Origin of the sequence: Phenylobacterium aquaticum, assembly GCF_022695515.1 — a bacterium.
GTDB lineage: Bacteria > Pseudomonadota > Alphaproteobacteria > Caulobacterales > Caulobacteraceae > Phenylobacterium > Phenylobacterium aquaticum.
In genome coordinates, this window is the sequence record NZ_JALDPT010000001.1 from 282219 (window position 1) to 337037 (window position 54819).

A 54819-nucleotide genomic window follows, 5' to 3' on the forward strand; every position below is an offset into this window, starting at 1 on the left:
CGGATCGCGGTCCGGCTCATTGATCAGGCGCAACTCGATGGGATCGAGGCCGAGCTTTTCGGCCAGCTCATCCATGGCGACCTCGAGGCTGAGCATGCCCGAGGCCTCGCCGGGCGCCCGCATGGGACCGGCGCCCGGCAGGTCCATCTTGACCAGCTTGTGGCCGGTGAGCCGGTTGGGGGCGGCGTAGAGGCTGCGGGCGAAATTTGCGAAGTGCTCGGTGAAGATCGCCTCGCGGGCGCAGTGGGTGTAGCCGTCCAGCGCGAAGGCGGTGAGCCGGCCGTCGGGCGTGGCGCCTAGGCGGACGCGCTGGATGGTGGCCGGGCGGTGGATGGTGCCCAGCATCATCTGCTGGCGGGTATAGGCCACCTTGACCGGGCGCTTGAGCTCCCGGGCCGCAAGCGCCGCCAGGGACAGGTCGTCATAGGACTGGCCCTTGCCGCCGAAGCCGCCGCCGATATAGCGGGTGAGCAGGTGGACGTTCTCGGTCGGGACCATCAGGGTCTCGGCGAGCGCGTGCTGGCCGCCCTTCACCATCTGGATCGAGGTGTGGACCGTGACCTTGTCTGCGTCCCACCAGGCGGTGGTGGCGCAGGGCTCCATCTGGACGTGGTTCTGGATGGGGCTGGTGTAGGTCTCATCCAGCGTCACCGGGGCGGCGGCGAAGGCGGTCTCGAAATCGCCGACCCGCATGTCCTCCTCGCCCGGAGGATTCTCGGCGAGACCCAGGCTGGCGGGGAAGTCGACCACCGCCCAGAGCTCGTCATAGGTGATCTCGATCAGGGCCGCGGCGGCCTTAGCGTTCTCCAGGGTGTCGGCGACCACGAAGGCGACGGTCTCGCCGAAATAGCGGACCTCATCGGAATCGAGCGCCGGATTGGCCGGCCGCTGGCTGCGGGGATTGGCCCGCGCGCCGCGGGCGCCCTGGGCCGGGGCGGTCTTGTGGGTCCAGACCAGCAGCACGCCGGGCGAGGCCTCGGCGCGGGCCGTGTCGATCGCGGCGATCCGACCGCGGGCGATGGCGGAGGTGACGATCACCCCCTGCACCGGCGGCGACGGCGCCTCGACCTCATAGGCGTAGGGCGCGGTTCCGGTGACCTTGAGCGGGCCCTCGTAGCGGTCGACCGGCTTGCCGATCAGGCCGGAGCGGTTCTCGGTGACGGGATTGGGCGCGGCCCAGTCGGCGACAGAGCTCATGATTGGCTCCCTTGGGCTTGGGCGATGGCGGCCGCGGCGAGGCGGGCGGTGAGCGCGATCTTGAAGGCGTTGCGGCCGGCGTCCTGGGCCGAGGCCAGTTCGGCGTTGGCGGCGGCGAGCGGGGCGGCGCCGGCGGCCAGCATGGCCTCCGTCTTGGCGGCGCGCCACGGCTTGTAGGCCACGCCGCCCAGGGCGACCTGCCCCCCCGCGACGGCGACCATGGCCAGGCCCCCGGCATAGGAAGCGCGGTCGCGGGCCTTGCGATAGGCCTGACCGCCGCGGCGGCGGCGGCAGGGTGACGGCGGTGATCAGCTCGCCGGCGCCCAGCGCGGTCTCGATGTGGGGCGTGTCGCCCGGCGCGACATGCAGGTCCGAGACCGTGAGGCCGCGGGCCGCGCCGGACGCGGTCATGGCCTCGATCCCGGCGCCGAGCGCGGTCAGCGCCACGGACATGTCCGAGGGATTGGTGGCGATGCAGTGCTCGCTGGCGCCGAGGATGGCGGCGTTGCGGTTGAGGCCGTCGAGGGCCGCGCAGCCGGCGCCGGGGTTGCGCTTATTGCAGGGCTTGGTGGTGTCGTAGAAATAGGCGCAGCGGGTGCGCTGCATCAGGTTGCCGCCCACCGTGGCCTTGTTGCGCAGCTGGGCCGAGCCGCCATGGATAATGGCCTGGGCCAGGACCGGATAGCGGGCGCGGACGCGGGCGTCGGCGGCGACCTGGCTGTTGGTGGCCATGGCGCCGATACGCAGGCCGCCGTCCGGCGTGTCCTCGATGGCCGCGAGCGGCAGGCGGCCGACATCGACGATGTGGGTCGGGCGCTCGATCTCGAGCTTCATCAGGTCGAGGAGATTGGTGCCGCCCGCCAGGAAGCGCGCCTCCGGATTGGCGGCGACCGCCTTGACAGCCGAGGCGACGTCGGTCGCGCGTTCGTAGGTGAAGGGCTTCATGCGCCGGCTCCCACCACGTCGCGGATGGCCGCGAGGATCTGGGGATAGGCCGAGCAACGGCAGATGTTGCCGCTCATGCGCTCGCGGATCTCGGCGTCGGTGGCGACGATGGCGGCGGTGAGGTCGGCGGTCTCCTGGCTCGGCCAGTTGTCGGCCAGCTCCTTCAGCATGCCGGCGGCCGAGCAAATCTGGCCCGGCGTGCAGTAGCCGCACTGGAAGGCGTCCTGCTTGAGGAAGGCCTCCTGCAAGGGGTGCAGGGCGTCGACCGTCCCCAGGCCCTCGATGGTGGTCACCTCGTCGCCGTCGTGCATCACGGCGAGCGACAGGCAGGAATTGATGCGCACCCCGTTCACCAGCACTGTGCAGGCGCCGCACTGGCCGTGGTCGCAGCCCTTCTTGGAGCCCTTGAGGTTCAGATGCTCACGCAGAGCGTCGAGCAGGGTGGTGCGGGGGTCGAGGTCAAGCGCCCTCGCCTGCCCGTTCACGGTCATGGTGGTCTTCAAAAACACGCCTCCCCAGCGCGGGCCGCGACATAGCGGCGCGAGATTCTTTTTTGTGATCAGGCCTCGCCCGGGGCGAGAGCCTTGACCGAAAGGGCGTGGACGGGTCCCGCCAGCTCCTCGGCCAGTGTGCGATAGACCATCCTTTGGCGGGCGACCTTGGCGGCGCCCTCGAAGGCAGGGGCTTGAATGACTATGTTAAAATGGCTTTCGCCTCCGGCCGTCGCCCCCGAATGCCCAGCGTGGCGATCGGAGTCGTCCTGGATGTCCAGGCGGGTGGGCGCGAAGGCCTCGGTGAGTTTGGTGTGAATGGCCTCGAATATGGCGCCCATCGGCTCAATCTTCAATTCTTGAAAGGGTCTCAGACCGCATCATACTTGGGACATGGCCGGCGCGTTTCAATACAAACCTAAGTTCGTCGATATCCGGGTCCGCCCGCCCTCCCCGGAGGACGCGGCGAAGACGGACGACGTCTATACGCTGAAGCCCGGCGAACGGGCTTGCGACCATCCGGGATGCCGGGTGGCCGGCAGCGCGCGTGCGCCGAAATCCCGCGACATGCTGAACGAGCACTACTGGTTCTGCCAGCCGCACGCGGCCGAATATAATCGCAACTGGAACTTCTTCGCCGGCATGAGCGAGGGCGAAATCCGCCAGCGCCAGGCCCAGAGCGCCACCGGCGACCGCCCGACCTGGGACCTGAAGGCCAGCCGCTTCTCGCGGGAGGCCGCCGCCGCCGCGCACGGCTTCGGCACGGGGACCGGGTTCCACGACCCCTTCAGCATGTTCGGCACCGGCGGTCGGGCGAGCCAGAACCCGGCCAATGCGCCCGAGCGCCGCAAGCTGGGCAAGATGGAGCGCAACGCGCTCGCCGACCTCGACCTCGACGACGACGCGGACGGCCCCAAAATCCGGGCCCGCTATACCGAGCTGGTCAAGCGCTGCCACCCGGACGCCAATGGCGGCGACCGCTCGGCCGAGCACAAGCTGCAGCGGGTGATCAAGGCCTACGCCACCTTGCGCAAAGCCAAGATGGTCTGAGCCAGACAGCACAACGCCGCCGATCATTTGACCGGCGGCGTCGGGATTTCAGCCGTCGACCTAGTGGCCGTTAAGCAGGATCGACAGGATCACGCCGGTGGCGACGGCGCCCAGAATGTACTGGCCGTTGGATTCCCGCCATTCATAGCCCTGGGGCGGGCGACGCAGGTGGTGGCGGCGATAGTCGACGCGCTGAGCGCCCTGCCAGTCGTTGTAGCCCATGCGCTGGCCGCGCCGCCAATGGTGGCCGCCGCCATAGTCCTTGCCCCAGCCGCGATGTTCGCCGCGATCGCCGCTGCGGTCGTAGCCCGGGCGACCATAGCCCTGGCGGTCCCGATCGCGGTCATGACGGTCCCCGTCGCGACGGTCGCCGTGGTCGCGCTCGCCGGCGTCATGCCGGTCCTGACCCTGACCGGCCTGGTTCTGATTGTACTGGCCGTAGCCGTAGGGTTGGGCCGAGGCGACCGAGGCGGCGGCCAGCGACAGGGCGATCGCCCCGAGCAAGATCTTCTTCATTGGAGGTCCTCGCGGCGCGGAGAGCGCCGACGCGCGCGGCCGATGGTTCGACCTGCGTGGGGACCCAACGGCCCGGCCTGACGGCGGTTCCGGCGCTAGGCCGGAACCTCGCCCGCCACCGTGGTGCGGTGCATGACCCGCAGATGGCCGTCATAGCCGCCTTCCGCGAAATGCACTGTGCAGCGGTTGTCCCACATGAGCAGCATCTTCGGCTTCCACTTGTGGCGATAGACATAGTCCTCGCCGGTCATGTGCTCGAACAGGAAGCCCAGCAGGGCACGGCTTTCCTTGAGCGAGAAGCCCTCTATCCCGTGGCTGTAGACCGGGCTGATGTAGAGCGCCTTGCGGCCGGTAACCGGGTGGGTGCGGACCAGGGGATGGGAAAGCGACTTGTCCGCCTCCTCCGAGACGATGATCTGCATGGTCCGCTTCTCAGTCTCGCGGGCGAAGACGCCCTTGGTCCCATAGGCGAAGCCGGCGGAATGGACGGCGCGCAGGGGCGCGAGCATCTTCTGCATGCCGGGCGACAGATCGTCATAGGCCCGCGCGCAGTCGGCGAAGAGGGTGTCGCCGCCCACCGGGGGGACGACCTCGGAATGCAGGATGGTGGCCGCGGGCGGCTTGGGCTGGAAGCTCCAGTCGGAATGCCAGCCGGCCCCGAAATTGGTCGCCTTCTCGTCGGGCTCGCGGCGCAGCTCCAGCACATTGGGGTGGCCGGGCATGGGGGCGATGAAGGGATCGACGCCGAAGCGGCCGATCTGCAGGGTGAAGGCCTCCAGCTCGTTCAGACTGAGCGGCTGGTCGGGAAAGCTGACCACGCCATGGCGCGCCCAGGCGGCCTTGACCTCACTCAGCACCTCCGGCGCCAGGGGCCGCGACAGGTCCACGCCCACGATCTCGGCGCCGAAGCCGGATTCCTGAGGAAAGACCTGAATGGTGCGATAGGCTCCGGCGGCCTCTTTCAGCATGGCGTGTGCTCCCGAGATCACCCCATGTCAGTTTGGGGCTTTTCGCTATGAAACACCCGTTTGCATCGGGCGCGTAACCCTGTAATCGAACCGGATTATGACCTCTCTCGCTGACATCCAAAACGACAAGCTGATCTCGATGGTCCCCGACAAGAAGGTTTCCGTTCGGGAAACCTTCGGGGTCGACGTGGACATGATGGTCCCGGCCTTCAGCGAGCGCGACTCGCATGTTCCGGACCTCGACCCGGCCTATAAGTTCGATCCCGAGACCACGCGCGCCATCTGCGCGGGCTTCGCCTTCGACCGCCGGGTGATGGTCCAGGGCTATCACGGCACGGGCAAGTCGACCCACATCGAGCAGGTCGCCGCGCGCCTGAACTGGCCGCTGATCCGCGTAAACCTCGACAGCCACGTGTCGCGGATCGACCTGGTCGGCAAGGACGCCATCGTCCTGAAGGACGGCAAGCAGGTCACCGAATTCCGCGAAGGCATCCTGCCCTGGACGATCCAGCGGCCGATCGCGCTGGTGTTCGACGAATATGACGCCGGCCGCCCCGACGTGATGTTCGTGATCCAGCGGGTGCTGGAAGCCCAGGGCAAGCTGACCCTGCTGGACCAGAACCGCGTGATCCGCCCGAACCCGTTCTTCCGGCTGTTCTCGACCACCAACACCATCGGTCTGGGCGACACCACCGGCCTCTATCACGGCACCCAGCAGATCAACCAAGGTCAGATGGACCGCTGGTCGATCGTGACGACGCTGAACTATCTGGCCCACGACGTGGAAGCCGAGATCGTGCTGGCCAAGTCGCCGCACTACGACACGGTCGAGGGCAAGCGCCAGATCGCGGCCATGGTCCGCGTGGCCGACATGACCCGCAACGCCTTCATGAACGGGGACATCTCCACGGTCATGAGCCCGCGGACCGTGATCACCTGGGCCCAGAACGCCGAGATCTTCGGCGGCGACATCGCGCTGGCCTTCCGGATGACCTTCCTGAACAAGTGCGACGAGCTGGAGCGCGGCACCGTCGCCGAGTTCTTCCAGCGCGCCTTCGGCCAGGACCTGCCGGAAAGCACCGCCCGCGTGAAGGTGGCCTAAGGACCGCATTCCAGGCCCCGGGCGCCCGCGCGGCGTCCAGGGTCGGGTCGCACCGGGGCGAATCCTCCTCAATTTGAGGAGGATGACCCTAGGTCGCGGCCGGCATTTACTGTTTCCTATCAATCCACCCTTGCAACTGGCGTCGGTTCAGTTTGCTTGGGACGCCCATGACCTCGAGTCTGCCCCACAGTCAGGCCGCGGTCCGCAGGATCATCGCCCTGGCGGTGCTGATCCTGGCTGTCGTCGTCGCTGGCGGCGTCGGGTTAATGACCTATACCGCCGTCTCCACCGACCGGGCCCAGGCCGCCGAGGAGCGCGACCTGGTCAGCCGGCGGATCGACAGCCTGCTGAGCGATCTGGTCCAGGAGACCCTCGGGGTCAGCGTCTGGGACGAGGCCTATGAGACCCTGACCGCGCCCAAGATCGACACCGCCTGGGCCGACACCTATGTCGGCCGCTACTACGCCGAGCACATGGGCCACCAGATCAGCCTGGTCCTCGATGAGCGCGACCGGACGGTCTACGCCTGGCGCGGCCAGGCGCGGTCGAGCGCCGAGGCGACCGCCGACTTCCGTCGCGAGCTGCAGCCGCTGATCGCCCAGCTGCGCGAGCAGGAGACCGTGAACCGCCGGCTCAGCCAGTCGCACCTGGTCGCCGGCCTGGACGGCGAGATCGACCGCAGCGGCGTGGTGGTGTCCCAGGGGCGCGACTATCTGGTCGCGGTCGCCACGATCCTGCCGGACGATGCGCCGCTCAGCCACCATGGCCGCAAGTCCGTGACGCGGCTGGCCGGCCCCGCCCGGCTGCTGGTCACCGCGCGGGAGATCAATGGGTCCCTGCTGAAGACGCTCGAGACCGAGCTGCATATCAAGGACGCCCGGCTGGTTCCCGGCGTCGGCGCGCCCAAGGGCGCGCGGGCCCAGATCGTGGACGTGAACGGGTTCGCGGTCGGGGACATCGCCTGGACGCCCAAGCGGCCGGGCCAGGCCGTCCTGAAGCAGGCGGCGCCGATCCTGATCGTGGTGATGGGCGTGCTGCTGGCCGCGGGGCTGGCGCTCGCCGCCCGCATCCGGGCGATCGTGCGCGAAATGGCCGCCAGCGACAGCGCGCTGGGGCGGACCATGGCCGAGCTGGTCCGGGCCCGCGACCAGGCCGCCGCGGCCAGCGTCGCCAAGTCCCAGTTCCTGGCCAATATGAGCCACGAGATCCGCACCCCGCTGAACGGCATTCTGGGCATGACCCAGGTGATGAACCGCGAGGACCTCAGCGCCGCCCAGCGCGACCGGCTGAACGTCATCACCAATTCCGGCCACACCCTGCTGGCCGTGCTGAACGACGTGCTGGACATCTCGAAGATCGAGGCCGGCCGCCTGGACATCGACAATCACGAGTTCGACCTGGGCCAGGCGATCGAGGCCGCCTGCGCCGCCTTCACCCCGCTCGCCGCCCAGAAGGGTGTCGAGCTGAGGATCGAGATCGAGGATGCGGCCCAGGGCGTCTGGTGGGGCGACGGCGGGCGGCTGCGCCAGATCCTGTCGAACCTGGTCTCCAACGCCGTGAAGTTCACCTCGACCGGCGCCGTGACCGTCAAGGTCGGCGCCGCGGCCCTGGGCATGAGGTTCAGCGTCCGCGACAGCGGCATCGGCATTCCGGACGACCGGCTGAGCGACCTGTTCCAGAAGTTCAGCCAGGTCGACGCCTCGACCTCGCGGCGGTTCGGCGGCACGGGCCTGGGCCTGGCGATCAGCAAGGAGCTGGCCGAGCTGATGGGCGGCCGGATGTGGGTGGAGAGCCGGGTCGGCGAGGGCTCGACCTTCAGCTTCGAACTGCCCCTGGAGCGGCGTGGAGCGCAGCTGGCGCCGGCCGAGCCCGCCCAGGCGACCGCGGCCCACAGCGGCGGGGCGCGCATCCTGGCGGCGGAAGACAACGCCACCAACCAGCTGATCCTCAAGGCGCTGCTGGAGCCGTTCGGGGTGGACCTGACCGTCGTCTCCGACGGACGCGAGGCGGTCGAGGCCTGGCGCGCGGGCGACTTCGACCTGATCCTGATGGACGTGCAGATGCCGGAGATGAACGGGGTCGAGGCGACCGCCGAGATCCGGGCGCTGGAAGCGCAGACCGGCCGCGTCGCCATTCCGATCCTGGCGCTCTCGGCCAATGTGATGCGCCACCAGGTCGAGGAATATCTGGCCGTCGGCATGACCGGCTTCGTGCCCAAGCCGATCGAGGCGACCAAGCTGTTCGCCGCCATCGACGTCGCCCTGGCCGAGCTGGAACAGGGCGAGGCGGCGGACGCGGCGGCGGCCTGAGTGCGATAGGGCCTGGACCGGACCGCTGCGACGGGCGATCCTGGACTCAACCAAAACGCGACGACGCACCCAAGGGAAGATCATGTCCAGGACCCTGCTCGCGGCGCTTGCCGCCGGCGCGCTGACGCTTGGCGTCGCCCAGCCGACCCTCGCCCAGACCGAGCCGCCCAAGAACGACTACGCCGACGCCGCCAATTGGCTGTGCCGGCCGGGGCGGACCGACGCCTGCTCGGCCGACAACACCACAACTGTCGTGGCGGCCGACGGCAAGCTGACGGTCGAGACCTGGAAGGCCAATCCCAAGGCCAAGATCGACTGCTTCTACGTCTATCCCACCGTGTCCAACGATCCGGGCGAGATCTCGGACATGATCCCGGGGCCGGAGGAGAAGGCGGTGGTGACCAGCCAGCTGAACCGGCTGGGGTCCAAGTGCCGGATCTATGCGCCGATGTATCGCCAGTACACCCTGACCGCCCTGAGGGCCGCGGTGATGGCCGGACCGGGGCCCCGAAAGCCGCGCCCCAACACCGGCTACCTCGATGTGGTCGACGCCTGGAATTACTACCTGGCCCACGAGAACCATGGCCGCGGCGTCGTGCTGATCGGCCATTCGCAGGGCTCCGGCATGCTGACCCAGCTGATCGCCAGCGAGATCGACGGCAAGCCCAGCCAGAAGCTGCTGGTGTCGGCGATCCTGGCGGGGACGCCCCTGCCGCTCGACAAGGGCAAGGCCACCGGGACCTTCAAGTCGATCCCGATCTGCACGTCCAACGGCCAGACCGGCTGCGTGGTCGCCTATTCCAGCTTCCGCGACACGATCCCGCCGCCGGCCAACAGCCGCTATGGCAAGCCGCGCGACGGGGATCCGACCAAGGAGGTCGCCTGCGTGAACCCGGCCGCGCTCGGCGGCGGCAAGGCCGTGCTGCACAGCTATCTGGCGACCGCCGCCAACGGCATGGACCCGGCCGCCTGGGTCAAGGGCGGACCGAAGATCGAGACGCCCTTCGTGTCCGTCCCCGGCCTGCTGACCGGGGAATGCGTGTCGAAAAACGGGTTCAACTATCTGGAAGTGCACGTGAACGCTGATCCGGCCGACCCGCGCACCGATGACATCAAGGGCGACGTTCAGTACGGACCGCAGGTGGCCGCCGACTGGGGGCTGCACCTGATCGACGTCAATCTGGTGATGGGCGACCTGGTCGCCCTGGTGGGCGACGAGGCCAAGGCCTATCTGGCCAAGCGCTAGGCTGGCTCAGGCCGGCAGATCGCTCAGAGCGCGGGCGCGGCCGCCAAAGGCGGCGCCCGCAAAGGCCGAGACGCCGGGCCCGCTGATGAAGGGGATCTGCAGGGTCGCCGCGGCCTGGATCTCCTGCGGCGAGCGCAGGTTGGTGAGGGCGGTCCAGAGCCGCCGCTCGCGCCAGGTCGCCCGGCTGGTCAGCCAGCGGCTCACCGCGCCCTGGCGCTGGGCCGCCGTGCCGTCCGGCAGCACCAGGGTGGCGCTGGAGAACGCGCCCTCCTTCACATGGGCCGCCGGGAAGTCGGGGTCGGTGATCCTCAGATCAATATAGGCGAAGGCTTCGGCCAGGGTCGCCGACACCCACTGCAGAGCCCGAACAGAGATGTTGGACGGCAGGCCATAGACATTGGCCGCGGCCTGATTGCGGCGGCCGGCGGGCATGTCGCGCAGAAGCCTGACATAGGCCGGCCCGGTCGCGGGATCAGTCAGGCCGGCATAGGACATCGGGAAGAACAGCACGCCCACATGACCTGGCGCGGCCAGGATGCGCAGCCCCTCGGCGAGGCAGGCCAGATCGAACTCGGCCGCGACGCCGGGCGCCGGCAGGGTCGCGGCCCCGCCGACCAGGTTCTGGAGGCGTCCCTCAAGGGTCCGGCCCAGCACGTCGCCGATGAAACCCCGGCGCTCGAGGGAATAGATCCCCGCAAAGGTTGTCGCCGTCGCGGCGGGACGCGGAGCCTCGGCGACGGCGGCCGTCGGCGAGATATCGGCGACCTGAGTGAGCCGCCCGCCGGGCGGCAGACGGGAGGGGTCGCGGAGACCCGACGCCAGGGCCTCGTCATCCAGGGCCGCGAAGGCCTGGACCGCGCTCATCCCGCCTTCGAACAGCAACAGCGACGGACCGATCCCGGCCGGCGACCCCAGGCTGCGCTGCAGCGCCGAGGCGGAGACCGCGAGCGGCGTGACGTCGATGCGCGCGGCGCCCGGGTCGGTCAGCAGGAAGGCGCAGGCGGTGATCTGGGCGAAGCGGCGCGGGGGCGACCAATTGCGGGCGAGAAACCCGTCGATGACCTGGGCGAGGCGCAGTTGGGGCGCGCCAGGCTGAGCGCCGAAGATGCGAAGACAGCCGGCCGGTATCAAGTTCGGATCCCCTCACGACGCCCACCACGCGGGAGGAGTGGTGGGGCCGCGATGGTAAACAAAACGTCTCGCCTTGAACGTGTATTCTGCGACATCGCGCCACAGACGAGACTATTCGTTCGGTCTCAGCCGCCGGTGATCTTCTTGCCGACGAAGGCGCCCAGCGCCAGGAACAGCACGAAGCCGACGACGCAGACGAAGAACAAGAGCTTGGCCACGCCCGCCGCCGCGCCCGCGACGCCGGTGAAGCCGAGGCCGCCCGCGATGAGCGCGATGACGGCGAAGATGAGAGCCCACTTCAGCATTTCGAATTCCGATCCCAATCAGCCAAGGTCCGGCTGCACTAACGTGCGTTTCGGGGCGCCCGTTCCCGCACGCGGCGCTTCCCTACGCGCGCCCTTGCGCGCTATGGAAAAGGACCATGGCCAAGAACCCTGAAAGCCCGATCGAGCCCTTCAAACGCGCGCTGGCCAACGCCGCGCGATCGCTGGCCGAGAGCCCGGACCTGGAGATCGTGTTCTCCGGCGAGGGCCCGCAGCTGGTGGGCAATCGGGCGGTTCTGCCCCACCCGCCCCGCGACCTGACCCCGACCGACGCCGCGCGCATCCGCGGCCTGGCCGACCAGATGGCGCTGCGCATCTCGCACCACGATCCCGCGGCCCACGCCAAGACCCGCCCCGGCTCGGCCCAGGGCGCGCCGGTCTATGACGCCCTGGAGCAGACCCGTATCGAGGCCCTGGGCGCCAATGCGCTGGGCGGGGTGCGCGAGAACCTCAAGGCCGTGCACGAGGCGGCCTGGGCCAAGCGCACCTTCAATCCGGTCGAGGCCGCGGCCAATCCGCCGGTCGCCGACGTGCTGTCGCTCTTGGTGCGCGAGCGCCTGACGGGCGTGGCGCCGCCGGCCGCCGCCCAGCCCCTGGTCGACCTGTTCCGCAAGGACATCGAGGCCCGGGCCGGGGACGATATCGAAAAGCTGGTCGCCGTGGTCGACGACCAGAAGGCCTTCGCCAAGGTGGCGCGCACCATCCTGCGCGACCTGGCCCTGGGCGACGACCTGACGGACGCCCCCGACCAGGCCGACGAGCAGGACGAGGACAGCGAGGACGGCGAATCCGAGAGCTCGGAGGACGGCGACGACGGCGAAGGCGAAGGCCAGTCGCCGCAGCAGGCCTCCATGGACGAGAACGAGGCGACCCATCGCGAAAGCGAGGACGCCGACAGCCAGATGATGCAGGCGGAGGATGATCCCAACGCCGAGGACACCGACGAGCAGCCCGACATGGGTGAGGGCGAGCAGCCTGCCCGCCCGGAGCTGAAGGGCGACGCCAAGACCGCCACCTACAAGGTCTTCACCACCGCCCATGACGAGGTGGTGGCGGCCGAGGAGCTGTGCGAGCCGGAGGAGCTGTCGCGCCTGCGCGCCTATCTCGACCAGCAGCTGGCCAGCCTGTCGAGCGTGGTGTCGCGCCTGGCCAACAAGCTGCAGCGCAAGCTGATGGCCCAGCAGAACCGCTCCTGGACCTTCGACCTGGAGGAAGGGATCCTCGACGTCGCGCGCCTGACCCGGGTGATCGTCGATCCGACCGCGTCTCTGGCCTTCAAGGAAGAGGAAGACACCGAGTTCCGCGACACGGTGGTCACCATTCTGATCGACAATTCCGGCTCCATGCGCGGCCGCCCGATCATGGTCGCGGCGGTCTGCGCCGACATCCTGGCGCGCACCCTGGAGCGCTGCGGGGTCAAGACCGAGATCCTGGGCTTCACGACCCGCGCATGGAAGGGCGGCTCGTCGCGCGAGGACTGGCTGAAGGCCGGCAAGCCCGCCCAGCCGGGCCGGCTGAACGACCTGCGCCACATCATCTACAAGGCCGCCGACGCGCCTTGGCGCCGCGCCCGCCGTAATCTTGGCCTGATGATGCGCGAGGGTCTGCTGAAGGAGAACATCGACGGAGAGGCCCTGATGTGGGCGCACCAGCGACTGATCGGCCGGCCCGAGGCCCGCCGGATCCTGATGGTGATCTCCGACGGCGCGCCGGTGGATGATTCGACCCTGTCGGTGAACTCCGGCCACTATCTGGAGCGCCACCTGCGCGAGGTGATCGCCGAGATCCAGGACAAGAGCCCGGTGCAGCTGATCGCCATCGGCATCGGCCACGATGTGACCCGCTATTATCGGCGGGCCGTCACCATCGTGGACGTGGAGCAACTGGCCGGCGCCATCGTCGACCAGCTGGCCGAGCTGTTCGACGAGGAGATCCGCAAGTCGAACCGCAAGACCGCGAGCCTCTTGCCGCCGCCGCCGACCACCCAGGGACCACAGGGTCCCGCCCGCCGCTCGACCTTCAAGGAAGTGCGGAGAGCCGTCGCGTGATCGCGCCTCCCCTGCGCCGTTGGGGAGGCATTTTCGCGGCCCTGGCGCTTTGCGCCTGCTCGCAGCCGCCGACCGCCCTGCCGAAGGGGCCGATGGCGGCCGGGCCGCATGTCACGGTCACGGCCGAGGCCGTTCCGCTCAACACCAAGGACCCCGCCCAGGACCGGCTGGGGAACTTCGCCTATGCCGGCGGCCTGGCCCTGACCTCGAACGACACAGCGCGCCTGCATGGCCTGTCGGATCTGAAGGTGCTGGCGGGCAATCGCATCGTCTCGGAGAGCGACGAGGGCGACCTGCTGGAAGCTCGGCTGATGCTGGACGCCAAGGGGCGGCTGACCGGCCTGGCCGACGCCCGGATGAGCGTGCTGCACGGCCCGGACGGCGAACCCCTGCAGGGCAAGAACGAGTCGGACGCCGAGGGCATCGCCGTGCTGCCGGATGGCGACCGGCTGGTCAGCTTTGAGGAGGATGACCGCATCCTGCTCTATCCGGCCAAGGGCGGCGCGCCGCACGTGGTCAATTCGCCCAATGTGGTGTTCCGCCACAACCTGGGCATGGAGGCGCTGGCGGCCGATCCGTCCATCGCGCCGGACGCCTATCGCGTCGGCCAGGAGGATACGGGCCAGACCTGGATCTGCCGGCTGAGCGCCCCTTGTGTCGCCGATCGCAAGATCGACGTGCCCCTGGGCTCGGGCTTGACCGCCATGGCCCCCCTGCCCCAGGGCCGCATCGCCTATCTGATCCGCGCCTGGGATCCCTGGCGGGGCAGCCGCGTCACCCTTTTGGTGCTGGACGCCCAGGGCGCCCAGGTCGACCGCGCGGAATTCGCGCCGCCCCTTACCGTCGACAATTTCGAGGGCCTGGGCGCGGTGGCGAAGGCCTCCGGCCAGGTCCGCTTCTATCTGATTTCAGACGACAATTTTTCCGCCAAGCAGCGCACCCTGCTGCTGGCCTTGGACTGGACGCCGCCGGCCCGATAACGGCGCGACATATATTAGGAGGACACCCATGAGCCGCACCGACGTCACGATTCCGACTCCCGACGGGGACGCCCGCGCCTTTGTCTTCACGCCCGAGTCGGGCGAGGGGCCCTGGCCCGCGGTGATCTTCTACATGGACGGCCCGGCCATCCGTCCGGCCCTGTTCGAGATGGGCCAGAGGCTGGCGGACGCCGGCTATTACGTGCTGCTGCCGGACATGTTCTGGCGGGCCGGCCCTTACGAGCCGATCGTCATGGCCAATATCAAGACCGACGAGGATCGGCGGGCCTTCTTCGGCAAGCTGTTCCCGTCGACCAGCCCCGAAAAGGCGATGAGCGACACCGGCGCCTTCCTGGCGTTCCTGGACAAGCAGCCGCAGGTGAAGGGCGCCAAGGTGGGCGTGACCGGCTACTGCATGGGCGGCGCCATGGTGCTGCGCGCGGCGGGGACCTATCCGGACCGAATCGCGGCCGGCGGCGCATTCCACGGCGGCAACCTGGCGACCGACGCCCCGGACAGCCCCCACCTGCTGGCGCCGAAGATGAAGGCCAAGCTGCTGGTGGCCGGCGCCGACGAGGACAAGGGTTTCGACGACGCCCAGTGCGAGCGTCTGGACCAGGCCCTGAAGGCCGCCGGGGTCGACGCCGAGGTCACCATCTATCGCGGCGCCCGGCACGGCTACGCGCCCAAGGACATGCCGGTCTATAACGAGGACGCCGCCGAGCGGCACTGGCGCGAACTGATCGCCCTGTTTGACAGCGTGCTGAAATAGCCCAAAAGCAAAAGGGCCGCCCCGGAGGGCGGCCCTTTCAGTGTCGTCGATCGTCGTCGGGCTTAGGCCGCGGCGGCGGTCTCGGCGAGCTTGGCCTTCAGCTGGCGCTTGATCTTCAGAGCGCGCGGCGAGAGCTGCTCGTCGCCGGCCTTCACGAGGAAGGCGTCGAGGCCGCCCTTGAAGTCCAGCGTGCGCAGGGCCGCATTGGTGATGCGCAGCTTGAACGTCTGACCCAGAGCGTCCGACTGCAAAGTCACGGGCGCCAGCGCAGGCAGGAACCGACGCTTGGTCTTGATATTCGAGTGGCTCACATTGTGGCCGATCATGGGACCGACACCGGTGAGTTCGCAACGACGCGACATGGCTTTCAGACCTACGCGAGAAATTAGAGGCGGACACGAGGTTCCGCGCGGGAGCGGCGATATAGGCGAAGCAGGCGTCCGACGTCAAGGCGGGGCTGCGAGAGGGGCGAAAGAGTCGATCTGTCGCATCCCGCGCCGCCGCCAAGCCAGACCATGGCGATTGTGGTTAACGGCGGTTTGGGTACAATCCCTTGTAGGGAACAAATCCCGAATCGGGCCGAGTCAGTGATTCGGTCCTGATTCGTTTCGCGCCTGTTCCGCCCGTTAACCATGACGCGTTAACGCCCCCCGCCCTTTCGTTCTTTTGGCCCGTCCCTAGCCGGCGCGGGCGGCCTCGAGCGCGGCGATGTCGAGCTTTCGCATCTTCATCATGGCGGCCCGGGCGCGACCGGCCGCCTGCGGATCTCCGCCGCCGATCAGGGCCGGCAGATTCGCCGGCACGACCTGCCAGGAGAGGCCGAAGCGGTCCTTGAGCCAGCCGCACTGGCTTTCCTGACCGCCGTCGGCGGTGAGCCCAGTCCAGTAGCGGTCGATCTCGGCCTGGTCCTCGCAATTGATCACGAAGGAGACGGCCTCCGTGAACTTGAAGTAGGGCCCGCCATTGAGGGCGACGAAGGTGACGCCGTTCAGCTCGGCTTCCATGGTCATGACGGTTCCCGCCGGTCCCGGACCGTTCTCGTCATAGCGGACCGCCTTGGTGATGCGGGAGTTGGGGAAGAGGGAGACGTAGAGCGTCATGGCCTCTTCGGCCTGGGTGTCGAACCACAGGAAGGGGGTGATGGGCGGCATGGCTTTGGCCTTTGCTCAGAGGATCCGGCCAGGACGGCCGGGCGATCTGTCCCGAGGACGGATCGGCGCCGGCCGCCCCGACAGGGGCCCGATCATTTCTTGGCCGGCGCGGGCTTCGGCGGCGGGACCGGCTTGATCAGGGCGACGCCGGTCACGTCGGCGCCGCCGCCTGGCTTGGCCGAGCAGTCCGTGCTCGGGGCCACCCGCAACCGGTTGCGGCCGATCATCAGATCCTGCCAGGAGGCCTCGGGCGGCGCGACCGCAATCCGGCCGGCGGCCAGATCGTCAACGGCGCCGCAGCTGGGGCCGTAGAGCTGGCCCACCCGGCCCCAACGCCCGGCGGCGAAGCTGAACACGTCTCCCGCGGATCCGCTTCGGAACAGGGCGATCTCGGCGACGCCGTCGCCGTTCAGATCGCGCACCACCGCCTGACAGACGACGCCCTCCCCTTGGCAGCCGACAAAGGGGTCAAGGCCGTTGGCCCAGGCCTGGTCAGGAAGCTCACCGGGAGTTCGCCGCCGCCCACGACCTTCATGGCGGCGCTGCGATCCGGTTGGGCGACGGGCGGGGCGTCATAGCGGCTCTCGACCTTTTGGGCCGCCCTGGCCCGTGTCGCGATGTCGAGGTCGCGGGCCGAGCCCTTGCGGGCGGCGAGCTTGCCCAGGGCGTCGGCGCCGTAGCGGCCGGCGTCGAAGCGCAGGAAGCGGTAGTCGAACTTGTCGGGCGTCACCTTGCCGGCGTCCAGGCGATGGACCTGGTCGCCGACCGACAGGCGGGACGGATCGGCGATGGGGCTGAAGAGGGCCAGCAGCACGGCGATCACCACATGGGCGGTGGCGATATTGGTGCGCTCCAGCGGCGTCATCCAGCTCTTGGGCCAGCAGGCCGCGAAGGCGTAGCCGCCGCCGTAGCAGAGCCCGACCAGCACGCAGGCGGCCGCCAGGATGCGCTCCGGCGTCAGGCCGTACTGGCCGATGCGCAGCACCACCCCATAGGCGGCGATGACCACCAGCGGCAGGATCAGCAGGGCGGTCAGCCGCGCGGTCCATTTCAGGGCGAGCGGCGGATAGGCGTTCTCCTCGCCCTCCTGATAGGCGGCGTTGGTGAGGACGATCAGGGCGGCCGCGGCGCTGAGCAGGATGCCGGCAGCGCTCTTGGTGGCCCAGAGGGGGGCGAGGCCCGTGAACGGCAGGGCGGCGAGGAAGCCCGCGCCGATCAGGGCCATCACCGGCGACAGCCAGGACAGCAGGGTGAGCGCCACCGTGCGGATGCCGCGCACCAGGCCGGCGCGGACATCGGTGATGTGGATGGCGATGGCGAAGAAGGTGGTGGTGGCCGGGAAGGCGAACCAGGGCTTGTCTATAATGTCGCCGATCAGTCGGATGCCGATCAGCTTGAACAGGGCCGCGCCCAGCGCCAGCAGGATCCACAGGGCGGCGACGAACAGCACCGCCAGGACCAGGCGCACCCCGTCCTTCCAGGCGCCGTCGAAATAGCGGTGATAGTCGGCGAACCAGCGGCGGCCGAGCTGGGCGGCGGCGATCAGCTGGTGGGCGATGAACAGGCCCACGGCCGAGGCCAGGAACAGCAGGCCCGACGGCACATGGTCGGAGCCGATCTTCTCGGCGCACCAGGATCCGTAGGCGCCGAGGAAGGCCAAGGTCAGGCCCGCGCCGACCAGCCAGCGGGTCAGGGTGAGCTGCTTCATCCGGTTGATCGCGCCCTGGGCGGCGACGGGGATCAGGACCGCGGTGAGGATCAGGGCGCCGAACAGGGCGTTCAGTCCGCGCTGGTCGCCGAGATGCTTGCCCCACTCGGTGAGGCCATAGAGCAGCAGCCCTTGCGCGAAGCCGATCCCGATGCGGGTCAGGGCCTCCTCGCGGGTGGGCTCGGCGCCCTCCAGGTCTCCGAACATCAGGCTCATCAGCAGCTCTCCCCTTCGCCCCAGAAGGCGACGCTCAAGCTAAGGTCGCAAGCGACTGCGTCAATCGCGCGAATGCTTGCTAATAACTGACTGGTCAGTTATTTATTTCGCCATGCTTCCGCTCGGCGAACCCAAGTTCCGACGCCGCAAGGCCGACCGCCCTGACGAGATCGTGCGCGCGGCGCTCACCGTCTTCGCCGCCAAGGGGTTCGCCGCCGCGCGGCTGGATGAGATCGCCGCCCGGGCCGGGGTCTCGAAGGGCGCGCTCTATCTCTACTTCGCCACCAAGGAGGACCTGTTCCGCGCGGTGGTGGAGCAGAGCCTGGCCCCCAATCTGATGATCATTCAGGCCGCCGCGGCGAATACGGCCGCCTTCGCCGACCTGGCCCGCACCCTGGCCGCCTTCCTGCCCCAGCTGGCCGAGCGGGCGCCGATCGCCGCCATCGCCAAGATGGTGATCGGCGAGGCGCGGAACTTCCCCGAGCTCGCGCGGGTCTGGCACGACCAGCTGGTCGGGCCGGTGATCGGCATCTTCTCCGGCGCGATCGCCCAGGCCCAGGCGCGCGGGGAGATCCGACCCGGCGATCCCCGCGCCTATGCGGTGTCGCTGGCCTCCGGCCTGCTGCTCGGCCTGGTGTTCAACGAGACCTTCGCCCCCGTGGGCGCCGAGCCCTTCGACATTCCCGCCCTCGCCCGCCAGCATGTGGAGACCGTGCTGGCCGGCATGCTCACCGATCCCGGAGCCCGGCCATGAGACAGCGCCTGCTGACCGTTATCCTGCTGGCCCTTGCGCTCGCCCTGATCGCCGCCGTCGTGCTGGTACCCCGGCTCACCCCGGCGCGGGTGCTGTCGGGCTATGTGGAGGGCGAGGCGCTCTATCTCGCCTCGCCGGTCTCGGGCGCGGTGGCGAGCCTGAAGGTCCAGCGGGGCGACCGGGTGAACGCCGGCCAGGCTCTGTTCGCCATCGACCCCGCCCAGGTCGGCGCGGCGCGGGGCCAGGCGGCCGCAGAGGTGGCCACGGCCCAGGCCCAGGCCGCCGACGCCCGCCAGGGCCAGCGCCCGGTGGAGCTGGCGGTCTATGACGCCAATATCGCCGCCGCCGAGGCCCGCGCCCGCGACGCCGAGGCCGTGCTGAACCGGGTGCGGCCCCTGGTCCGCCAGGGCATCTACGCCCCGGCGCGGCTGGACGACGCCAAGGCCAGTTTCGACGCCGCCCAGGCCCAGGTCACAGCCGCGCGGCGGCAGCGAGAGGCCGCGGCCCTGGGCGCCCGCCAGGACCAGATCCGCGCCGCCGACAGCCGGGTGGTTCAGGCTGAGGCCGGCCTCGCCGCCGCCCAGGCGCGGATGGGCGACATCGCCCCTGTCGCACCCTCGGCCGCGCGGGTCGAGGACGTGTTCTTCCAGGCCGGCGAATGGGCGACCGCCAACCAGCCGATCCTGGCGCTCCTGCCCGACGACCGGATCAAGCTGCGCTTCTTCGTGCCGGAGAGGGAGGTCTCGGCCTACGGGCCAGGCAGGACGGTGCGGTTCTCCTGCGACGGCTGCGCGGCCGGGCTGACGGCCCAGATCACCTATGTGAGCCCGAGACCCGAATTCACCCCGCCGGTGATCTATAGCCGCGAGGCCCGCGACCGGCTGGTCTATCTGGTGGAGGCCAGGCCCAGCGTCCTGCTCAATCCCGGCCAGCCGGTGGACGTGGTTCCCCTGGGGGCCGGGCGGTGAGCGCCCACGCCCCCCTGCCCGGCGGGCTGGCCATAGACGTCCACGGCCTCAACAAGACCTTCGGCGACAAGCGGGTGGTCAAGGATGTCGACATCCAGGTGCCCGAGGGCCGGATCTGCGGCTTCCTGGGGCCGAACGGCTCAGGCAAGACCACGACCTTGCGGATGCTCTGCGGCCTGCTGACCCCGGACAGCGGGTCGGGGACCTGCCTGGGCCTGGACGTCATCAAGGACGCCCACCAGATCAAGCTCGCCACCGGCTACATGACCCAGAAGTTCTCGCTCTATGAGGACCTGACCATCGCCGAGAACCTGATGTTCTCCGCCCGGGTCCACGAGCTCGACCGGCGCAAGGCCCGGGTCGACCAGGCCCTGGAGCGGCTGGGCCTGACCGAGCGGCGCAACCAGCTGGCGGGCACCCTGTCGGGGGGCTGGAAGCAGCGCATGGCGCTGGCCACCGCCACCCTGCACGAGCCGCGCCTGCTGCTCCTCGACGAGCCCACCGCCGGGGTCGATCCCAAGGCGCGCCGCACCTTCTGGGACGAGATCCACGCCCTGTCGGCCGAGGGCCTGACCGTGCTGGTCTCCACCCACTACATGGACGAGGCCGAGCGCTGTCACGAGATCGCCTATATCGCCTATGGCGAGCTGATCGCGCGCGGCACGGCGGCCGAGGTGATCGCCGGCTCGCATCTCGTGACCTTCAACGGCGAAGGCGAGGGCGTGGAGCGGCTGGCCAAGGCCCTGGCGGCGGCGCCTGGGGTCGAGATGGTCGCGCCGTTCGGGGCTACCCTGCACGTCTCCGGAACCGACCGCGCGGCCCTGGAGGCGGCGATCGCCCCCTATCGCCAGGCGCCGTTCCGCTGGACCGAGGTCGAGCCCACCCTGGAGGACGTGTTCATCCGGCTGATGGACCAGTCGCAGGACAATTTCCGATGAGCGGCTTTTCGCCCACCCGGATCGGCGCGGTGCTGATCAAGGAGTTCAAGCAGCTCACCCGCGACCGGCTGACCTACGCCATGATGCTGGCCTTGCCGATCATCCAGCTCCTGCTGTTCGGCTATGCGATCAATTCCGAGCCGCGCCACCTGCCGACCGCCGTGCTGATCCAGGAGGATACGGTGTTCGCCCGCTCGGTGGTCGCCGCCCTGAAGAACAGCCTTTATTTCGAGTTCGCCGCCCAGGCCCGCACGCCGGCCGAGCTGGACGAGATGATCCGTCGCGGCGACGTGCAGTTCGCCATCACCATTCCCGGCGACTTCACCCGACGGGTGGCGCGGGGCGACACGCCCCAGATCCTGGTGGAGGCCGACGCCACCGACCCTTCCGCCACCGGCGGCGCCGTCGCGGCGCTCGCGTCCCTGCCGAACCAGGCCCTCGCCCGCGACCTGACCGGGGCGCTCAGCGCGCGGCAGGCCAAGGCGCCGTTCGAGGTGGTCGTCCACCGGCGCTACAATCCGGAAGCCGTCACGGCCTACAATATCGTGCCGGGCCTGCTCGGCGTGATCCTGTCGATGACGCTGGTGATGATGACCTCGCTGTCGGTGACCCGCGAGGCCGAGCGCGGCACCATGGAGAGCCTGCTGGCGACGCCGGTCGAGCCGATCGAGGTGATGGTCGGCAAGCTCGCCCCCTACGTGCTGGTGGGCCTGATCCAGACGGTGATCATCCTGGTGATCGCCAGGTTGTTGTTCAATGTGCCGATGCTGGGCGGCTGGACGGGACTGGCCTTGGGCGTGGCCCTGTTCATCGTGGGCTCGCTGGCGCTGGGCTTCCTGATCTCGACCGTCGCGCAGTCGCAGCTGCAGGCCATGCAGATGAGCGTCTTCTATATCCTGCCCTCGATCCTGCTCTCGGGCTTCATGTTCCCGTTCCGCGGGATGCCAGGCTGGGCCCAGGCGATCGGCGAGGTGATCCCGGTGACCCACTTCCTGCGGGTGGTGCGCGGCGCGCTTCTGAAGGGCCAAGGGCTCGGCGACATGTGGCGCGAGCTGGTGGCGCTGTCGGCATTCGTCTGCGTGGTCACCGCCATCGCCATGGCGCGCTATCGCCGGACGCTGGACTAGGCGAAGGCGACCAGGCCCGCGCGGCGGGGGGCGATGCGCGGCGCGGCGGCGACCACCTGGCGGACGGCCGGGACGATCTCGCCGGTCAGGACATAGCCGCCGCCGCGCACGGTGCGGATCAGCTCCTCCTGCGGCTCGACGCGGCGGACCTTACGGCGCAGGCGGCTGACCATGATGTCGACCCGCGGGGATCGAGCCCGGAATTGGGTCCGCGGGTGAGGTCCAGCAGGTCCTCCCGCGAGAGCAGGGTCATGGGCTGTTCGGCCATCACCCCCAGGAGGGCGAGCTCGGCGCCGGACAGGCGCACATCGACGCCGCCGGGGGTGCGGATGGAATTGCAGACGCCGTTGAGCACCCAGGTCCTGGCCCGCGGCGGCGCGGGCGCCTGGGCGGCCAGGGGACGGCGGCGCAGGACCGCCCGGACCCGGGCCAGCAGTTCGCGGGGGCTGCAGGGCTTGAGGATATAGTCGTCGGCGCCCAGCTCGAGGGCGATGATGCGGTCGGTCTCGTCGCCCTGGCTCGACAGGAACAGCACGCCCAGGGTCTGGTCGAGATGGCTGAGCCGGCGGCAGATCGACAGGCCGCCCTCCCCGACCAGGAACTGGTCCAGGACGATCAGGGTCGGCGCCGGCGTCTCCAGCAGCTTGTCGAGTTCGATCCCGTCGCCGGCGGTCCGCGCGTCGAAGCCCTGGTCGCGGAAGACCCCCGCCATGCGGTCGCGCAGCGCCTCATCGCGATCCAGAAACACGATCCGCGGGCCTGGGTCAGCGACGTCTCCGGAATGGCGCAAAGCCCCGCTCATGTTTCACTCCAATCAGCCTGCATCCCATTCCTGACGCGAAGCCGGGGCGGTTTGATTTCGCCTGCGCCTTACCGCGCCACGAAGCGGCAACAGTGGCGTCACAAGGCGTTCACACGGGGGCCCATGACAAAGGAGGCGGCGGATCGCTCCGCCGCCTCCCCGTCTCTCCGAGCGTTACCGGCCGATCAGAAGCCGGCGCTCACCCCCACGAAGATGTAGCGGCCCAAGGTGTCGTACATCTGGGCGTAGGTGTTGCCGTTGCACGAGCCGGTCGGGCAGTTGGACGAGCCGACCAGCGGCGGATCCTTGTCGAGCACGTTGTTCACGCCGACCCGGAAGGTGTAGTCCTTGTTCACATTGAAGGTCGCCGTCAGGTCGAGATAGCTGCGGTCGCCGAGCTTGGCGTCGGTGGCGTAGACCGCCGAGCTGTTGTTGAGCGCCGCCTGCTTGGAGGTGACGTCGAGGTCGACGCCGCCGATGTAGCGCCACTGGGCCGCGAGCGCCAAATCCATCGGGAACGGGGTCTTCCATTCCACCCGGAACTTGTGCCGCCACTTGGGGTTCGGCGTCGTGGAGCCGCCCAGGCTGGAGCAGATCGCGCCATAGAGGCCGGCGCAGTCGACCGTGGGGCCACCCGGCAGGGACTGGGTCTCGAGCTTGTCGAGCCAGGTGCCGGTGAAGCTGACGGCGACGGAGCCCGCGCCGTCCAGGCCGAATGTCTCCAGGCCGGTGCGGTAGTTGGCGGCCAGGTCGACGCCGCGGGTGTGCAGCGAGCCGGTGTTCAGGGTGGTGTCGGTGACATAGCCGCCCGAAGACAGGAACAGCGAGCCCGAGGAGTCGCGGTGCACCAGGCTGCAGTAGTAGCTGCTGAGCGTGCTGAGGCAGTTGCTGAGGATGGTGTTGGCGCCGATGTTGGAGATGTAGTCGGCGACCTTGATGTCGAACCAGTCGACCGAGACGTTCAGGCCCGGAATCTGGTTGGGCGTGGCCACGAAGCCCAGGGTGTAGGTGTCCGACGTTTCCGGCTGCAGGTCCGGGTTGCCGCCGGTCAGGCCGTTATATTGCGAGGCCGGGTTCTTCTCGATGGCCAGTACCTGGGCGGTGGTCAGGTTGAAGGCCTTGGCGCAGGTGGCGACCAGGGAGCTGGAGGCGCTCAAGCCCGCGCAGGGGTCGGTGGTGCCGTCGAGGACCACGTTCTGCGGGCCGTAGAGCTCGACCAGGTTCGGCGCGCGGACCGAGCGCTGATAGCCGGCGCGCAGGCGCAGGCCGTCGAAGGGCGTCCAGTCGCCGCCAGCCTTGTAGGCGTTGGTCGAGACGCCGTAGGAATAGTCCGAGAAGCGGTAGCCGAGCTCGGCCTTCAGATCCTTGATGAAGGGCTTGTCCTGCACCAGCGGCACGCGGACTTCGCCATAGAGCTCATAGACCTCGAAGCCCGCGTCGATCGCCGGCGAGGCGCCGCCCGCCCCGTTCAGCAGGCCGGCGGTGGCGACGAAGTCGGACTTATAGTCCAGGTGTTCCTCGCGATATTCAGTCCCCAGCGCGACGCCGAGGCCGTCCTTGGCCCAGGGGGTCTTGATCCCGTAGGGCGTCAGGTCGCCGCCCAGCGAGGCCGAGGCCACCCGCTCGGTGGAGTTGGCGGTCGAATAGCTGGGCACCTCCAGATAGCCGAGCATGGCCGCGGTGACCTGCCCTTCCTGGAAGATGTTGTAGGGCACGCAGGAGCTGTCGGAGCCGTCGATCACCGACTGGCAGACGATCTGGCCTGAGGAATTCTTGCGCGCGATTAGGGCGTTCTTGATGCGCGAGGTCTGGAAGTAGCCGGTCTGGGCCGAGTTGTAGGTGGTGGAGCTGTATTCCAGATAGGCGTCGTAGTTCCAGTTGGGCGCCAGGTCGCCGCGCACGCCGGTGACATAGCGGTAGGACTGGTGGCGGAATTCCGACTGGCGGCCGCCGCCCTCGATGTTGCGGCGGGCGACCGTGCCGGTCCAGGTGGCGGTCGAGGAGCCGGCGTTGGCGCCGCAGAGCTGGGTCTGCTGGGCCGCGGTCATGAAGGCGTTGTCGCAGTTGATGGTGAAGGTGCCGGCGAAGATGCCGCCCGGCGCGATCTGGGCGACCGAGCGGTCGTCCATGAACATCAGCTGGCCATAGGCCTCGACCTTGTCATTGATCTGGTAGTGGGCGAAGGCCCCCAGGCTGTAGCGCTCATCGGGGCGCTGGTAATAGTTGCTGGGCCCGTAGTTGTAGACGTCGTTCGAGGTGCGGGCGCGGAAGGTCGAGCCGTCGACCATGTAACTGCCGACCCGGGCCGGATAGGCGGTGCCGGAGCCGCCGCAGGAGAAGGTCGCGCCCGAGTTCAGGGTGCAGGCCGAGAAGTCGCGATTGCCCTGCAGGATCGCCTCGATCTTCCGATAGGAGGCGTAGGCGGTGACATTGCCTTTGCCGTCGGCGCTGTTCATCCCGATGGTCAGGGTGATGTCCTCGCCCTGGCCGTCCGTGACGTCGTCCTTGGGCAGGGCGAACTGGCCGGGCTGGCTGGAGGACGCGGCCTTGGCGGCGACGATCGCGGCGATGCTGTCGTTGTGCTGGCTGTGCTGATAGGTCGACCACTGGGCGTCGATCTTCACGCCCTCGAAGTCCTTCTTCATGATGAAGTTGACCACGCCGGCCACGGCGTCGGCGCCGTACACGGCCGAGGCGCCGCCGGTCAGCACGTCGACCCGCTCCACCAGGGCCGAGGGGATGAAGTTCAGGTCCACGGCGGGGCTGGTGGCCGAGGACGGATTGCCCGGCCCGACGCGGCGACCATCGATCAGCACCAGGGTGCGCGAGGCGCCCAGGCCGCGCAGGTTCACCGTGGCCGTGCCGTTGGAGCCGTTGGAGATCGACGCGCCCTGGGCCGCGAAGGCCTGGGGCAGCGAATTGATCATGTCTTCGACCCGGGTCACGCCCTGGGCCTTGATGTCGGCCGCGGTGATGGCGACCACCGGGCTGACGCTGGTCAGGTTCGGCGTCGGGATGCGAGACCCGGTGACGACGATTTCCTGGACCTCGGCCTGCTGGGCCAGGGCGGGCGTCGCCGCCAGGGCCGCGACAGCCGCGCCGCAGATCATCGAGGAGGCCAGCAGGCGCTCCCGCAACAGGTTGATTTTCAAGATCGAGCCCTCCAGGCGCGCGTCGCCTCAGCGGGACGTCGCGCGATCCAACAACAAGTAGAACGCCAGGCGATGTCGCCGGGTTGGGGAGAGGTAGCGATCACACCGAAATACGGTCAACGTCATATCGACGTCACCTTGTTACGACCAAAGTAACTGTCGATTTTTCGACACAGATTGTTTCGTTATTTTCAAATACTGACGATCAATATCGAATTTCTATACATATTGTTGCTGGTTTTTGACCCGCCCGATATCGCCGTTGAAACCTGTTTCAATCTTGAATCAGCTCGCATGCGGCTCCGCGACGCCGCATCGCCTTCGTTGCATTCATGTCGGGGGCGCGTCGGTCCGCGGCCTGAGTTACGACGAATTAACGCCACCCTCTCTGGCGGTCTCGGTAACAGGGCCATAGCCTGTTACATCACAATTCCAGGGGGACCCTCGCCATGCTGAGCCGTAGAAACCTACTCGCCACCGCCACAGCCTTCGGGGCCGCCGCCGCCGCGCCGCGGCTGGCCATGGCCGCCGCCGCGCCGACCGGCGAGGCCGCCAAGATGTACGCCATGTTCGACCGGTCGATGGCCGAGGCCTTCCGCCGCTCGCCCGAACTGCCGACCTATCTGGGCATCGACAAGGGCGTGCTGGCCTGGACCAAGTCGGAGCTGTCGGACAATTCGCTGACCGCCATCGCCGAGAACAAGGAAATCAACGCCCGCCAGCTCGCCGAGCTGAAGGCCATCGATCGCAAGCAGCTGACCGGCATGGACGCGGTCAATTACGACACCGTCCTATTCACCCTGGACGTCCAGGACGAGGGCAACCGCAAGTTCAATTATGGCGGCCAGGGCTCCGGCGCGCCCTATGCGCTGTCGCAGCTGACCGGCTCCTATCAGCAGATGCCGGACTTCCTGGACAACCAGCACGTCATCGAGACCAAGGAAGACGCCGACGCCTATATGTCGCGCCTGGAGGCCTTCGGCCGGCTGATGGACCAGGAGGCCGAACTGGTCCGCCATGACGTGGGTCTGGGCGTCACGCCGCCGGACTTCGTCATCGACAAGGCCCTGACCCAGATGAACGCGTTCCTGGCCTATGCCGCGGCCGACGCGCCGGTGGTCAAGAGCCTGGTCCGCCGCACGGCCGAGAAGAAGATCGACGGCGACTGGTCGACCCAGGCCCAGGGCCTCTACGCCGAGAAGGTGCGCCCGGCGCTGGCCCGCCAGGCCGAGCTGCTGAAGAGCCTGCGCGCCAAGGCCACCCACGAGGCCGGCTGCTGGCGCCTGCCGAACGGCGACGAGTATTACGCGACCTCGCTGCGCAACTACACGACCTCAAACATCACCCCGGACGAGGTCCACAAGCTGGGCATGGACCTGTGCAAGAGCCTGTCGGCCGAGGCCGACGTGCTGATGAAGAAGGCCGGCTACACCAAGGGCAGCGTCGGCGAGCGCTATCGCGCCATGTATGACGACCCCAAGCAGCACTACGCCAACACCGACGAGGGCAAGGAGCAGCTGCTGGCCCATCTGAACGAGCAGGTGAAGGTCATCTCGGCCAAGCTGCCCAAGTATTTCGGCCAGCTGCCCAAGGCCCCGCTGGAGATCCGCCGGGTGCCCAAGGCCATCGAGGCCGGCGCGCCGGGCGGCTACTACAATTCGCCGTCGCTCGATGGAAAGCGGCCGGGCATCTACTGGATCAACCTGCGCGACACCGCCGAGAACCCCAGCTGGACCCTGCCCACCCTCACCTATCACGAGGGGATTCCCGGCCACCATCTGCAGCTGTCGCTGAACAACGAGGCCGGCGACCTGCCGCTGATCCGCAAGGTGATCGGCTTCTCGGGCTACAGCGAAGGCTGGGCGCTCTACGCCGAGAACCTGGCGGTCGAGATGGGCATGTATGAGAAGGACGTGCTGGGCCACATCGGCATGATCCACGACGCCCTGTTCCGCGCCGTCCGCCTGGTGGTCGACTCAGGCATGCACCACAAGAAGTGGAGCCGCGAGCAGGCGCTGAAGTTCTACATCGACACCATCGGGGATTCGGAAGCCGGCTCGATCACCGAGATCGAACGCTACTGCGTCTGGCCGGGCCAGGCCTCCAGCTACATGGTCGGCAAGATCACCTGGCTGAACGCCCGCGAGCGGGCGAAGAAGGCCCTGGGGCGCAAGTTCGACATCCGCAAGTTCCACGATGCGGGCCTGTTGGCCGGCGGCACCCCGCTGACCGTGCTGGACCAGGTGATCGACAACTATATCGCCGCCGCCAAGATGGGCTGAGGCGTACGGCCGAAAGGCCCCTGGATACGGATCGGCGGAGGCCCTAGCCTGGGCCCCCGCCGATCCGGAGCGTCCTGTTGTACGGCATCCTCTGCGCCACCCCTGAAGAGCGCGACGCCCTGCGCGCGCGTCTGCAGACCGCCCCTGAGCCGCAGCGGTATGGGCCGACCGAGGTCTGGACCGGCGACCATGCCGGCCGGCCTTTCGCGCTGGCGCTCAGCGGGATCGGCAAGGTCAATGCGGCGGCCGCCGCCACCCTGCTGCTGGCGGTGGTGCAGGCTGATGTCCTGGTGTTCGCGGGCGTGGCCGGCGGCGTGAACCCCGGCCTGAAGGTGGGCGACGTCCTGCTGGGCGAACGGCTGGGCATCCACGATTTCGGCCTGATGGCGCAGCGCGCCTTCACCCCCACCCGTTCCGGCCTGATCCCGATCGGGGCGCCGGCCCTGACCGAACTGCATGCGGTGGATGAGGCGGTGCGCGGGCGGCTGGAGGCCTTGCGGGACCGGGTCGCGCCCTTGCTGCCCGCCCAGGTGCGGTTGGGCGCCATCGCCACCGCGGACTATTTCCTGAACTGCCGCGACACCCGCGACGCCCTGCATGCGGACCTGGCCGCCGACGCCATGGACATGGAATCGGGCGCCGTCTTCCAGGTCGCCGAGGACTGGGGCGCCCCGCTCTATGTGATCCGCACCCTGTCGGACCTGGCCGGCGAGGACAGCCACCTCACCTATCCGGAGATGGCCGCGCTCGCGGCCCGCAACTCGGCGCTCTGCGTCGCCGAGCTGCTGGACCTGCTGGAGGCCTAGGAAGCCGAGGCCAGGGCGTAGAGGAACTCGATGTAGGAGAGCGTCGCCCCGTCGATGCCCTCGACCTTCGGGTTGGAGCTCTCGATCACATAGTACTCGTTGGGGGCGTGGGCTCCGGAGCCGTGGCCCAGACCGAAGTGGCCGGCGGGCTTGGACACCGGCGCGCCGGTGAAGATGTAGCCGGGCCAGGAGCCGGCGAGCCGCGGGTTCATCAGGGGCTTCAGGCCGCGGCGGCGATAGACCGCCAGCTCCGACTGGATCAGGCTCGATGACTCCTCGGTCTGGGTGGGATCATAGCCGCCTGAGACATTGACCTCGATATCGCCGAACCCGCGTTTGGCCAGGTGCGCCTTCAGCTTGGCGATGCAGTCGGCGGCGGTCTGGTCGGGGACGATCCGCAGGTCCAGCTTGGCCACCGCCCGGCCGGGCAGGATGGTCTTGCCGCCCACGCCCGTATAGCCGGCCACCAGGCCCTCGATGTTCACGGTGGGCTGCGACGCCAGGCGCTCCATGGCGTCGAGATAGGGCAGGTCGCGCACCCAGTGCTGGACCCCCATCTGCTTCATGACTTCCTTCTCGTCCTGGGCCGCGACGGCCTGGGCGATGAGCTCCTTCTGGCGCGGGGTGAGCGGCTTCACATGCTCGAACCATCCGTCGATGACCGGGTCATTTCCGTCCGCGGACACCAGTGTGGTGAGCGCCTGCACGAGGCGCCAGGCCGGGCTGTCCAGCGCCGCCTTGTAGCTGGAATGCAGATCGTTGCTCGGTCCCCTGCCCCACTTCGCGCCGCTGGAGACCAGCTCCAGCTCGACCACCCCCTTGGCGCCCAGATTGATGCTGACCGAGCCGTCCGGGTCCTGGCCGGCCATGGGCATCCAGACCTGGCCGCACTTGGAGAGCGCCTGCAGCACCTGGGGCTGGCGCACCACCTGCGGGAAGTGCGGCGAGGCGATTTCCTCCTCGCCTTCCGCCACCAGGACGAGGTTGACCGGCAGCTTCTTGCCGGCCCCGCGGATGGCGTGCAGGGCGGCCAGGAAGGTGGCCTCGGGGCCCTTCTGGTTCACCGCGCCGCGGCCGATGATGACCTTGCCGAAGCCGGGCTTGTCCACGAGGTTCGCGTCGAAGGGCGGGGAGATCCACTCGGCGGGGTTCACCTGCTTCACGTCGTACATGAAGTACATGCCGACCGTGCGCGGCGCGCCAGCGTCGAGGGTCGCGAAGATGCCCGGCTGGCCGTCGGTGGGCATGCGAGTCGCCGTCTGGAAGCCGGCGTCCTTCAGCATCTCCATGGTGAGCTTGCAGCCCTCTTCCATGCCGCGGTTCTCGGCGGCGATGGAGGGCTGGCGGATCCAGTTCTGCAGGCGGGCGACCGCCTCGTCGTGGCGCTTCTCGATCTCGGCCTTGAATGGCTTGAGATCCGGCCCCTTGGCCCAGGCGGCGCCGCCCAGCGCCATCATGGCGCTCCCCGCGGCCGCGCCCTGCAACAGGCCGCGCCGCCCCATCATCCCTGCACCAGAAGCCATGTCGTCCACTCCCACTGAAACTGACGGCGGGTACGCTAGGCCAGCGGGGGCGGAGCGCAAGGGCCGGTTGCAGACCGGTGGGGCGATCAGCGCGGCAGGGCGGTGGCGAGCCCGTGGAACTGGGTGATCGCGCCATAGACGCTCAGGCCGATGCCCTGGGCCAGTTGCTCCGGCTCGAACCGATTGTGGGCCAGGAAGACCATGACCGTGCCATCGGTGGGATCGGATTGCCACCAGCCCCCGAAGGCCCCTGGCCAGCCGACCGTGCCGACCCCGCCCTTGCAGCGGGTGGCGGCGGCCTTGTCCGGATCGAGCACCACCGCCAGACCCAGGCCGAAGCCGTGGGCGGTGAACAGCGGCATGCCGAAAGTCTCGGCGCGGGCGCGCTGGTCTTCGGTCAGCTGGTTTGAGGTCATCAGCGCCAGGGTCTCGGGCTTGAGCAGACGCACGCCATCGACCGCGCCGTCGCCGACGAACAGCCGGGCGAAGGCCAGATAGTCGTCGGCGGTCGACCACAGGCCCTGGCCGCCGGACTCATAGGCCAGGTCGGCGGGCCGCTCGGCCAGGCAGACCTTGTCCAGGGCGTCGCGGGCGATGATCCGGCCGGCGGGGTCGAAGCCGTACATCCGCGCGCGGCGGCCCCAGCGGTCCGGCGGGACCATGAAGCCGGTGTCCTTCATGCCCAAGGGCTGGAAGATCCGGCGCTGCAGCACCTCGCCGAGGGAGGTCCCCTCGATCCGGCCGATCAGCAGGCCCAGCAGGTCCGTGGAATGGCCATAGTGGAAGCCCGCGCCCGGCTGGTCGATCAGCGGCAGGGCGGCGAGGGCGGCGATCCAGGCGTCGGGCGCGACGTCGCTGTCGATGTCCCAGCCCAGCGCCGCGCGATAGGCCGCCAGGATCGGCCCGGTGTGCATGTCGCCATAGGTCAGGCCCGAGCGATGGGTCAGCAGGTCCCGAAAGGTGATGTCGCGGGCCGCGGGGTCGGTCTCGTCCAGCGGCGCGTCTGGATGGCGCAGCACCCGCATGTCGGCGAATTCCGGCGCCCAGCGCGAGATCGGGTCGTCGAGGGCGAACTTGCCTTCCTCCATCAGCATCAGGGCCGCGACCGAGGTGACCGGCTTGGTCATTGAGGCGATGCGGAAGATGGTGTCGCGGGTCATCAGGGCGGTGGCGTCCATGTCCCGCCAGCCGACGGCGCAGTCCTGGGCGACCTTGCCATCCCGCCAGACCAGGGTCACAGCGCCGGCCAGTTCGTCGGCGTCCACATAGGCCTCGATGGCCTTGGCGATGGCGTCCATGTTCCGTTCCCGAAAATATTTTCTCTATAAAATAGTCTTCCTATAAAATTAGCAATGACCTAGATTCCGCGCCGATGACCCAGGCTTCCCTCACCCGGCCCAAGGGCGACAAGCGCGCCCGCACCCGCGCCGCCCTGCTGGCGGCGGCCCGAGAGCTGATCCGCGAGCAGGGCTATGAGCGGACGACGCTGGACGCCGTGGCCAAGCGCGCCGGCATGACCAGCGGGGCGATCTACGGCAACTTCAAGAACCGGGAGGACCTGTTCATGGCCCTCACCGAGGTCCATTGGGCGCCGATCAAGCCGGTGATCCGCACGGGCTCGAGCTTCGCCGAGAAGATGCGGGCCCTGTCCGAGGCGACGATCGCGGCGATTCCCGAGCGCCAGGACGCGGCCTATGGCCGGCTGACCGGCATGGCCTATGCCCTGACCCATGAGCAGATCCGCGCCCGGGTGCGGGAGGTGACGGCGCAGAACTTCGCCGCCGGCGCCTCCTGGCTGAGAGCGGTGGCCGACGAGGGCGGCCTGCCCATGCCCGCCGACCTCCTGGTCTGCGTGATCCACGCCCTGACCGAGGGCCTGCTGTTCCAGCGCTTCCTGACCCCCGAGCTGGTTCCGGACGAGGCCTTCCACGCCGCCTTCGCCGCCCTGGCCGGCGCGCCGCCCGGCGAATAGCCGCATTCGGGCGCCGCAGCCCATTTGACGCGCCGGGGCCGCTTGCCCCGCCGCGATTCCCGCCCCACTTTCGCAAGCATGAGCCATCGCCCGACCGGCGCGGCCCCGCCCCGTCTGGTGGCGGTGCTGGGGCCGACCAACACCGGCAAGACCCACCTGGCGGTCGAGCGCATGCTGGGCCACGCCTCCGGCATGATCGGCCTGCCTTTGCGGCTCTTGGCGCGCGAGATCTATGACCGGGTGGTCAAGGCGCGCGGGGCGACGCGGGTCGCCCTGATCACCGGCGAGGAGAAGATCGTCCCGCCCAGGGCCGTCTATTTCGTCTGCACCGTCGAGGCCATGCCGCTGTCGCGCGAGGTCGAGTTCCTGGCAGTGGACGAGATCCAGCTCTGCGCCGACCCGGAGCGCGGCCACGTCTTCACCCACCGGCTGCTGCATGCGCGGGGCAAGTACGAGACCATGCTGATGGGGGCGGCGACCATGGCGCCCCTGGTGCGCCGGCTGCTGCCGGACGCCGAGATCGTCAGCCGCGAACGGTTCTCGAACCTAACCTATGCCGGGTCCAAGAAGCTGACCCGCCTGCCGCCGCGCAGCGCGGTGGTCGCCTTCTCCGCCGACCAGGTCTACGCCATCGCCGAGTTGATCCGTCGCCAGCGCGGCGGCGCCGCCGTGGTGATGGGGAGCTTGAGCCCCCGCACCCGCAACGCCCAGGTCGCCCTCTACCAGTCCGGCGAGGTCGACTTCCTGGTGGCCACCGACGCCATCGGCATGGGTCTGAACATGGACGTCGACCATGTGGCCTTTGCGGGCCTGCGCAAGTTCGACGGCAAGCGCACCCGGTTCCTGCATCCGCAGGAGGTGGGCCAGATCGCCGGCCGGGCCGGCCGCTTCCGCACCGACGGCACCTTCGGCGTCACCGGCGACTGCGACGAGATGGACGAGGACCTGGTCCAGGCGGTCCAGGAGCATCAGTTCGAGCCGGTGGCCGCGGCCGAGTGGCGCAACGCCAATCTGGACTTCTCCAATTTGCCGAACCTGATGGCGTCCCTCGCCAGGCCGCCGCAGCGGCTGGGCCTGACCCTGTCGGCTGAGGCGCTGGACGAGATCACCCTGCGCCAGCTGGCCGCCGAGCCGGAGATCGCCGACCGCTGCCGCGACCGCCAGGCCCTCATGCGGCTGTGGGACGTCTGCCAGACGCCGGACTTCCGCAAGACCAGCCACGAGGAGCACGTCCGGTTGCTGCGCGACCTGTTCGGCTTCCTCACCCGGCGCGACCGACGCATCCCGGCCGATTGGATGGAAGGCCAGATCAAGTACCTGGACCGCACGGACGGCGAGATCGACACCCTGTCCAATCGCCTCGCCAATGTCCGGACCCTGGCCTACGCCGCCAACCGGCCCGACTGGCTGAGCGACGCGGCCGGCTGGCAGGCCCGGACCCGGGCCCTGGAGGACCGGCTGTCCGACACCCTGCACGAGAAGCTGATGGCCCGGTTCGTCGACCGGCGGACCAGCGCCCTGATGCGGGCCCTGCGGGTGCGCCAGGACATCCTGGCGGGGGTCGCCGACGACGGCCAGGTCACGGTCGAGGGCCAGGCCGTGGGCCGGCTCAGGGGCGTGGCCTTCGCCCCGGCCAAGGGCGCGACGCTGCTGGAGGAAAAGGCCCTGCGCGCCGCGGCCATCGCCGCGGTGGGACCGGAGATCGTCAAGCGGCTGGGCCAGCTGGCGGCCGAGCCCGACAGCGCCTTCAAGCTGACCCGTGACGGCCAGGTGCTGTGGCGCGGCGAGGCGACTGCGGCGCTGAGCGGCGGGACCAGCTTCGCGCCCAGGGTCCGGCTCTATGGCGAGTTGGGCCACGCCGCCGCCCGGGAGCGGGCCGCCCGGCGCATCGAAGCCTTCCTCGCGGCCGAGGCGGGCCGACGGCTGGCGGCCCTCAAGCGGCTGGACGCCGCCGTGGCCGACGGCCAGATCAAGGGCCTGGCGCGCGGCCTCGCCTATCGGCTGATCGAGGCGGGCGGGGTGCTGGACCGCGCCGCGGTGCGCGCCGAGGCCAAGGCGCTGAGCCAGCCCGAGCGGCGGATGCTCAAAGGGCTCGGCGTGCGCCTGGGCGCCTTCTCGATCTACCTGCCGGCCCTGTTGAAGCCGCCGGCCATGAGCTTCGCCCAAGGGATCGTCGGCAAGGCCTGGCGGCCGCCGATCGACCGGGTCTCCGCCCTGCCCGATCCGCCGCCCAGCGCCGCCCAGCTGGCGGCCTTCGGTCTGCGCGCGGTGGGCCGCCATGCGGTGCGGGTCGAGGCGCTGGAGAAGCTCGACGAGCTGATGCGCGCCGCGCCCAGGCAGGGCCAGGCCATGCTGCTGACGGATCAGGCGCGCGAAAGCCTGGGCTGGAGCGAGGTCGAGACCCGCGAGATCCTCAAGGCGTTGAACTTCGCCCCCGCCGCCAAGGCCGCCCCCGGCGAACCCACGGCGTGGCGGCGGCGCAATGAGAAGCCGGAGCCCGCGCGCGACCGCGTCGCGCCGGCCTCGCCCTTCGCGGCCCTGGCGGCCCTGAAGACCCCGCCGCCTCCCCCGCCCGCGCCCCTTCAGGCCCGCCGACCCAAGCGCCGCCGGCGTCCGCCCCGCAAGCCCGCGGTGAGCGCATGAGCGGCATTTGGACAGCGGCCTCGCCGAATGGGGCGGTCCTCTCCCCCTTGCGGGGAGAGGGTAGGGTGTGGGGGTGTCAGCGCCGGCGATGGGGGATTGGGATAGCGCCACCGCTCGAATTCGGCGGACGCGGAGCTGACACCCCCACCCCAACCCCTCCCCGCAAGGGGGAGGGGCTTACTTGGATGAGCCTTCCATGAGCGAAGACGCCTGCCGCGCGGATGTGTGGCTGTGGCGCGCGCGGTTCTTCAAGACCCGCAGCCTCGCCGCCAAGTTCGTGGACGAGGGCAAGGTGCGCCTGACGCGCTCCGGCCAGGAGAGCCGCCTCGACAAGTGCGCGCGGCCGGTGAAGGTCGGCGACCGCCTGGTCTTCGCGGTCGGCGGCCGATTGATCGCGGTGACGGTCGAGGCGATGGGCGAGCGCCGCGGCCCGCCGGCGGAAGCGCGGGGGCTGTACTCGGCGCTGGAGGGCTAAGGCCCCGGTGAACTCATTCCACGACTATGCTAACCTCTTCTCATGCGCCGGGATGACGCCCTCAAACGCCTTCGCGATCGCCAACCCCAGCTGAGGGACGCCGGCGTATCCGAACTGTTCCTGTTCGGATCGGTGGCGCGCGACCAAGCCGGCGCCGATAGCGATGTGGACCTCCTGATGGAGTCCGCAGACCCACATTTCTCAATCTTCGATCTCGTGCAGGTCAAAGCGCTCTGCCGGGAAATCCTGGGCGCACCGACCGACCTGCACCACCACGGCGGGCTAAAGCGGGCCGCCGCGTTCCGTACGCAAGTGGAGCCGGACCTGATCCGTGTCTTCTGAGCCGCGCGGCGGGCGCGCCCGCAGTGTCGAGGGCGCGGCCAAGGCGGCGGCGGGCGCCGGCCGCCAGGCCTTGGAGCTGGTCGCGGGCGACACTCAGGAGACTTATCTCGCCAACCTTGAGCGCCAGCTTGCCATTGAGCGGCTGCTGATCCGGTTTGGTGAGGCTCTCAAGGACATTCCTAACGCCACTTTGACGGAGATCGAGCCACACGTCCGATGGGCAGGTCCCAAGGGCTTTCGGGATCTGGCCTCGCATTGGTACGAGGACGGTCTTGATCACGAACTGATCTGGCGCGCCGTGACCGAGCAGCTGCCGGCCTTGGTCTCCGCCTTGGACGCCTGGATTTCCCAACCGCGTTGAACACGCCCTTGGCCCCTCGCCCCGCGCGGTCCACCATGGCCGCAAAACGGGGGAAACCACATGAAGCGCCTGGGGCTGATCGCCTTCACTCTGGCCGTGGCCGCGAGCCGGGCGCTCGCCGCGCCGGCCACGGAGGCTCACGCGGTGGCGGGGCTGGAGAAGCCCGCCGAGATCCGGGTCGACCGCTGGGGCATCCCCCACATCTACGCCGGTAGCGTCCGCGACGCCTTTTTCCTCCAGGGCTACAATGTCGCCCGCGACCGGCTGTGGCAGGTGGACCTGTGGCGCAAGCGGGGCCTGGGGCTGCTGGCCAAGGATTTCGGGCCGGACTATGTCGCCCAGGACCGGGCGGCGCGGCTGTTCCTCTACCGCGGGGACATGAAGACCGAGTGGACGAGCTATGGCCCCGATGCGCGAGCCTCCACCGAGGCCTTCGTCGCCGGGATCAACGCCTATGTCGGCGAGATCCGCGCCGGGACCCGGCCCCTGCCCATGGAGTTCAGGATCGCCGGCAGCCAGCCGGACCTGTGGTCGGCGCAGGATGTGGTGCGGATCCGCAGCCACGGCCTGACCCGCAATGTCCCCAATGAGGTGGGCCGGGCCCGCATCGCCTGCGCCGGCGGGCTGGAGGCGGCCAAGCTCTACAAGAACATCGAGCCCGCCTGGACGACGAAGATCCCCGAGGGCCTCGATCCCTGCGACATCCCCGCCGATGTGCTCGACGACTATCAGCGCGGCACGGCCGGCGTGAAGTTCGCTGGCCCGCCGGAGAAGCGCGCGGCGCTGGACCTGCCGCCCGAGGCGGTCGGCTCCAACAACTGGACCATCGCCGGCAGCCATACGGCGACGGGTCGGCCGATCCTGGCCAATGACCCGCACCGCGAGCACAGCGCGCCCTCCCTGCGCTACATCGTGCAGCTGGAGGCGCCCGGCTTCTCGGTGATCGGGGCCGGCGAGCCCGCCCTGCCCGGCGTCTCGATCGGCCATAACGAGACCTCGGCCTTCGGCCTGACCATCTTCCCGGCCGACCAGGAGGATCTCTATGTCTATGAGACCAGCCCGAAGGACCCGGACCTCTATCGCTATGGCCAGGGCTGGGAGCGGATGCGCACCGTGCGCGAGACCCTGGCGGTCAAGGGCGAGGCCCAGCCGCGCACCATCGTCCTGAAGTTCACCCGCCACGGGCCGGTGATCCATGACAGCCCCGACAAGCGCCGCGCCTTCGCCCTGCGCACGGTGTGGAGCGCGCCGGGGACCAGCGCCTATTTCGGCTCGACCGGATACATGGGCGCCAAGAGCTGGGCGGCGTTCAAGGCCTCGCTCGACCACTGGGGCGCGCCGTCGGAGAACCAGGTCTATGCCGACACCGCTGGCCATATCGGCTGGGTCGCGGCGGGCCGCGTGCCGCGCCGGCCGAACTGGGACGGCCTGACGCCCGTGCCCGGGGACGGGCGCTATGAGTGGGCGGGATTCCTCAAGGCCGACGAGCTGCCCAGCGCCGCCGATCCCGACCAGGGCTGGATCGCCACCGCCAACGCCATCAACCTGCCCGACGGCTATCCGGTCGCCGTGCGCAAGGTGGGCTTCGAATGGAGCAACGCCGCGCGGCTCAATCGGATCAGCGAGGTTCTGGCGGCCAATCCCAAGGTCAGCGTCGCCGACGCCATGGCCTTGCAGACCGATCCCACCGATGTCAGCGCCCGGCCGCTGATCGCCCTGCTGGCCCCGCTCACCAGCGAGGACCGGCGGCTGAACGAGGCGCTGAAGCTGCTGCGCGCCTGGAACCTGCGGACCGAGGCCAACAGCGCCGCGGCGGTCATCTATGAGACCTGGGCGACCAAGCACCTGGGCGCGGCGGTGATCGCCCGCACGGCGCCGGCTGCCGTCCGGCCCCTGCTGGGCCAGGGGGACATCGCCGCGGTCACCGCCTATCTGCAGCATCCGGACGCCGCCCTGGGGGCCGACCCGGCCGCCGCCCGCGATGCGGTGCTGATCGCCTCCCTGAGCGCGGCCCTGGACGAGCTGGCCACCCGGATGGGGCCGGACCTGACCACCTGGAGCTGGGGCCGGCTGCATGTGGCGGAGTTCCATCACGCGCTGACGCCCCTGGCCGGAGCGGCCGAACGGGCGGCGATGAGCGCGGGCCCGGCGCCGATGGGCGGGACGGCCCTGTCGCCCATGGCTGCCACCTGGCGGGAGGGCGACTTCCACCTGATCGCCGGCGCCTCGTTCCGGATGGTGCTGGACGTGGGCGGCTGGGACAACAGCCGGGTGATCAATACGCCTGGCCAGTCCGGCGACCCGAACAGTCCGCACTATCGCGACCTCTTCCCCCTGTGGGTGTCGGGCCAGTACGCGCCGCTGGTCTATTCGCGGGCGGCGGTGGAGGCGGCGACCGAGCGGGTGATCACGCTGACGCCCGCCCCCGCGCCGACGCGGAAGGGGCTCGGCGCCCTCATCCCACGGCTGGGACGATCAGGCTGAGGCAGGTCAGGCCGGCCTCGGCCTTGGCGAATTCGCTGATCTCCAGTTCGACCGGCGCGTAACCCGCGGCGACCAGGCGCTCCAGGGTCCGGGGCGCGCCGACCTGGACGAAGAGGGTGTCGCCCAGGGTCAGGGTGTTGGCGGCGAAGGGCTCGACCTCGTCCACCTCCAAGATCGCGAAGCCTGCGAAGGCGGACGGCTCGACCCAGGCCGGATTGACCAGCAGGCGGTCGGGCGCGATGGCCGTGGCGGCGGTCTTCAGGTGCAGGGCGCCTGGAACCGGGACGCCAATCACCTCGTAGCCATGCGGCGCGACCACGGCCTTGAACGCCTGCAGCCCCTCGGGCGAAGTGCGGGTCGAAAGTCCCACGAAGATCCGGCGGCCGATCACCAGCACGTCGCCGCCGTCCAGGGTTCCCGCCGCCAGGGTGAGTCGCGGCCGGTCCGGCGGCAGGAAGGGCGCGACCTGGGCGGCCTCGGGCCGGCGGGACGGCGCGCCGGGACGGCAGACGAGGCTGAGCTCGGGCAGGACGACCGCCACGTCCTCGACGAAGGCGCAGTCGGCCAGGGCCTCATCGGCCGCCAGGACCTGGACCTGTCCGCCCGCCGCGGTGAGCGCCGCGCCATAGGCGGCGTGCTGGGCGTGGGCCAGGGTCATGTCGATGGGCGCACGATCCAGATGGGTGCGCTCGCCGTCGGCCATGCGCGGACTGGGCGCCCGCAGGATGACGGGTGTCATCGGAAATCCTCCCGGCGGGCGCGCCTATCAGCCCTTGCAGATAAGTTGCGGCGTGCGGCGACGTGCGATCCTTGACATCGCGGCCCGGCGCCGTGAAAACCCGCGCCTTCCTTGGGATTTCGCCCGGAGAAAGATCGCCGCGATGACCTACATCGTCATGGACGCCTGCATCAAATGTAAGTTCATGGACTGCGTGGAGGTGTGTCCCGTGGACTGCTTCTACGAGGGCGAGAACTTCCTGGCGATCAATCCGGACGAATGCATCGACTGCGGTGTCTGCGAGCCGGAATGCCCCGTCGACGCCATCAAGCCCGACACCGAGGACGACCCGGACGGCAAGTGGCTGCGGATCAATTCCGAATACGCCAAGATCTGGCCGAACATCACGGTCAAGGGCGAGCCGCCGGCGGATCGCGAACAGTATGAGCGCGAGACCGGCAAGTTCGAAAAGTACTTCAGCGAGAAGCCCGGTTCGGGTTCCTGAGCCTCAAGGCCTTGCCTGACCGGGGATAGCTTCCGCTGCGTCTGCGCGGGGGCAAGCCTTTCATTCGGCTGAATTTTATGCTAGTGTTCTAACTGACATGGCGAAAGCGAGCACGCGCGCCCTGTCGTTTTTGCAGAAGAGCCGTTGCCGGCCGACGTACGCCTCATAAAGGCGAAGGGTGTCTTAGAGGTCTATTCCGTTCTCCAAACGAACAGCGCCGCGCAGGTCTTGCGGAGGGGCTGGTTTTGTCTTTGGAGCTCCGGGTTGACAAGGCGTTGCGTAGGCGGACCGGACGAGGTCGAAAGGACTTGAGCTAATGAGCAAGAGCGGTCTGGAATTCTCGGTTGGCGATCACGTGGTCTATCCGGCCCATGGCGTAGGGCAGGTTCAGGGGATCGAAACTCAGGAAGTCGCCGGCTATTCGCTCGAAGTCTATGTCATCACCTTCGACCATGAGAAAATGACCCTCCGCGTTCCCACCGCCAAGGCGCGCGGCGCCGGTCTTCGGTCGCTGGCCGAGGGCAATGTGGTCAGCCAGGCCCTGACGACTCTGAAGGGCCGCGCCCGCGTGAAGCGCACCATGTGGTCGCGTCGCGCCCAGGAATACGAAGCCAAGATCAATTCGGGCGACCTGATCTCCATCGCCGAGGTCGTTCGCGACCTGCACCGCGCCGAGAATCAGCCGGAACAGTCCTATTCGGAGCGTCAGCTGTACGAATCGGCTCTGGACCGTATGGCCCGTGAAGTCGCCGCGATCGAGCGCATCGACCGCGAAGCGGCCATCACCATCCTGAACAAGAGCCTGGTCAAGGCGGTCGCCGCCTAAGACCGAACTCCGGTTCGACAAGACGAAACGCCCGGTCTCGCGACCGGGCGTTTTGCGTTTGGGGGCTCGCGGCGCGGCCTTGGGGGCTCGGCCGCGCCGCGAGCGGGGGCGTCTATTTCTTGTGCGCGAAGAGCACGCACCAGCCGTTTTGGGGGATCGGCCCGTCCACCGCCTTGCAGGTTCCGGGGGCGCCGGAACTGGAGCCGGGGACGAAGTAGAAACAGACGCCGCAGCGGTTCTCGCCCTGGGGCGTGAACTGGTACTTCACGTCGGCCTTGGAGACCTTGATGGAGTCGGCCAGCGCCGGTGCGGCGAGGCCGGCCACGCCAATCGCGGCCGAGGCCACGGCCACCCGGCGGATCACCAGGCGGCGGGTCGGATGGGTCGGTTCCATGCCCCCCCCTACTTGGTGACGATGACGCGCTGCATCGGCGCGAGCTTGGCGACCAGCTGGTTCTGGGCCGTGAAGGGCACGCCCTCCTTGTCCATCGACAGCTGCAAATCCTCGGCAAGCGCATTGAAGTCGAGGTTGGTCAGGCCGAGGGAGGCGTGCACCTCCTTCATGTCGCGGCCGCCATATTCGCAGGGACCGCCGGTCAGGTAGCAGACCTGATTGGTCAGCATGAGCTGCAGGCGGATCAGGTTCACGCCCTCGAAGCGGGCCTTGATGCGGGGATCGGTGGTGATGCGCGGCACGAAGTCGGCCATGATCCGCGAGATCCCCTCCTTCTCATGGAACGCCTTGTAGGTGGCGTCCCCGACGATGGGCTCGGCGCCCGCGGCGGGATTGGCCATGGGCTGGGGCTCGGCCAGGGCGGACCCGGCCATGAGGGTGGCGATCGCCGCAAGCGCGGCGGTGTGAAACTTGGTCATGGGAGATGTCCTGAGGGCTAGAAGCCGGCTTGCAGCGAGAGGTAGACGCCGCGCTGGTCCTTGAAGGTGGCGATGTCGCCGAGGTCGACATAGGCCAGCGTCATCGAGAGGTTCTTGTTGACCGCATAGGCGCCGAATACGTCGAAGGCGCGGGTCTCCTTGGCGAAGCCCAGATTGTCGGGCTTGGTGCGGACCTCGGCCCCGACCGCCAGGCGCTTGCTGATCAGATAGGCCGCGGAGCCCTCGAACTGCGGGCGATAGTCGTCGTGCTTGTCGCCGCCGAAGCCGAGCAGACCGTACTGGTTGGCCTTGGTCATGCGCACCGTGCCGTTCAGCAGCAGGCTCTTGTCGAGCACCAGCTTGGTGGCCGAGACATAGTAGTCGACTCCGGTGTCCTTCTTGCCGCCGACGGCGTGGATGATCGCGCCCTTGTCGTTGGACTTGAACTCGGCGCCCACGGCGATCTGCGGCAGCCAGCGGTCCTGGTCATAGACCGCGTCCCCGGCCACCTTGACCTTCACGCCGACGATGTCCTGGTTGAAGGTGAAGCCGCGACCGAGGCCGAGCTTGGCGCCGGTGGAGCCGGTGTCGAACTCCTGGCGGGCGTAGGACAGCTCGACGCGATCATAGAAGCCGACGCCGACGCCGTAGGTGCGCAGGTCGTAGTCCTTCAGACCGACATAGGTCGCATGGACATTGGCGCCGATGGCGTCGCGGGTCTCGTAGCCGGTGATGGTCGCCCAGTTGGCCAGGCCGCCGCCGCCGACGCCCTCCACATTGGTGACCCCGCCAGTCAGCAGCAGCTTGCCGCTCTCGAACGGGAGATCCGCCGCCTGGGCGGCCGCCGACGCGGACGCTCCCAGCGCCAGGGCGGCGAGGAAATAGGTGACACGCCTCATAAGGGCCCCTCTTTTTGAGCACCGACGCAAGGCCTGCCTCGGTGGAAATCGGCCTCGGAGCGGGATGCTCGGGGGCGGGCGACGCCGGCGCGCGGTGAGCCGAACGCGCATCGCCTGTCCCGCCTACGCAGGGGCGCGTGATTTCAGATGCCTGGGGGAGAGGAATTTCACCGCGTCGGGCTGACCGCTTGACGCCTTGGGATATTCGCGTCAGACATACTGACATGAATAAAGACCCGGACAGGCCGGCCTATAACAGTCCGCTGCGGACCCGCCAGAAGGCCCAGACCTCCGAACTGATCATGGAGGCGGTCGGCGCGACCCTGGCCGAGGGCGGGCTGTCGGCCGTGACCATACTGGCCGTGGCGCGCGCCGCCCAGGTGACGGACCGCACCGTCTATCGCCACTACAGCACCCGCGACGAGATGATCGCCGCCTTCCTCCGCTGGCACCTGCAGCGCTCAGGGGGCGAGGAGATCAACGCGCCCAAGACGCTGGACACCTACATGGCGACGGTGCGGCGGGTGTTCGCCGCCTGGCAGGCCGACGAGGCGGTGGTGCGGTCGCTCTATCTGTCGCCGGAAGGCCGCGAATTCCGCAAGTCCACGACCCAGGAGCGGATCACCATCGTGCGTGAGCTGGTGGACGCCGAACTACCGGAGCTCTCCAAGACCGAACGCGAAGGCCTGGCCGACGCCATGGGCGCGCTGGCCGTGTCGGAGACCTTCGTGCTGTTGCGGGATGTCCGGGGGCTGGACGCCGCCCAGGCCGGCGCCGCCCTGACCGCCGCGGTGGACCTGATGCTGAGCGGCGCCCGTCAGAAGGCTGCCGCCCTGCGCGCCGGCAAGGCCTGAGGTCAGGCCCGGGCGACCGCCGGGGTCTCCTCCAGATGGCGCCTTAGCTGTTCGAGGCTGCGGCGTAGCTGGGACTTCACGGTGCCCAGGGGCGCGGCCAGCTCCTCGGCGATCTCCTCGTGGGTATAGCCTTCGACAAAGGCCAGGCTCAGGGCGTGGCTCTTCTTGGCGCCCAGCTTGCCGAGCCCGCCGGAGAGGTCGATGCGGGCGTCGAGGGGCGCCTCGGGGGCCGAAAGCCGTTCGGCGAAGTCGTCGATGTCGGCGTGATCGGCCTGGTCGCGCCGCAGCCGGTCGATCGCGGCGTTGCGCAGGATCCGCCAGAGCCAGGGCATGGGCGCGCCCCGGTCCGGGTCATATCGGCCGGCGTGCTGCCAGATCCGGACGAAAGCGTCCTGCAGGACGTCCTCGGCCACATCGCGGCGCTTGAGCATCCGCAGAGCCAGGCCGAACAGCCTGCGGCTCGTCGCATCATAGAGCTGCTTGAACGCCGCCCGGTCCTGGCCCGCGACGCGCAGCAACAGGACCGCGAGTTCGACCTGATCCAGGCCGGGCGCCAGGGACGCCGCCGCGGACTCGACGGACTGAATTTTGGGACGCGCCACCACCGATCACCCCCGATCAGGCCGCCGCAGACCTCCGTCGCGGACACCATTAATGTCACCATTACTGACATGATGTTCTTTACCATGTCAATCCGACCCGAAGCGGTCGGAGGTTGAAAAAGATACGCGCGCGCCGCGCCGCGGATGCGTTGGCGACGCTTTCATGGGCGGCGAGGCATCTGATTTCCGCAGTGCGCCGGTATGGCCCAAAGCCCCCTTCTGATCGCGAGACGCCCCAGCCTGATGTTTCTGTCTCCGCCCTCCGGCATGGCGCTGCGCCTGATCGCCGCCCTGGGCGGCCTGCCCGATCTGCCGCCGCTCCTGGCGGCGGGGCTCTGGAGCACAGGCTTTCCCGCGCCGTTCCGATGGCGCCTGCCCGGCCTCTATCTGGCCGCCCTGCTGCTGGGGGGGCTCATGAAGATGTCGGACGCGGGGATTCCCGGACCGGACGCCGGGGCCGCCCTCGCCACCCTGATCCTGGGCAGCGCCACCTGCCTGGGGCTCGCCGCACCGAGCTGGGCGGCCTATGCGACGGTCGCCGTCCTGGGCGGGTTGCACGGCCTCTGCCTGGCCCGGAACCTGGCCGCCGATCTGCCCCATATCCTGGCGGCCGGCGGGCTTGGGCTCGGCATGGCCCGCCCCCGCATCCCGGGCGGACTCACCCGGGGCCTGGGCGGACTGATCGCCCTGGCCGGCCTTGCCGCCTTCATCGCCGCGACACGCCGGTGAGACGACGCCGTCCGGGCAGCGGCGTTGGCCCCAGACCGGTGCGGCGCCTCAGACTTGACCTGCCGCCGCTCTGGCCGCTCTTTGTGACGGCGGCGCCTCGACGTCGCATAGGGGCCCACCGGCCTCGCGGTTCAGGAAAGGCGTGCGCCCAGACATGACGACTTCGCGCCCGACGACGCCCGGCCAGCCCGCGCCCGAGGCCTTCGACGAGGCCGCGGCCCGGGCGCGCATCGCGGCGTCCCCGACCTTCGCCGCCTCGGCCCAGGCCTGGGAGGCCGAGGTCTCCGCCCTCACTCCGCCGCTGGCCCCCATCGCCCCGCCGCCGGCGGTCTGGGACCGGATCGCCGACGAGACCCTGGGCCCCGCCACCCTGACCGTCCGGGCGGAGGACGGCGAGTGGGAGCCCCTGTCGCCGGGCGTGAGCCGACGCGTCCTGCATCGCGATCCCGCCGGCGGCTGGCAGGCGGTGCTGATCCGGATGGCGCCGGGCGCCACGCTCGCCGCCCACAGCCATGCGAGCCTTGAGGAATGCGTGGTGCTGGAAGGCGAGTTCGAGGTCGACGGCGAGACGGTCCGCAAGGGCGATTTCCATCTGGCCTTCGCCGGCCGCGATCACCCGGCGATCCACAGCCGCGGCAGCGCCCTGCTCTATATCCGCACCGGCCTCGCGGCCTGATCGCCCCGCGGTCCGCGGTCAGTCCAGGGCGCGGACCATGACCACCATGTCCGACAGCTCGGGCCGGGTCCCCTTCTCGAAGCGGATGCGGCCGGTCTCGTGGAACCCCCATTTGGCGTAGGCGCCGCGCGCCCAGTCGGCGGCGGCCATGGCGTCGAGCCAGGCATAGGCGGCGCCCTCCGCACGGGCCGTCGCGATCGCCGCCTCCAGCAGCCGCTCGCCCAGACCGCGCCCGCGGGCGACGCCGAGCAGGTAGATCCGCGCCAGCTCCGCCCCGCCGGGGCGCGCCGCCACGGGGTCGGGCGTGTCGAGATTCATCAGCAGGAAGCCGACCGCCGCCCCGTCGACCTCGGCGATCCAGATCCGCGTCCGGGGCCTGGCCAGGGCGGCGGCGAAGGCCTCCGCGCCGAAGGTCGCCAGATGGGCCGCATAGGCGCCGGGCTGATCCCATAGGAAGGCATAGGCCTCGGCATAGGCCGCCGGACCGATGACGCCGAGCAGGGCGGCGTCATCGGGAGCGGCGGGGCGGATCAGGATCTGGCTCATGCCCCGAGCTTAGGCGGAAAGCCGGCCCGCGGTCAGTAGGGCCGGACCGCCAGGACCAGGGCCGCGATCGCCAGGGCGAGCGGGGTCAGGACCGCCAGGGTCTTGAGCGTATTGGCGGCGAGCTCACGCATCGGCGCGCGCCCCGTCCAGGCGGGCCAGGGCCTCCAGCACCTCAAGCAGCGGCACCGGCGTCTCGGCCCCCGGCGCCAGGCGCAGGGTAGGCCGGTCGGGGACCGCGCAGGCGTCGGACGCCCAGCTGGACAGGATGGCCCGCTTTTCGTCCCGGTCGAGGTCGGGATCCTTCAGGACGTCGCGGGGCCGGTTGAAGCCGATGACCGGCCGAAGCAGGTGGTCGAGGGGCGGCCGGAACCCGCCGCGGCGGCCCGTCGCCAGATGGGAGGAGATATCCATGTCGTGCTCACGAATCGAAGGGCGCGACGCTCAGGTCGCACGCCCGGGTCACACGGTGATGACGGTTCAGGCCGGCTGCAGCGCCCCGGATCGCGCGGGCGGGTTTCGCCACAGCACGGGCGAGGCCTCTGGCGCGGCGCGGACCGCGTGGACAAACCGGGCCGCCAGGGTCCCGTCGGGCAGGTGCACATGCAGCTTGGCCGGCTCGCCCAGGGCCGCGAGCCGCTCGGCCTCGGCCCGGGCCGCGCGCTCGGCCTCGGCGCCGCTGGCGAAGCGCCCGGGCAGGTCGGCGTCATCGACGCGCACCCGCCATCCGCCCGGGGTCGGCGCGATGGAAATCACATGAATCACAATGACCTCCTGTCGTTTGCAGTTTCAGGCGGTCGAAGATTTAGGCGGCGCGCGGCGGGCCGCAAGAGGGGGCGCGGCGCGAGATCAGCGCGACCAGGCGGCGACCTGCTCGGAGTCGAAATACTCGTCCAGGCGGGTGATCCGGCCGTCGGCGACGGCGCAGACCAGGCAGGCCGGCAGCTCCACCCGCTTGCCGTCCGGCCGCACCCCGACCAGCAGGTGCTGCTGGACGAAGCCGCCGGGATAGACGGTCAGGCGGCGGTCCTCGTAGCGGCGGGTGGGGATGTGGCGGATGAAGCCCGACAGGGTCTTCACGTTGTCGGCCTTGGTCTCGATCTGGCGGTCGGTGTTGTGCCAGATGGCCACGTCGTCGGCGTAGCAGTCGGCCACGGTGGCGGCGTCGCCCGCCTCGATCGCGTCGAAGAAGCGGGTGGCGAGAGCCTTGATCTCGTCGAGGGTCATGGTCAGGCGTCCTTGGGTTTGTCGGCGGCGCGGTAGTCGTTGAAGACGCTGTCGCGGCTCTGCAGGGCCTGGGTCACGCCCTGGCGCAGCTCGGCCATGTAGGCGCGGCTGGCCGGCGTGTGCCAGCCCAGCGCGTGCAGGTCGGTGCCGGCCCGCAGGCCCGCCCGCAGGCCCATGGCCTCCATCTGGCGATGGACCAGACGCTTGTTGAGTTGGGCCAGTTCAGGGTCGACCTTGGCGATCCGGGCGGCCATGGCCAGGACCTCCGCCTCCAGGGCCTCGGCCTTGAAGGCGCGGTTGGCGAAGCCCAGGCGCACGGCCTCCAGCCCGTCAAAGGCGTCTCCCGTCAGCATCAGCTCCATGGCCGCGCGCATGCCGACGATCCAGGCGTGATACTGGTTGTCCGGCGGGCTCATGGTGCGCACGGCCGGGTAGCCGATCTGGGCGTCCTCGGCGACATAGACGAGGTCGCAGGCGACCGCGAGCTCGGAGCCGCCGGCCAGACACCAGCCATGGACCTGGGCGATCACCGGCTTGGCGAGATCCCATACGCGGAAGCAACCCTCGACCACATGGCGCGCCCACTGCCCCTGGCGCCGGCGGTGTAATAGGGCAGCTCGCCCAGGCTGGAGAGATCATAGCCCGAGGAAAAGCAGGTCCCCGCCCCGCGCAGCACGATGACCCGGACCTCGGGATCGCGGTCGGCGGCCTCGAGGGCGGCGAAAATCTCGCCGCGCAGGGCGTTGGAGAGCGCGTTGCGCTTGGCGGGGCGATTGAGGGTCAGGCGGCGCACATGGGGCGCCGGATCGTCGGTCAACAGGATCGGCTCTTCGGCCATGACGCAACCTCCCAGGAGCATTGGCCCCGACCCTAGGAACATGACGTCGGGGACGCAAAGCCCGGTTCGAATTGGGCGGCGGGTGACGCGGGGTTCGGCTTGACGCACGCGCTCCCGTCCCGACAAGTCGCAGGAAACTGATCAGGGAGCTGCGCCATGAAACTCTACAATTCCGTCGGACCGAACCCTCACGTCGTGCGGATGTTCGCCGCCGAGAAGGGCCTGACCCTGCCCATGGTGGATGTCGACCTGCGGGCCGGCGAGAACCGCAAGCCGCCCTATCAGGACAAGGTCAATGTGGCGGGCCAGACCCCGGCCCTGGAGCTGGCCGACGGCGCGGTGATCAGCGAGATCACCGTCATCTGCGAGTACCTTGAGGAAAAGCACCCCACCCCGTCCCTGATCGGGACCACGCCGGAAGAGCGCGCCGAGACCCGCATGTGGACGCGCCGCATCGACCTGAACATCTGCGAGCCGCTGGCCAACGGCTTCCGCGCCGCCGAGGGCCGGCCGATGTTCGAGCCGCGCATGAAGCTGGTGGGGGCCGAGGGCGCCGCCGAGTTGAAGGCCATCGCCCGCGACCGCATCCTGTGGCTGGACGGCCAGATCGCCGGCCGGGACTGGATCGTGCCGGGCCGGTTCTCGCTGGCCGACATCCTGCTGTTCTGCTTCCTCGGCTTCGGGGCCATGGTCGGCCAGCCGCTGCCGGAAGAGGCCGGGAACATCAAGGCCTGGTTCGAGCGCGTGAAGGCCCGTCCGAGCGCCGCGGCTTAGGCTGCGCGGCCGAAGCTCTGGATCACGGGCCAGAGGGTCCCCAGGTCGACGGGCTTCTGCAACAGGGGGACGAAGGCGAAGTCCTCGTCCCCCGGCCGGCCATAGCCGGTGGCGAACACGAAGGGCACGCCCAGCGCCTTCAGGCGGCTCGCCAGCGGGAACACCATCTCCCCGCCGCCCAGATTGATGTCCAGCACGGCGCCGTCCGGCGGGATCGCCTGCGCCTCCAGCCAGTCCAGGGCCGGCTGCAGGGCGCCGAAGGAGGCGACCACCTCGCAGCCCAGCTCGGTCAGCAGATCCTCCATCATCATGGAGATCAGCGCCTCGTCCTCGACCAGCAGGACCCGCACGCGCGCTAGCCCAGGGCGAGGCGCGGCGACAGCGGCGCCACCAGGTGAAAGCGGAAGCCTTCCGGCGTAAAGGTCATCTCGGCCCGACCGTTCAGTTCCCGGGCGATGCCCTGGCCGATCAGCCGCGAGCCGAAGCCGGACGGTCGATCGTCGGACGGGGCCGGCCCGCCGGACTCGGTCCAGGTGAATTCCAGGCTACGCTCAGGCTGCGACCGGTCCACCGACCATCGGACCGCCAGCCGTCCCGCCTCCCCGCTCAGGGCGCCGTGCCGGACGGCGTTCACGGCGAGCTCGTGAAAGGTCATCTGGGCCGCCACCGCGGTCTCGGGCGCGAGCAGGACATCCGGTCCGGTCACCGTGATCCGCCCGTCGTGCAGGCCCTCGAACGGCTCCAGGGCCTGGCCCAGGATCTCCCGCAGGCCGGCCGGCCCCCAGGATTCGCGGGTCAGCAGTTCGTGGGCCTTGGAGAGCGCGCCCAACCGGCCGTTGAAGGCGTCCACGAAATGCTGCGGGGACGGCGAGCGTCTGAGGGTCTGGTCGGCGATCGACTGGACGGTGGCGAGCGTGTTCTTGCAGCGATGGTCGAGCTCGGCCATCAGGAATTTCCGCCGCTCCAGGGTCTCGACCAGGGAGGCGTGCATCAGGGCGCTGTCCAGGGCTGCGGCGGTGGCCCGCGCCATCACCTGCAGCTTGGCGATCTCGTCGGCCGAGGGCTGGCGCGGCTGGGCCCAGTAGGCGCCGATGGCCGCGATGGGGTCATTGGGCCGCACCGGCGTCATGACCATGCTCTTCACGAAGGTGGGCCGGTAGGCGTCGTGCGGCACCCGATCGTCGAGATAGATGTCCGGGATCACCGCGGTCTGTCGATTGAGCATGGCCCAGCCGGAGACGCAGGCGTCCAGCGGGAACCTCCGCCCCTTCCAGAGCGGGGCGATGGCGTCCTCGTCGAGATAGTAGCACTGGCCCGCGTCGCGCAGGACGAAGGCCACGCCGTCCGCGCCGCTGATCCGCCGCGCCGAGGAGCGGACCACCGCCGCCACCTGCTCGACGGTGCGAGCGTCGGACAGGTCCTCGATCATTTCGACCAGGGTCAGCAGCGCATCCGAAGGGGACGCCCCGTCCGCCTCAAGCCTATCGATGGACACGACCTCCAGCACGCGAGGCCTCCTGCAAGGTGCGCGGTGACCTTGAGAAGGTGCGCCTAGTCGGGCGGGGCGCGCAAGATCAATTCATGGTTGCCAATCCTGACCAAGCGTCGCCGTAAAGGCGAGTCCTAGCCGGCAGCGGGCGCCGCAGGGGCCGCCGTCGGCCCGCGCGCCAGCTCGCGCGCCAGGGTCTCGCGATCCAGGTCCTTGTCCCAGCGAGCGATCACCAGGGTGGCGACCCCGTTGCCGACCAGGTTGGTGAGGGCCCGGCACTCGCTCATGAACCGGTCGACCCCGACCAGCAGGGCGAGGGCGGCGATCGGGATGTTGGGAACCACGGCCAGGGTAGCGGCGAGCGTGATGAAGCCGGCCCCGGTCACGCCGCTGGCGCCCTTGGAGGTGAGCATGGCCACGGCCAGCAGTGTCAGCTCCTGGGTCAGGGTGATGGGGGTGTTGGTCGCCTGGGCCAGGAACAGGGTGGCCAGCGTCATATAGATATTGGTGCCGTCGAGATTGAAGCTGTAGCCGGCGGGGATCACCAGGCCCGCGGTCGACTTGCCGGCGCCCAGCCGCTGCAGCTTCTCGATCATCTGCGGAAGTACGGACTCGGAGGACGAGGTGCCCAGCACGATCAGCAGCTCCTCGCGGATATAGGCCAGGAACTTGAAGATCGAGAAGCCGGCCAGCGCGGCGATGATCCCCAGCACCACCACCACGAACAGGATCGAGGTCGCGTAGAAGGTCGCGACCAGGGCGGCGAGCTTCACCAGGGCGGCCACGCCGTACTTGCCGATGGTGAAGCCCATGGCCCCGAAGGCGCCGATGGGCGCCAGGCGCACCACCACCGCGATGATCCCGAAGAACAGCTTCGAGGCCTGGTCCAGAAAATCGGAGACCTTGTGGCCGAACTCGCCCATCCGGCTGCAGGCGAAGCCGGTGATCACCGCGATCACCAGCACCTGCAGCAGGGCCCCTTCGGCGAAGGCGCCGAAGAAGGTGTCGGGGATCAGGGCCAGCAGATATTCGGCGACCCCGGGCGCGGCCTTGGCCTTGGCCAGGTAGGAAGCGGCGATATGCGGGTCGAGGCTGGCCGGATCGACATTGAAGCCGCGGCCCGGCTGGACGGTGCGGCCGACCAGCAGGCCGAGCGCCAAGGCGAAGGTCGAGACCACTTCGAAATAGAGCAGGGTCTTGGCGCCCAGCCGGCCGAAGGCCTTGATGTCGCTCATCCGGGCGATGCCGCCGGCAATGGTGCAGAAGATCACCGGGGCGATGGCCATCTTGATCAGCTTGACGAAACCGTCGCCCAGCGGCTTCAGCGCCACGCCGACCTGAGGCCACAGGGCCCCGACCAGTACGCCGAGCGCGATGCCGATCAGCACCTGGACGTACAACACCTTGAACGGCCGCAAGAGCCCCATCGACATTCCCCTAAAGCCCCTGGTTCCAAGCCCCGCGGCGTTGCGCTATCACCGCCCCGCGTGGCCCGGTAGCTCAGCAGGATAGAGCAGCGCTTTCCTAAAGCGAAGGTCGGGGGTTCGAGTCCCTCCCGGGCCGCCACGCAGTCGCCCCGACCAGTCTCTCCCGGATCGTGGTCGAGTAGCTCGGCCAGACCCCCGAGACAGCCTGCACCCGCCGCGATTGTTAATCCACCGCCAGGCAGACGGCCTTGATCGACAGGTATTCGTCCAGGCCGTAGCGCGAGCCCTCGCGGCCCAGGCCGGATTCCTTAACCCCGCCAAATGGCGCGACCTCGGTGGAGATCAGGCCGGTGTTCAGCCCCACCATGCCCGACTGGATCGCCTCGCTGACCCGCCAGGCCCGCTTGAGGTCGGCGGTGTAGAGATAGGAGGCCAGGCCCGCGCGGTGGAATTGGCCAGCGCGATCGCCTCGGCCTCGTGCGCGAAGGCGGTGATCCCCGCCACGGGGCCGAAGGTCTCCTCGCGGGTCAGCAGGGCGTCGGGCGCGACGTCGGCCAGCACCGTCGGCGCGAAATAGGTCCCTTCGCCCTCCACCGCGGCGCCGCCGGTCAGCAGCCGGGCCCCGCCGGCCAGGGCGTCCTCCACATGACGGCGGGCCTTGGCGACCGCGCGCGCGTCGATCAGCGGCCCCTGATCGGTCTCGCCCGCCAGGCCGTCGCCGATCCTTAAACCCGCCGCCCGCTTGGCCAACCGCTCGACGAACTCTGCGGCGATCGAGGCCTCCACATAGAACCGGTTGGCGCAGACACAGGTCTGGCCGGCGTTGCGGAACTTGGACGCCATGGCCCCCTCGACCGCCGCGTCCAGGTCGGCGTCGGCGAAGACGATGAAGGGCGCGTTGCCGCCGAGCTCCAGCGACACCCGCTTGACCGTGTCCATGCACCTGGCCGCCAGCAACTTTCCCACCGCGGTGGAGCCGGTGAAGGTGAACTTGGCGATGCGCGGATCGGTGGTCAGCACCTCGCCGATCGGCGCGGCCTCGCCGGTGACGATGTTGAATATCCCCTTGGGCACGCCCGCCTCCTCGCCCAGCAGGGCGAGCGCCAGGGCCGAGAGCGGAGTCAGCTCCGAGGGCTTCAGCACCACCGAGCAGCCGGCCGCCAAGGCGGGGCCGACCTTGCGGGTGATCATGGCGGCGGGGAAGTTCCACGGCGTCACGGCGGCCACCACCCCCACCGGCTGCTTCAGGGTGATGATCCGGCGGTCGTCCTGGTGGCCGGGGATCACGTCGCCATAGGCCCGCTTGGCCTCCTCCCCGAACCATTCGAGGAAGGCCGCCGCATAGGCGATCTCCCCGCGCGACTCGCTCAAGGGTTTGCCCTGCTCGGCGGTCATCAGCCGGGCGAGATCCTCCTGGTGCGCCATCATCAGGTCGAACCACTTGCGCAGCACCTGGGCCCGCGCCTTGGCCGACCGCGCCGCCCACTCGCCCTGCGCCGCCGTCGCGGCGGTCACCGCCTGGAGCGTCGCTTCGGCGCCGAGGTTGGGGATATGGGCCAGCACCCGCCCGGTGGCCGGGTTCCTCACCTCGACCAGCTCGGGACCGCTCACCCAGGCCCCGCCGATATAGGCGGCCTCCCGCAGCAGGTCGGGCCGCTTAAGGGCCAGGCGGGTCTGTTCGGCGGTGGTGTCGGCGATCTGGGTCATGCCGCGATCCTCAGCGCGTCTTCGAGGCGGTCGAGGCCTTCGTCCAGAAATGATTCGGAGATCGTCAGTGGGAAGAGCAGTCGGATCGTCTCCCCATGAATGCCGCAGGACAATAGGATCAGCCCGCGCTCCAGAGCCTTGGCTGTCACCAGCTTGGCCGCCGCGCCATCCGGATCGCGCGATCCGCGGGACGTCACCAGGTCGAAAGCGATCATGGCGCCCGGTCCACGCAGGCCGGCGATCGGACGCAGGTCGTTGCGCGCCTCGAAACCGGCGAGCCGGGCGCGGGTGCGGGCTCCCAAGGACTCGGCGCGGGCCAGCAGCCCTTCCTCGGCGATGACGTCGAGCACGGCCAGGGCCGCGGCGCAGGCGACTGGGGAACCCGCATAGGTGCCGCCCAGGCCGCCAGGCTCGGCGGCGTCCATGATCTCGGCGCGGCCGACCACGCCGGACAGCGGAAAGCCGCCCGCGAGGGACTTGGCGACGGTAATCAGGTCGGGCTTTACGCCGGTGTGCTCGATCCCGAACATCTTGCCGGTCCGGCCAAATCCGGACTGGACCTCGTCGGCGATCAGGAGAATCCCCCAGCGGTCGCAGAGGTCGCGCAGCGCCTGCATGAAGCTCGGCGTGGCGGCATGGAAGCCGCCCTCCCCCTGAACGGGCTCCAGGATGATCGCCGCCACCCGCTCCGGCTCGACATCCGCGCGGAAGATGAAGTCCAGCGCCCGCAGGCTGTCCTCTTCACTGACTCCATAGTGCGGGATCGGAAACGGCGCGTGATAGATCTCCGCCGGCATGGGGCCGAACCTGTGCTTGTAGGGCACGGTCTTGCCGGTCAGGCCCATGGTGAGCATGGTCCGACCATGGAAGCCTCCGGTGAAGGCGATCACCGCCGAGCGGCCCGTGGCGGCTCGAGCGATCTTCACTGCGTTTTCGACGGCCTCGGCGCCGGTGGTGAACAGGATGGTCTTGGCGGGACCGTCGATGGGAGCGAGCGCGTTCAGCCGCTCCGCCAGCTCGATATAGGGCTCGTATGCGGTGACCTGGAACGCCGTATGCGTGTAGCGCTCCAGCTGAGCGGCGACGGCGGCCATGACCTTGGGATGGCGGTGGCCGGTGTTGAGCACCGCGATGCCGCCGCCAAAGTCGATATAGCGGCGGCCGTCGGCGTCCCAGAGTTCGCTGTTCTCGCCCCGGGCGGCGAAGATCGCGGTCGCGGTGGCCACGCCACGCGGCACGGCGGCCACGCGCCGGGCCTGAAGGGCTGCGTTTGCGGACATGTCGGAAACTCTCGTCAGGTTGAAAATCAGGAAGAACGATCAAGGGTCTGGGCCGGGACCAAGGCGAAGG

The 54819-nt window shown here is 69.3% G+C and carries 57 protein-coding genes, 1 tRNA gene and 1 pseudogene (2 of these 59 running past the window's edge); 26 read left to right on the plus strand and 33 right to left on the minus strand.

What is annotated here, in order from left to right; translation table 11 throughout:
• From MQH10_RS01295 to MQH10_RS01305, 3 genes are all read right to left on the minus strand, one after another.
• Positions 1–2142, minus strand: partial view of a molybdopterin cofactor-binding domain-containing protein gene (locus MQH10_RS01295; RefSeq protein ID WP_242562262.1) — the 5' portion only. It extends 1068 nt beyond the left edge of the window; only the first 2142 of its 3210 coding nucleotides appear in the window; its start codon is at positions 2140–2142; the stop codon falls past the left edge of the window.
• A complete protein-coding gene (locus tag MQH10_RS01300) occupies positions 2139–2633 on the minus strand; it encodes a 2Fe-2S iron-sulfur cluster-binding protein (RefSeq protein ID WP_242562263.1) in 495 nt (164 codons plus the stop codon). The genes MQH10_RS01295 and MQH10_RS01300 overlap by 4 nt, the downstream gene beginning before the upstream one ends.
• Before the next feature lie 68 nt (positions 2634–2701).
• On the minus strand, positions 2702–2974 hold the full coding sequence (locus MQH10_RS01305) for a BolA family protein (RefSeq protein ID WP_242562264.1): 273 nt from the start codon (positions 2972–2974) through the stop codon (positions 2702–2704).
• Between the two features lie 52 nt (positions 2975–3026).
• Here MQH10_RS01305 and MQH10_RS01310 point away from each other — a divergent pair, with 52 nt between their 5' ends.
• The gene (locus tag MQH10_RS01310; protein ID WP_242562265.1) at positions 3027–3683 is read left to right on the plus strand and encodes a J domain-containing protein; all 657 of its coding nucleotides are present in this window, start codon (positions 3027–3029) and stop codon (positions 3681–3683) included.
• Positions 3684–3743: 60 nt separating this feature from the next.
• On the opposite strand, the gene MQH10_RS01315 is transcribed toward MQH10_RS01310, so the two are convergent.
• Positions 3744–4199, minus strand: coding sequence for an RcnB family protein (locus tag MQH10_RS01315; RefSeq protein WP_242562266.1), 456 nt, complete (start codon positions 4197–4199; stop codon positions 3744–3746).
• Positions 4200–4294: 95 nt separating this feature from the next.
• The gene (locus MQH10_RS01320) at positions 4295–5167 is read right to left on the minus strand and encodes a TauD/TfdA dioxygenase family protein (protein ID WP_242562267.1); all 873 of its coding nucleotides are present in this window, start codon (positions 5165–5167) and stop codon (positions 4295–4297) included.
• A 97-nt stretch (positions 5168–5264) separates the two neighbouring features.
• Here MQH10_RS01320 and cobS point away from each other — a divergent pair, with 97 nt between their 5' ends.
• The 3 genes from cobS (at position 5265) to MQH10_RS01335 (ending at position 9824) form a co-directional block, all read left to right on the plus strand.
• Entirely contained in the window at positions 5265–6269 is a 1005-nt protein-coding gene (cobS, locus tag MQH10_RS01325; RefSeq protein ID WP_242562268.1) for a cobaltochelatase subunit CobS, read from the plus strand.
• A gap of 167 nt (positions 6270–6436) precedes the next feature.
• Positions 6437–8578 carry an ATP-binding protein gene (locus tag MQH10_RS01330; RefSeq protein WP_242562269.1) on the plus strand — a complete coding sequence of 714 codons (2142 nt, stop codon included), beginning with the start codon at positions 6437–6439 and terminating at the stop codon, positions 8576–8578.
• A gap of 82 nt (positions 8579–8660) precedes the next feature.
• On the plus strand, positions 8661–9824 hold the full coding sequence (locus MQH10_RS01335; RefSeq protein WP_242562270.1) for a DUF3089 domain-containing protein: 1164 nt from the start codon (positions 8661–8663) through the stop codon (positions 9822–9824).
• Positions 9825–9830: 6 nt separating this feature from the next.
• On the opposite strand, the gene MQH10_RS01340 is transcribed toward MQH10_RS01335, so the two are convergent.
• Positions 9831–10955: a hypothetical protein gene (locus tag MQH10_RS01340; protein ID WP_242562271.1), complete on the minus strand. Its 1125-nt coding sequence runs from the start codon at positions 10953–10955 to the stop codon at positions 9831–9833.
• Positions 10956–11080: 125 nt separating this feature from the next.
• Entirely contained in the window at positions 11081–11260 is a 180-nt protein-coding gene (locus MQH10_RS01345; protein ID WP_242562272.1) for a DUF1328 domain-containing protein, read from the minus strand.
• Positions 11261–11376: 116 nt separating this feature from the next.
• Between MQH10_RS01345 and cobT the strand changes: the two genes are divergently transcribed.
• Genes cobT through MQH10_RS01360 form a run of 3 tightly spaced genes read left to right on the plus strand, consistent with a single transcriptional unit; the run spans position 11377 to position 15078 of the window.
• Positions 11377–13326, plus strand: a complete 1950-nt coding sequence (cobT, locus tag MQH10_RS01350; protein ID WP_242562273.1) for a cobaltochelatase subunit CobT — start codon at positions 11377–11379, stop codon at positions 13324–13326.
• Positions 13323–14306 (plus strand): esterase-like activity of phytase family protein, encoded by a 984-nt coding sequence (locus MQH10_RS01355; protein WP_242562274.1) that lies wholly within the window; start codon positions 13323–13325, stop codon positions 14304–14306. The genes cobT and MQH10_RS01355 overlap by 4 nt, the downstream gene beginning before the upstream one ends.
• A gap of 28 nt (positions 14307–14334) precedes the next feature.
• A complete protein-coding gene (locus MQH10_RS01360; RefSeq protein ID WP_242562275.1) occupies positions 14335–15078 on the plus strand; it encodes a dienelactone hydrolase family protein in 744 nt (247 codons plus the stop codon).
• Between the two features lie 62 nt (positions 15079–15140).
• On the opposite strand, the gene rpmB is transcribed toward MQH10_RS01360, so the two are convergent.
• From rpmB to MQH10_RS01380, 4 genes are all read right to left on the minus strand, one after another.
• The gene (gene rpmB, locus MQH10_RS01365; RefSeq protein WP_242562276.1) at positions 15141–15440 is read right to left on the minus strand and encodes a 50S ribosomal protein L28; all 300 of its coding nucleotides are present in this window, start codon (positions 15438–15440) and stop codon (positions 15141–15143) included.
• A gap of 315 nt (positions 15441–15755) precedes the next feature.
• Positions 15756–16229, minus strand: coding sequence for a VOC family protein (locus MQH10_RS01370; RefSeq protein ID WP_242562277.1), 474 nt, complete (start codon positions 16227–16229; stop codon positions 15756–15758).
• A 92-nt stretch (positions 16230–16321) separates the two neighbouring features.
• The gene (locus tag MQH10_RS01375; protein ID WP_242562278.1) at positions 16322–16651 is read right to left on the minus strand and encodes a hypothetical protein; all 330 of its coding nucleotides are present in this window, start codon (positions 16649–16651) and stop codon (positions 16322–16324) included.
• Complete coding sequence (locus MQH10_RS01380; protein ID WP_242562279.1) at positions 16639–18153, minus strand: DUF4153 domain-containing protein; 1515 nt, start codon at positions 18151–18153, stop codon at positions 16639–16641. The genes MQH10_RS01375 and MQH10_RS01380 overlap by 13 nt, the downstream gene beginning before the upstream one ends.
• A 112-nt stretch (positions 18154–18265) precedes the next feature.
• On the opposite strand from MQH10_RS01380, the gene MQH10_RS01385 reads away from it, so the two are divergent.
• Genes MQH10_RS01385 through MQH10_RS01400 form a run of 4 tightly spaced genes read left to right on the plus strand, consistent with a single transcriptional unit; the run spans position 18266 to position 21940 of the window.
• Positions 18266–18907, plus strand: coding sequence for a TetR/AcrR family transcriptional regulator (locus MQH10_RS01385; protein ID WP_242562280.1), 642 nt, complete (start codon positions 18266–18268; stop codon positions 18905–18907).
• Positions 18904–19875 carry an HlyD family secretion protein gene (locus MQH10_RS01390; protein WP_242562281.1) on the plus strand — a complete coding sequence of 324 codons (972 nt, stop codon included), beginning with the start codon at positions 18904–18906 and terminating at the stop codon, positions 19873–19875. The genes MQH10_RS01385 and MQH10_RS01390 overlap by 4 nt, the downstream gene beginning before the upstream one ends.
• A complete protein-coding gene (locus tag MQH10_RS01395; RefSeq protein WP_242562282.1) occupies positions 19872–20813 on the plus strand; it encodes an ABC transporter ATP-binding protein in 942 nt (313 codons plus the stop codon). Before MQH10_RS01390 ends, MQH10_RS01395 begins: the two co-directional genes overlap by 4 nt.
• Entirely contained in the window at positions 20810–21940 is a 1131-nt protein-coding gene (locus MQH10_RS01400) for an ABC transporter permease (protein WP_242562283.1), read from the plus strand. Before MQH10_RS01395 ends, MQH10_RS01400 begins: the two co-directional genes overlap by 4 nt.
• Here the strand turns inward: MQH10_RS01400 and MQH10_RS01405 are convergent.
• From MQH10_RS01405 to MQH10_RS01415, 3 genes are all read right to left on the minus strand, one after another.
• A complete protein-coding gene (locus MQH10_RS01405) occupies positions 21937–22113 on the minus strand; it encodes a winged helix-turn-helix domain-containing protein (protein ID WP_242562284.1) in 177 nt (58 codons plus the stop codon). The genes MQH10_RS01400 and MQH10_RS01405 overlap by 4 nt on opposite strands.
• The gene (locus tag MQH10_RS01410) at positions 22059–22742 is read right to left on the minus strand and encodes a response regulator (protein WP_242562285.1); all 684 of its coding nucleotides are present in this window, start codon (positions 22740–22742) and stop codon (positions 22059–22061) included. Before MQH10_RS01410 ends, MQH10_RS01405 begins: the two co-directional genes overlap by 55 nt.
• A 185-nt stretch (positions 22743–22927) precedes the next feature.
• The gene (locus MQH10_RS01415) at positions 22928–25894 is read right to left on the minus strand and encodes a TonB-dependent receptor domain-containing protein (protein ID WP_242562286.1); all 2967 of its coding nucleotides are present in this window, start codon (positions 25892–25894) and stop codon (positions 22928–22930) included.
• 449 nt (positions 25895–26343) lie between these two features.
• On the opposite strand from MQH10_RS01415, the gene MQH10_RS01420 reads away from it, so the two are divergent.
• Positions 26344–28176 (plus strand): DUF885 domain-containing protein, encoded by a 1833-nt coding sequence (locus tag MQH10_RS01420; RefSeq protein WP_242562287.1) that lies wholly within the window; start codon positions 26344–26346, stop codon positions 28174–28176.
• A 77-nt stretch (positions 28177–28253) separates the two neighbouring features.
• Entirely contained in the window at positions 28254–28982 is a 729-nt protein-coding gene (gene mtnN, locus MQH10_RS01425) for a 5'-methylthioadenosine/S-adenosylhomocysteine nucleosidase (protein ID WP_242562288.1), read from the plus strand.
• On the opposite strand, the gene MQH10_RS01430 is transcribed toward mtnN, so the two are convergent.
• Both MQH10_RS01430 and MQH10_RS01435 read right to left on the minus strand, forming a co-directional pair.
• On the minus strand, positions 28979–30505 hold the full coding sequence (locus tag MQH10_RS01430) for a M20/M25/M40 family metallo-hydrolase (protein ID WP_242562289.1): 1527 nt from the start codon (positions 30503–30505) through the stop codon (positions 28979–28981). The two genes, mtnN and MQH10_RS01430, sit on opposite strands and share 4 nt — an antisense overlap.
• Before the next feature lie 86 nt (positions 30506–30591).
• A complete protein-coding gene (locus MQH10_RS01435; RefSeq protein ID WP_242562290.1) occupies positions 30592–31803 on the minus strand; it encodes a serine hydrolase domain-containing protein in 1212 nt (403 codons plus the stop codon).
• 74 nt (positions 31804–31877) lie between these two features.
• Here MQH10_RS01435 and MQH10_RS01440 point away from each other — a divergent pair, with 74 nt between their 5' ends.
• From MQH10_RS01440 to MQH10_RS01465, 6 genes are all read left to right on the plus strand, one after another.
• Positions 31878–32477, plus strand: coding sequence for a TetR/AcrR family transcriptional regulator (locus MQH10_RS01440; RefSeq protein WP_242562291.1), 600 nt, complete (start codon positions 31878–31880; stop codon positions 32475–32477).
• Between the two features lie 78 nt (positions 32478–32555).
• On the plus strand, positions 32556–35120 hold the full coding sequence (locus MQH10_RS01445) for a helicase-related protein (RefSeq protein WP_242562292.1): 2565 nt from the start codon (positions 32556–32558) through the stop codon (positions 35118–35120).
• 196 nt (positions 35121–35316) lie between these two features.
• Entirely contained in the window at positions 35317–35595 is a 279-nt protein-coding gene (locus MQH10_RS01450) for an RNA-binding S4 domain-containing protein (RefSeq protein WP_242562293.1), read from the plus strand.
• A 42-nt stretch (positions 35596–35637) separates the two neighbouring features.
• Positions 35638–35937 (plus strand): nucleotidyltransferase family protein, encoded by a 300-nt coding sequence (locus MQH10_RS01455; protein ID WP_242562294.1) that lies wholly within the window; start codon positions 35638–35640, stop codon positions 35935–35937.
• The gene (locus MQH10_RS01460; protein ID WP_242562295.1) at positions 35927–36298 is read left to right on the plus strand and encodes a HepT-like ribonuclease domain-containing protein; all 372 of its coding nucleotides are present in this window, start codon (positions 35927–35929) and stop codon (positions 36296–36298) included. The genes MQH10_RS01455 and MQH10_RS01460 overlap by 11 nt, the downstream gene beginning before the upstream one ends.
• Positions 36299–36358: 60 nt before the next feature.
• Positions 36359–38782 carry a penicillin acylase family protein gene (locus MQH10_RS01465; protein ID WP_242562296.1) on the plus strand — a complete coding sequence of 808 codons (2424 nt, stop codon included), beginning with the start codon at positions 36359–36361 and terminating at the stop codon, positions 38780–38782.
• Here the strand turns inward: MQH10_RS01465 and MQH10_RS01470 are convergent.
• On the minus strand, positions 38754–39521 hold the full coding sequence (locus MQH10_RS01470) for a dimethylarginine dimethylaminohydrolase family protein (protein WP_242562297.1): 768 nt from the start codon (positions 39519–39521) through the stop codon (positions 38754–38756). The genes MQH10_RS01465 and MQH10_RS01470 overlap by 29 nt on opposite strands.
• A 142-nt stretch (positions 39522–39663) precedes the next feature.
• Here MQH10_RS01470 and fdxA point away from each other — a divergent pair, with 142 nt between their 5' ends.
• A complete protein-coding gene (gene fdxA / locus MQH10_RS01475) occupies positions 39664–40005 on the plus strand; it encodes a ferredoxin FdxA (RefSeq protein WP_242562298.1) in 342 nt (113 codons plus the stop codon).
• A gap of 316 nt (positions 40006–40321) precedes the next feature.
• Positions 40322–40831: a CarD family transcriptional regulator gene (locus tag MQH10_RS01480; RefSeq protein WP_242562299.1), complete on the plus strand. Its 510-nt coding sequence runs from the start codon at positions 40322–40324 to the stop codon at positions 40829–40831.
• Between the two features lie 112 nt (positions 40832–40943).
• On the opposite strand, the gene MQH10_RS01485 is transcribed toward MQH10_RS01480, so the two are convergent.
• Genes MQH10_RS01485 through MQH10_RS01495 form a run of 3 tightly spaced genes read right to left on the minus strand, consistent with a single transcriptional unit; the run spans position 40944 to position 42603 of the window.
• A complete protein-coding gene (locus MQH10_RS01485) occupies positions 40944–41225 on the minus strand; it encodes a hypothetical protein (protein ID WP_242562300.1) in 282 nt (93 codons plus the stop codon).
• Between the two features lie 8 nt (positions 41226–41233).
• Complete coding sequence (locus tag MQH10_RS01490; RefSeq protein ID WP_242562301.1) at positions 41234–41704, minus strand: group I truncated hemoglobin; 471 nt, start codon at positions 41702–41704, stop codon at positions 41234–41236.
• 17 nt (positions 41705–41721) lie between these two features.
• Positions 41722–42603, minus strand: coding sequence for a DUF3034 family protein (locus MQH10_RS01495; RefSeq protein WP_242562302.1), 882 nt, complete (start codon positions 42601–42603; stop codon positions 41722–41724).
• Positions 42604–42827: 224 nt separating this feature from the next.
• Between MQH10_RS01495 and MQH10_RS01500 the strand changes: the two genes are divergently transcribed.
• Entirely contained in the window at positions 42828–43457 is a 630-nt protein-coding gene (locus MQH10_RS01500) for a TetR/AcrR family transcriptional regulator (RefSeq protein ID WP_242562303.1), read from the plus strand.
• Between the two features lie 2 nt (positions 43458–43459).
• Here the strand turns inward: MQH10_RS01500 and MQH10_RS01505 are convergent, their stop codons facing one another.
• Positions 43460–44059: an RNA polymerase sigma factor gene (locus MQH10_RS01505; protein ID WP_242562304.1), complete on the minus strand. Its 600-nt coding sequence runs from the start codon at positions 44057–44059 to the stop codon at positions 43460–43462.
• A gap of 243 nt (positions 44060–44302) precedes the next feature.
• Here MQH10_RS01505 and MQH10_RS01510 point away from each other — a divergent pair, with 243 nt between their 5' ends.
• Together MQH10_RS01510 and MQH10_RS01515 are read left to right on the plus strand one after the other, a co-directional pair.
• Positions 44303–44788 carry a HupE/UreJ family protein gene (locus tag MQH10_RS01510; protein WP_242562305.1) on the plus strand — a complete coding sequence of 162 codons (486 nt, stop codon included), beginning with the start codon at positions 44303–44305 and terminating at the stop codon, positions 44786–44788.
• Between the two features lie 154 nt (positions 44789–44942).
• Complete coding sequence (locus tag MQH10_RS01515; protein ID WP_242562306.1) at positions 44943–45464, plus strand: cupin domain-containing protein; 522 nt, start codon at positions 44943–44945, stop codon at positions 45462–45464.
• 18 nt (positions 45465–45482) lie between these two features.
• On the opposite strand, the gene MQH10_RS01520 is transcribed toward MQH10_RS01515, so the two are convergent.
• From MQH10_RS01520 to MQH10_RS01545, 6 genes are all read right to left on the minus strand, one after another.
• Positions 45483–46010, minus strand: a complete 528-nt coding sequence (locus MQH10_RS01520; RefSeq protein WP_242562307.1) for a GNAT family N-acetyltransferase — start codon at positions 46008–46010, stop codon at positions 45483–45485.
• A gap of 123 nt (positions 46011–46133) precedes the next feature.
• Positions 46134–46421 carry a hypothetical protein gene (locus MQH10_RS01525; RefSeq protein ID WP_242562308.1) on the minus strand — a complete coding sequence of 96 codons (288 nt, stop codon included), beginning with the start codon at positions 46419–46421 and terminating at the stop codon, positions 46134–46136.
• Between the two features lie 66 nt (positions 46422–46487).
• A complete protein-coding gene (locus tag MQH10_RS01530; RefSeq protein ID WP_242562309.1) occupies positions 46488–46772 on the minus strand; it encodes a DUF2188 domain-containing protein in 285 nt (94 codons plus the stop codon).
• 84 nt (positions 46773–46856) lie between these two features.
• Positions 46857–47234 (minus strand): nuclear transport factor 2 family protein, encoded by a 378-nt coding sequence (locus MQH10_RS01535; protein WP_242562310.1) that lies wholly within the window; start codon positions 47232–47234, stop codon positions 46857–46859.
• Between the two features lie 2 nt (positions 47235–47236).
• Complete coding sequence (locus tag MQH10_RS01540) at positions 47237–47806, minus strand: enoyl-CoA hydratase-related protein (RefSeq protein WP_242562311.1); 570 nt, start codon at positions 47804–47806, stop codon at positions 47237–47239.
• The gene (locus MQH10_RS01545) at positions 47761–48072 is read right to left on the minus strand and encodes an enoyl-CoA hydratase-related protein (RefSeq protein WP_242562312.1); all 312 of its coding nucleotides are present in this window, start codon (positions 48070–48072) and stop codon (positions 47761–47763) included. The genes MQH10_RS01540 and MQH10_RS01545 overlap by 46 nt, the downstream gene beginning before the upstream one ends.
• A gap of 156 nt (positions 48073–48228) precedes the next feature.
• On the opposite strand from MQH10_RS01545, the gene MQH10_RS01550 reads away from it, so the two are divergent.
• Positions 48229–48846: a glutathione S-transferase family protein gene (locus tag MQH10_RS01550; protein WP_242562313.1), complete on the plus strand. Its 618-nt coding sequence runs from the start codon at positions 48229–48231 to the stop codon at positions 48844–48846.
• Here the strand turns inward: MQH10_RS01550 and MQH10_RS01555 are convergent.
• From MQH10_RS01555 to MQH10_RS01565, 3 genes are all read right to left on the minus strand, one after another.
• Positions 48843–49196, minus strand: coding sequence for a response regulator (locus MQH10_RS01555; RefSeq protein WP_242562314.1), 354 nt, complete (start codon positions 49194–49196; stop codon positions 48843–48845). The genes MQH10_RS01550 and MQH10_RS01555 overlap by 4 nt on opposite strands.
• Positions 49197–49201: 5 nt before the next feature.
• Complete coding sequence (locus MQH10_RS01560) at positions 49202–50353, minus strand: sensor histidine kinase (RefSeq protein ID WP_242562315.1); 1152 nt, start codon at positions 50351–50353, stop codon at positions 49202–49204.
• 116 nt (positions 50354–50469) lie between these two features.
• Positions 50470–51762, minus strand: a complete 1293-nt coding sequence (locus MQH10_RS01565; protein ID WP_242562316.1) for a dicarboxylate/amino acid:cation symporter — start codon at positions 51760–51762, stop codon at positions 50470–50472.
• Positions 51763–51824: 62 nt separating this feature from the next.
• Between MQH10_RS01565 and MQH10_RS01570 the strand changes: the two genes are divergently transcribed.
• Positions 51825–51901: transfer RNA gene (locus tag MQH10_RS01570), tRNA-Arg, on the plus strand.
• An 84-nt stretch (positions 51902–51985) separates the two neighbouring features.
• Here MQH10_RS01570 and MQH10_RS01575 read toward each other — a convergent pair.
• The 3 genes and pseudogenes from MQH10_RS01575 to MQH10_RS01585 form a co-directional block, all read right to left on the minus strand.
• A pseudogene (locus tag MQH10_RS01575) lies at positions 51986–53469 on the minus strand (NAD-dependent succinate-semialdehyde dehydrogenase).
• Positions 53466–54749 carry a 4-aminobutyrate--2-oxoglutarate transaminase gene (gabT, locus tag MQH10_RS01580; RefSeq protein WP_242562317.1) on the minus strand — a complete coding sequence of 428 codons (1284 nt, stop codon included), beginning with the start codon at positions 54747–54749 and terminating at the stop codon, positions 53466–53468. The pseudogene MQH10_RS01575 and the gene gabT overlap by 4 nt, the downstream one beginning before the upstream one ends.
• A gap of 26 nt (positions 54750–54775) precedes the next feature.
• Positions 54776–54819 carry the end of an MFS transporter gene (locus tag MQH10_RS01585; RefSeq protein WP_242562318.1) on the minus strand. Its footprint extends 1135 nt past the window's final position, so only the last 44 of its 1179 coding nucleotides appear in the window; its start codon lies off the right edge, out of view — the gene reads right to left on this strand; the stop codon is at positions 54776–54778.

Coding starts and splice junctions, on each gene's coding strand:
- MQH10_RS01300 (WP_242562263.1), bottom strand. CDS start 2,633: ATGACCGTGAACGGGCAGGCGAGGGCGCTTGACCTCGACCCCCGCACC.
- MQH10_RS01305 (WP_242562264.1), bottom strand. CDS start 2,974: ATGGGCGCCATATTCGAGGCCATTCACACCAAACTCACCGAGGCCTTC.
- MQH10_RS01310 (WP_242562265.1), top strand. CDS start 3,027: ATGGCCGGCGCGTTTCAATACAAACCTAAGTTCGTCGATATCCGGGTC.
- MQH10_RS01315 (WP_242562266.1), bottom strand. CDS start 4,199: ATGAAGAAGATCTTGCTCGGGGCGATCGCCCTGTCGCTGGCCGCCGCC.
- MQH10_RS01320 (WP_242562267.1), bottom strand. CDS start 5,167: ATGCTGAAAGAGGCCGCCGGAGCCTATCGCACCATTCAGGTCTTTCCT.
- cobS (WP_242562268.1), top strand. CDS start 5,265: ATGACCTCTCTCGCTGACATCCAAAACGACAAGCTGATCTCGATGGTC.
- MQH10_RS01330 (WP_242562269.1), top strand. CDS start 6,437: ATGACCTCGAGTCTGCCCCACAGTCAGGCCGCGGTCCGCAGGATCATC.
- MQH10_RS01335 (WP_242562270.1), top strand. CDS start 8,661: ATGTCCAGGACCCTGCTCGCGGCGCTTGCCGCCGGCGCGCTGACGCTT.
- MQH10_RS01345 (WP_242562272.1), bottom strand. CDS start 11,260: ATGCTGAAGTGGGCTCTCATCTTCGCCGTCATCGCGCTCATCGCGGGC.
- cobT (WP_242562273.1), top strand. CDS start 11,377: ATGGCCAAGAACCCTGAAAGCCCGATCGAGCCCTTCAAACGCGCGCTG.
- MQH10_RS01360 (WP_242562275.1), top strand. CDS start 14,335: ATGAGCCGCACCGACGTCACGATTCCGACTCCCGACGGGGACGCCCGC.
- rpmB (WP_242562276.1), bottom strand. CDS start 15,440: ATGTCGCGTCGTTGCGAACTCACCGGTGTCGGTCCCATGATCGGCCAC.
- MQH10_RS01370 (WP_242562277.1), bottom strand. CDS start 16,229: ATGCCGCCCATCACCCCCTTCCTGTGGTTCGACACCCAGGCCGAAGAG.
- MQH10_RS01380 (WP_242562279.1), bottom strand. CDS start 18,153: ATGAGCCTGATGTTCGGAGACCTGGAGGGCGCCGAGCCCACCCGCGAG.
- MQH10_RS01385 (WP_242562280.1), top strand. CDS start 18,266: ATGCTTCCGCTCGGCGAACCCAAGTTCCGACGCCGCAAGGCCGACCGC.
- MQH10_RS01390 (WP_242562281.1), top strand. CDS start 18,904: ATGAGACAGCGCCTGCTGACCGTTATCCTGCTGGCCCTTGCGCTCGCC.
- MQH10_RS01400 (WP_242562283.1), top strand. CDS start 20,810: ATGAGCGGCTTTTCGCCCACCCGGATCGGCGCGGTGCTGATCAAGGAG.
- MQH10_RS01405 (WP_242562284.1), bottom strand. CDS start 22,113: ATGGTCAGCCGCCTGCGCCGTAAGGTCCGCCGCGTCGAGCCGCAGGAG.
- MQH10_RS01410 (WP_242562285.1), bottom strand. CDS start 22,742: ATGAGCGGGGCTTTGCGCCATTCCGGAGACGTCGCTGACCCAGGCCCG.
- MQH10_RS01420 (WP_242562287.1), top strand. CDS start 26,344: ATGCTGAGCCGTAGAAACCTACTCGCCACCGCCACAGCCTTCGGGGCC.
- MQH10_RS01430 (WP_242562289.1), bottom strand. CDS start 30,505: ATGGCTTCTGGTGCAGGGATGATGGGGCGGCGCGGCCTGTTGCAGGGC.
- MQH10_RS01435 (WP_242562290.1), bottom strand. CDS start 31,803: ATGGACGCCATCGCCAAGGCCATCGAGGCCTATGTGGACGCCGACGAA.
- MQH10_RS01440 (WP_242562291.1), top strand. CDS start 31,878: ATGACCCAGGCTTCCCTCACCCGGCCCAAGGGCGACAAGCGCGCCCGC.
- MQH10_RS01445 (WP_242562292.1), top strand. CDS start 32,556: ATGAGCCATCGCCCGACCGGCGCGGCCCCGCCCCGTCTGGTGGCGGTG.
- MQH10_RS01450 (WP_242562293.1), top strand. CDS start 35,317: ATGAGCGAAGACGCCTGCCGCGCGGATGTGTGGCTGTGGCGCGCGCGG.
- MQH10_RS01455 (WP_242562294.1), top strand. CDS start 35,638: ATGCGCCGGGATGACGCCCTCAAACGCCTTCGCGATCGCCAACCCCAG.
- MQH10_RS01465 (WP_242562296.1), top strand. CDS start 36,359: ATGAAGCGCCTGGGGCTGATCGCCTTCACTCTGGCCGTGGCCGCGAGC.
- MQH10_RS01470 (WP_242562297.1), bottom strand. CDS start 39,521: ATGACACCCGTCATCCTGCGGGCGCCCAGTCCGCGCATGGCCGACGGC.
- fdxA (WP_242562298.1), top strand. CDS start 39,664: ATGACCTACATCGTCATGGACGCCTGCATCAAATGTAAGTTCATGGAC.
- MQH10_RS01480 (WP_242562299.1), top strand. CDS start 40,322: ATGAGCAAGAGCGGTCTGGAATTCTCGGTTGGCGATCACGTGGTCTAT.
- MQH10_RS01485 (WP_242562300.1), bottom strand. CDS start 41,225: ATGGAACCGACCCATCCGACCCGCCGCCTGGTGATCCGCCGGGTGGCC.
- MQH10_RS01490 (WP_242562301.1), bottom strand. CDS start 41,704: ATGACCAAGTTTCACACCGCCGCGCTTGCGGCGATCGCCACCCTCATG.
- MQH10_RS01495 (WP_242562302.1), bottom strand. CDS start 42,603: ATGAGGCGTGTCACCTATTTCCTCGCCGCCCTGGCGCTGGGAGCGTCC.
- MQH10_RS01500 (WP_242562303.1), top strand. CDS start 42,828: ATGAATAAAGACCCGGACAGGCCGGCCTATAACAGTCCGCTGCGGACC.
- MQH10_RS01510 (WP_242562305.1), top strand. CDS start 44,303: ATGTTTCTGTCTCCGCCCTCCGGCATGGCGCTGCGCCTGATCGCCGCC.
- MQH10_RS01515 (WP_242562306.1), top strand. CDS start 44,943: ATGACGACTTCGCGCCCGACGACGCCCGGCCAGCCCGCGCCCGAGGCC.
- MQH10_RS01520 (WP_242562307.1), bottom strand. CDS start 46,010: ATGAGCCAGATCCTGATCCGCCCCGCCGCTCCCGATGACGCCGCCCTG.
- MQH10_RS01525 (WP_242562308.1), bottom strand. CDS start 46,421: ATGGATATCTCCTCCCATCTGGCGACGGGCCGCCGCGGCGGGTTCCGG.
- MQH10_RS01535 (WP_242562310.1), bottom strand. CDS start 47,234: ATGACCCTCGACGAGATCAAGGCTCTCGCCACCCGCTTCTTCGACGCG.
- MQH10_RS01545 (WP_242562312.1), bottom strand. CDS start 48,072: ATGGCCGAAGAGCCGATCCTGTTGACCGACGATCCGGCGCCCCATGTG.
- MQH10_RS01550 (WP_242562313.1), top strand. CDS start 48,229: ATGAAACTCTACAATTCCGTCGGACCGAACCCTCACGTCGTGCGGATG.
- MQH10_RS01565 (WP_242562316.1), bottom strand. CDS start 51,762: ATGGGGCTCTTGCGGCCGTTCAAGGTGTTGTACGTCCAGGTGCTGATC.
- gabT (WP_242562317.1), bottom strand. CDS start 54,749: ATGTCCGCAAACGCAGCCCTTCAGGCCCGGCGCGTGGCCGCCGTGCCG.